Below are 56320 nucleotides of genomic sequence, written 5' to 3'. Positions count from 1 at the left end.
CCGCCGTACTCGGACACCGCGCAGTCAGTGGCGAGCTCCTCGAGCGAGTGCGCTTGCTCGGCGTGCGCGGGCGGGATGACGTAGCGCTCGGAGTACTTGGCGAGGGCGAGGAGGCGGAACATCTCGTACATCGCCTCGCCCTCCATCCCGACCGACGCCGGGATCTCGTCGCGGGGGTCGCGCCCGAGGTTGATGTCTCGCATGTACGAGCGCATCGCGGCGAGGGTCCTCAGCACCCGCTCCACGGGCGCGGTGTCCCCCGCCGTGAAGAGGTTGGCCAGGTACTCGACCGGGATGCGCAGGGTGTCGATCGCCCCGAAGAGGTTGTCGTGCGCCTCGGCGTCGTGGCCGGAGTCGCGGATGGCGTCGACGACCGGGGACAGCGGCGGGATGTACCAGACCATCGGCATGGTCCGGTACTCCGGGTGGAGTGGGAGGGCGACCTTGTAGTCCATGATGAGCCGCTTCACGGGGCTGCGTCGGGCGGCGTCGACCCAGTCGGCCGGGATGCCCGCGGCCTCGCCCGCACGACGCACCTCGGGGTCCTCGGGGTCGAGGAAGCAGCCGAGCTGCGCCTCGTAGAGGGCGTGCTCGTCCTCGACCGTCGCCGCCTCGAGCACCTTGTCCGCGTCGTAGAGCACGAGCCCGATGTAGCGCAGCCGGCCCACGCACGTCTCGGAGCACACCGTCGGGATGCCGACCTCGATGCGCGGGTAGCAGAAGGTGCACTTCTCGGCCTTGCCGGTCTTGTGGTTGAAGTAGACCTTCTTGTAGGGGCAGCCGGTGATGCACATGCGCCAGCCCCGGCAGCGGTCCTGGTCGACGAGGACGATGCCGTCCTCGCTGCGCTTGTAGATGGCCCCGCTCGGGCACGACGCCGCGCACGACGGGTTGAGGCAGTGCTCGCAGATGCGCGGCAGGTAGAACATGAAGGTCTTCTCGAACTCCATGCGGACCTTGTCCTCGATGCCCTTGAGCATTGGGTCCTTGACGGCGTGCTCGCGTGACCCGCCGAGGTCATCGTCCCAGTTGGCGCTCCAGCTGATGTTCACCGGCTTGCCGGACAGCAGCGAGTGCGGGCGGGCGACCGGGAAGTTCTTCTGGGCCGGCGCCTCGAGGAGGGTCTCGTAGTCGTAGGTCCAGGGCTCGTAGTAGTCCTGGATCGAGGGCATCTTCGGGTTGCTGAAGATCGTCAGGAGCTTCTTGAGCCGGCCACCGGCCCGCAGCGAGAGCCGACCGTTCTTCACCACCCAGCCGCCGAGCCACTCCTCCTGGTCCTCATAGCCGCGGGGGTAGCCGAGGCCCGGACGGGTCTCCACATTGTTGAACCAGACGTACTCGGTACCGGCGCGGTTGGTCCAGGCCTGCTTGCAGGTCACCGAACACGTGTGGCACCCGATGCACTTGTCGAGGTTCATCACCATCGCCATCTGGGCCATGACGCGCATCAGAGATCACTCCCATGTGAAGGGTCGGGGTCCCCGCGAAGTATCGGGGCCGGGTCCCACGCTTCGCGTGGGCGGAACGAGTGCGGGTCCCACGCTCTGCGTGGGCGAACCTCGTGGGGTGACATCAGTACTCCACGTTCTGGTTGGTCCGGCGGCGGATCATCGTGACCTCGTCCCGGTTGTTGCCGGTGGGCCCGATGTAGTTGAAGAAGTACGACAGCTGCGCGTAGCCGCCGATGATGTGGCTGGGCTTGATCATGATTCGCGTGAGGGAGTTGTGGATCCCGCCCCGCTTGCCGTCGCGCTCCGTCAGCGGCACGTCGATCAGCCGGTCCTGCGCATGGTGCATGTAGACGGTGCCCTCGGGCATCCGGTGCGAGACGATCGCCCGGGCCGCGACCACGCCGTTGCGGTTGACCGCCTCGATCCAGTCGTTGTCACGGACGCCGATCTTGTCCGCGTCGACGTCCGACAGCCAGATCGACTGCCCGCCTCGCGAGAGCGAGAGCATGAAGAGGTTGTCCTGGTACTCGCTGTGGATCGACCACTTGTTGTGCGGCGTGAGGTAGCGCACCGACACCCCGAGCGCGTTCTGCTCGCCGATCGCGGCCTCGCCGAACAGCTGGGTCATGTTGAGCGGTGGCCGGTACACCGGCAGCGCCTCACCCATTCCCAGGATCCAGTCGTGGTCGAGGTAGAACTGCTGCCGCCCCGTGAGGGTGTGGAACGGCTTGAGTCGCTCGATGTTGATGGTGAACGGCGAGTACCGCCGGCCACCGGACTCCGAACCGGACCACTCCGGTGAGGTGATGACCGGGACGGGAGCGACCTGGGTGTCGGCGAACGTGATCTGCTTGCCCTCGTGCTCGGCCGCGAGGTCGTGCAACGGTGTGCCGGTTCGCTTCTCGACGTTCGTGAACCCGTGGGTGGCCAGGTGCCCGTTCGTCGTCCCGGACAGGTGGAGGATGGCGTCGGCCACGTGGATGTCGGTCTCGAGCCGGGGCTGGCCGGCGCCGGCCCCCCGGGACGCCACCCCGTTGCGCGTCCGCAGCACCTCGATCTCGCGCTTCACGTCGTAGGGCACGCCCTTGGTGAGCATGCCGACCTTCTCCATGAGCGGGCCGATCGAGGTCATCTTGTCGTACACGGCGGGGTAGTCGCGCTCGGTGACGACGAGGACCGGCATGGTCTTCCCCGGCACCGGGTCGACCTCGCCGGTGCGCCAGTCGCGCACCACGCCGTGGACGCTGGCCATCGCCTCGGGGGTGTCGTGCCACAAGGGCTTCGCCACGACGTCACGACGGGTTCCGAGGTGGTCGACCGCAAGCTCGGAGAACCGCTTCGCGATCTCCTTCCACGCGTCCCAGTCCGTCTTCGCCTGCCACGGCGGGGCGATCGCCGGGTTGAACGAGTGCACGAAGGGGTGCATGTCGGTGGTGTTGATGTCGTGCTTCTCGTACCAGGTGGCCGCCGGGAGGACGACGTCGGAAAAGAGGGTCGAGCTCGTCATCCTGAAGTCGATCGTCATGAGCAGGTCGAGCTTGCCCTCGGGGACCTCCTCGGGCCAGGTGATGCCCTGCGGCCGCTTCTCGGCCGGCGCCTGGGCTGCGGTCACCGCGTTGTCGGTGCCGAGGAGGTGCTTCAGGAAGTACTCGTTGCCCTTGGCGCTGGACCCGAGGAGGTTGGCACGCCACAGGCTGAGGACGCGGGGATGGTTCTCCTCGGCCTCGGGGTCCTCGACGGCGAACTTCAGTGCGCCCGAGCGCAGCTGGTCGACGACGTAGTCGGCCGGCTCCATCCCCGCCGCATCGGCGTCGTCGGCGATCGCCAGGCTGCTGCGGTCGAAGGTCGGGTAGCTCGGCGTCCAGCCCAGACGGACCGACTGGGCGAGGAGGTCCATGACGCCCTTGCCGGCGAAGATGCCGGTCCCCGCGTCGACCTCGTCGGCGGTGAAGGTGTCGTAGCGGTACTGGCTGGTGTTGACGTACCAGTAGGCGGTCTGGTTCATGTGCCGCGGCGGCCGGTGCCAGTCGAGGGCGAAGGCCATGTGCTGGAAGCCCATGATGGGCCGGACCTTCTCCTGCCCGACGTAGTGGGCCCAGCCACCCCCGTTGCGCCCTTGGCAGCCGGTGATCGTCGTGAGGAGCAGCATCGCCCGGTAGATCTGGTCGGAGTGGAACCAGTGGTTGGTGCCGGCGCCCATGAGGATCATGCCGCGGCCCTCGGTGTCGATCGCGTTCTGCGCCCACTCGCGGGCGATCCGCGCGACCTGCTCCGACGGCACGGAGGTGATCTCCTCCTGCCAGGCGGGCGTGGCCGGCGTCGAGGGGTCGTCGTAGTCCCGGGGCCAGGTTCCGGGCAGTCCCTCCCTCCCGACGCCGTACTGGGCGAGGAGCAGGTCGAGCACCGTCGTGACGAGCCGGTCGCCGATGCGGCGGACCGGGACCCCGCGGGTCACGTGCGCGACGGAGCCGTCCGCGGTGTCGAAGCGGGGCAGGACGACCTCGACCGGCTCCGCGGCACCCGCGGTGCCGTGCAGCGTGAGGACGGGCTCGATGCCCTGGAGGTCGAGGTTCCACCGCCCCCAGCCCTCCTCGCCGTACCGGAACCCGATGGATCCCTGCGGCACGGCGACCTCACCGGTGCGGCTGTCGAGGAGCACCGGCTTCCACATCGCGTTCTCGCTGCTCGCCTCCGGGACGTCGAGGTCGCCGGCCACGACGTACTTGCCGGGCCGGTACCCGGTACCGGACCCGTCGGGCTCGAGGGTGACGAGGAAGGGCAGGTCGGTGTAGCGCTGGTTGTAGTCGACGAAGAACGGCACCTGCTGGTCGACGAAGAACTCCTTGAGGATGACGTGACCCATCGCCATCGCGAGGGCGCCGTCGGTCCCGGGGGCGGCGGGGACCCACTCGTCGGCGAACTTGACGTTCTCGGCGTAGTCGGGCGAGACGGCCACGACCTTCTGCCCGCGGTACCTGGCCTCGGCCATCCAGTGGGCGTCGGGGGTGCGGGTCATGGGCACGTTGGAGCCCCACATCATGAGGTAGCCGGCGTCCCACCAGTCCCCCGACTCAGGGACGTCGGTCTGGTCGCCGAACATCTGCGGCGAGGCGTTCGGCAGGTCGGCGTACCAGTCGTAGAACGAGAGCATCGGTGCGCCGATGAGCTCGAGGAAGCGCGCGCCGGACGCGTACGACACCGGAGACATCGCGGGAATGGGCGAGAACCCGGCGATGCGGTCGGGGCCCCAGCGCTTGACGGTGTAGACGTGGGCGGCCGCGATGATCTCGACGACCTCCTCCCACGTCGAGCGGACCAGCCCCCCCTTGCCGCGGGCCGACTTGTACCGGCGGGCCTTCTCGGGGTCCTGTACGACGGACGCCCACGCCACGACCGGGTCGCCGCCCACCGCCCGCTTGGCCTCGCGGTACATCTCGAGGAGGACGCCACGCACGTAGGGGTAGCGGACGCGGGTGGGTGAGTAGGTGTACCAGGAGAAGGCCGCACCTCGCGGGCAGCCCCGTGGCTCGTACTCGGGGCGGTCGGGGCCGGTGGAGGGGTAGTCGGTCTGCTGCGCCTCCCAGGTGATGATGCCGTCCTTGACGTACACCTTCCACGAGCAGGAGCCGGTGCAGTTGACTCCGTGCGTGGAGCGGACGACCTTGTCGTGGCTCCAGCGGTCGCGGTAGAACGCGTCGCCCGCCCGGCCGCCCTTGCGGTGCAGCGCCCGGTGGTCGGGCGAGACCTCCCCTCGGGTGAAGAACCGCCGGGTGCCGACCAGGGCGTCGGTCAGGGGTCCGTCGAGTCCGGCGGTGCTCATGCGGTCTCCTTCGTGGCAGGGGCGCGGAACGCGGTGGTGGTCGTGATGTGGGCGACGCAGGAGTCGGGACCGACGAACGGCTCGAGGGTGACGCGGGCGTTGGTCTCGCCCAGCCGTTCCAGTGACCCCGCGATGAGCCCCCGGTGGATACCGCAGACGACGGCCTCGTTCGCGCGAGCGAGCTCGTGGAACGGACAGTGTGACAACGTGATGTCGGCCGACCGACCACCGCGCGACGTGGCGAGCTCGGGGGTGTACCCCCACTCGTGGAGGACGTCGACGACCTGGGCGAGCTTGCCGAGCCACCGGCCCGGCGACTCGGCCGGACGGTCGTCGGCAGCCACCGGCACGTGCTCGAGGGCCCAGCGGCGACCGGCCTCGGCCGGGGTCAGCCGCTCGCCGTGGAGCGTGCCCGCGAGCGCCTCGACGAGCAGGCTGCTCAGCAGGCGCAGCGACTCGACCTCCGGGCGCCCGCTCGTGGCACCCGCGACGACGGTGTAGACCTTGCGCGGCCGACCCGCGCCGCGGTGCGAGCGGAACTCGCTGCTCACGGCGCCTGCCGCCACGAGTTGGTCGAGGTGGAAGCGCACGGTCGTGAGGTGCAGCCCGACGTGCGACGCGAGCTCGGCCGCGGTCCGGCCGGCCCCCTGTTCGGACCGTTCGGCCTCGGTCAGGGTGTCGATCAGTGCGCGCCGCACGGGCGACTCGAGCAAGGCGGCCACCGGATCCGACTGACCACCCATGAACGCCCTCCGCAGAGAAATGGAGGACACAGTTCCTCCGTCTTCGGTCTCACCGTAGCAATGAGGGAGAGCTTCGTCTCGCTGATCGTTTCGGGTTGACGCTGTCGCAAATTGACGCTACTACTATTTGTCGTAGTAGGCAACAGGACGCTTGCCGGTCGCTCGAGTGGAGCGAGCGGGCCACGTTTTGGAGGATGACCCTCATCCATTTCGGAGGAGCACAGTGAGCACCCAGATCCGAACACCGGCGGGCACCGTCGCCACCCGCGTCCCGGCCGGCGCCACCCGCGTCCTCGTCATGTCGACGACGGCCTTCACCTTGATGTTCGCGGTGTGGCTGATGTTCGGCATCCTCGGCGTCCCGATCCAGAAGGAGCTGGGCCTCACCGACCCCGAGCTCGCCTGGATCTCCGCCGTCGCCGTCCTCAACGGCTCGCTCTGGCGGCTGCCCGCCGGGATGCTCGCCGACCGGGTCGGAGGGCGTGTCGTCACCGTTGCGATGCTCCTCCTCACCGCCATCCCCTGCTTCCTCCTCACCCAGGCCTCGGGATACGGGACGCTCCTCCTCCTCGCGTTCCTCGTCGGGTTCGCCGGAAACCTGTTCAGCGTCGGGATCGCATGGAACGCAGCCTGGTTCCCGAAGGAGCGACAGGGTTTCGCGCTCGGGGTCTTCGGCGCCGGGAACGTCGGCGCCTCGGTGACCAAGCTGCTGCTCGTCCTCGTCCCCACCGTCCTCACCGCGACTGCCGGAGCGACCTACCTCGGGATCGTCCCCGGCGGCTGGCGCATCTTCCCCGCCATCTACTCGGTGGCTCTCGTCGCCGTCGCGATCCTCACCCTCGCCGTCGTACCCCGGCACGACCGGAGAGCCGGTGCGGGAAGACCGCTGCGCGACATGCTCGCACCCCTCCGGCACGTCCGCGTCTGGCGCTTCTCGCTCTACTACGCCGCGGTCTTCGGGGCGTACGTCGCACTGTCCGCCTGGCTTCCGAAGTACTACGTCGACAACTTCGGGGTCGAGCTGAGCACGGCCGCGCTCCTCACCGCGACCTTCATCTTCCCCGCCTCGCTCCTGCGCCCGGTGGGTGGCTGGTTCTCCGACCGGTTCGGCGCCCGGCGGGTCATGTACGGCACCTTCGGGGTCATGCTCGTCACGACCGGGCTGCTCATGATGCCGAACGGCCACCTCGTCATCTCCCACCCCGACGGGCGGGAGAGCGAGCACCTCGCCTACGCCATGAGGCTCGGGCCCTTCGCCACGACGGTCTTCCTCCTCGGGTGCGCCATGGGCGTCGGGAAGGCCGCCGTCTACAAGCACATCCCCGAGTACTTCCCCGACAACGTCGGCTCCGTCGGAGGGCTCGTCGGGATGTTCGGCGGTCTCGGCGGCTTCCTCCTGCCGCCGCTCTTCGCCTACACGAAGGAGTGGTCCGGCTTCCCCAGCTCGACGTTCTTCGTCCTCTTCCTCCTCACCGCGACGTGTGCGCTGTGGATGCACTGGACCGTCGTCCACATGCTCCACCGCGAGGCGCCGACCCTCGCCCGCCACCTCGAGCAGCCCGTCGCCGGCTGACCGACCCCCGACCGCCCACGCACCACCACGCCGACCGCCGGACACCGGCCGAGAGAGAGACCGACATGAGCAGCGCACCCGCGACGACCCGCAAGCGCGAATGGCTCGAGGCCTGGGACCCCGAGGACGAGGCGACCTGGGACAGGGGGCTCGCCTGGCGCACCCTCTGGATCACGACCTTCTGCCTCACCCTCGCCTTCGCCGCGTGGTTCCTCCCCAGCGCGATCATCCCCAAGCTCGGTGCGCTCGGCTACGACTTCAGCAAGGAGCAGCTGTACTGGATGGCCGCGATGCCGGGCCTGGCCGCCGGTCTGTTCCGCCTCGTGTGGATGGTCCTGCCGCCCATCATGGGCACGCGCAAGCTCGTGTCACTGACGACGCTGCTGCTGGTGGCCTCCACCCTGGGCTGGGGCGTGCGCGTCCAGTCGCCGACGGCCCCCTACTGGGAGCTCATGGTGCTGGCCTTCCTCGCCGGCATCGGCGGTGGTGCGTTCTCGGGGTTCATGCCGAGCACGTCGTACTTCTTCCCGCGACGGATGCAGGGGACGGCCCTGGGCCTGCAGGCCGGGCTCGGCAACTTCGGCGTCTCGCTCGTCCAGCTGCTGACCCCCTACCTCATCGCCCTGTCAGCCCTAGCGGTGTTCGGGGGCAGCCAGCAGATGGCCGCACCGGGCAAGCCGCCGACGACGGTCTGGTTCCAGAACGCGGCGCTCGTGTGGATCCCGCTCATGGTCGTCGGTGCGGTCCTCGCCTGGACGATGCTCCGGTCGGTCCCCGTCACGGCGAACATCCGGCAGCAGTTCGACATCTTCAAGACCCAGGACACCTGGTGGATGACCCTGCTCTACATCATGACCTTCGGGACCTTCTCGGGCCTGGCCGCGCAGTTCGGCCTCCTCATGACCAACCTGTACGGCGCGGGCAACGAGGAGATCGTCAAGGGGGCGGGCGCCTCGGCCCAGCTGCTCATCGACGGCTACGCCGTGCCGGACGCGGTCAAGTACGTCTTCCTGGGGCCGCTCGTCGGTGCCGGAGCACGGGTGCTCTTCGCGCCCCTGACCGACCGGATGGGCGGGGCCGTCTGGACGCTCGTCTCGGGTGTCGGGCTCATCGGTGCCATCGCGTTCACGATCCCGGCCCTGACGCCGGACACCTCCTCCGCCGCAGCCCTCGACGCCGGCTTCGGGCAGTTCCTCTGGGGGATGCTCGCGATCTTCCTGTTCAGCGGCATCGGCAACGCCTCGACCTTCAAGCAGATGCCGATGATCTTCGAGCGTCGCCAGGCCGGCGGGGTCATCGGGTGGACCGCCGCCATCGCCGCCTTCGGCCCCTTTTTCTTCGGGGTGGGCGTGACGACGCTCGGTCCGGTGGTGTTCTACGCGATCGGTATCGCGTGGGCCGCCATGTGCGTCGGCATCACGTGGTGGCGCTACGCCCGCCCGGGGGCCCCCAAGAGGAGCTGAGCGCGGCGAGGTCGGCGGGGGTGTCCACGTCGGACGCCCCCGTGCCACCCACCCGCAGCCCGGTGTGCGGCACCGTGAGGAGCGTCTTCGCCGGACGGTCGTGCGCCGGGTCCGGAAGGACGGCCCGGACCATCCTTGCGCGGTAGGCGGCGAGCAGCGGGTTCGCGTGGTCCTCGTCGTCGACCGCCACGACGGCGCCGACCTCCGGGGGCGCGTGGCGCAGCGCCTCCACGAGGCGCGCGGTGACCGGTCCGCCGTCGGGCATGTCGCCCGCAAGGACGACGACGAGGTGGGTCGCCACGAGGTCGATCCCGGCCGCCACTCCCGCGAGCGGACCTCCGCCGGGTGGGTCCTCGCGGGTCCACGTCACCGGGCGTCGCGTCGTCCGCTCAGCACCGACGACGACGACGGGCCAGTGGTGCGGGAGCCCGTCCAGCGCCTCGTCGAGCACGGTCGAGCCGCGCAGCGCGGCACCCAGCTTGTCGGACCCGAACCGGCGCGACGACCCGCCGGCGAGGACGACGGCCGTGACGTCCGCGGACGAGTCGAGGTCCGATGGCTCGTGCAGGTCGCTCACACGCCCAGTCTGGCGGGCAGCGCCAGGACGCACGCCCCTGGACGGTCGAACGGACGCAGTCGCAGGCCCTCGGGGTCGGCCCCGAGCTCCTCGAGGGCGCCGGTGGCCAACCCGAGGTGGACCTGGCACACGACCTCCGGGTGGCGGCGCGCAGTGTCCAGGAGGGGGCACGTGCGCAGGAGGAGCGCGGGACCGGTGGACTCACCCCCGGTGTCCTCGCGCTCCGGCGAGAAGCCGAGCCGGTCGAGCAGGCCGGTGAGGCGGGCGACGGCTCCCACGGCATCAGATGTCGACCCGCCCTCGTCGCCAGCGGCCTGCCCACCCGGGTGACGAGCAGCGAGACCCGCTCCCCAGGCGCGGCCGATGGCACGGGCGTCCTCGCCGGGGTCGCCGCCCCGCTGTGCGAGGCGCTCGGCGAAGGCGGCCGCGAGCGCCACGTACTCCTCCGCGGCCGCGTCCGGACGGGCAGTCGTGTCGCGGCCACGCTCGGTGAGGACCCACCCCGTGGACGGCCTCCCGCGGCCCCCCGCGGGCGGGAGCGGGACCGGCTCCACCAGCCCCGCGGAGGTGAGGGTGCGGAGGTGGTGTCGGGTCGTGTTCTGGTGCCCGCCGACCGCTTCGACGAGGGCACCGACCGTCACCGGTTCGCCGGCGCGCGCGGCGAGGCGCTCGAGGAGACGGCTGCGTGCCGGCTCCTCGGCCTCGCCGTGAGCCGGCGGGGAGGTCCGAGTTGGAGCCGGACCCATCGACGGAGTATTTTTCACTATGTCATCGTAATAAATATCGAACCGGAGACCAAGCCCCATGAACACACGCGCGAGCATCCCCCTCACCGAGACCCACGGCCACGGCACCTGCGGCTGCGGTGAGACCTCCACGGAGTCCCCCGAGCTCGACGTCCGCGCCATCCCGCACGCCATCCGCCACGCCACGGTTTTCGGCGCCTGGTCGGCCATCCCCGCCGGTGGGTCCCTCGTCATCGTGGCGCCCCACGACCCCAAGCCGCTGCTGGCCCAGCTGGCCGACCGCGACGGACCCCTGCAGGTCACCTACCTCGTCGAGGGCCCGGACGCCTGGCGGCTCCGGCTGACGCGCGGCTGAGCCGGCGAGCGTCATGTGCTCCCACTGCGGCTGTGAGGCCATCGATGTCGTCGGCCGGTTCATGGCCGAGCACGTCGAGGTCGTCAACGCCTGCGGTGACCTGCGCCGGGCGGTCGCGACGCGCGAGCCCCGGCGGGTGGCCACCACGGCCGACGCCCTTCGCCGGCTCCTGTACCCGCACACGGTCGCCGAGGAGACCGGGCTGTTCGCCGTGCTCGCCGAGGATCCGGAGTTCGCGGACCCCGTGGCGCGGCTCTGTGGGGAGCACGAGGACCTCGACCGGCTCCTCGACCAGGTGGCCGCCGGCGGCTACGAGACGTTTCCCGCCTTCGAGCGTGCCCTGCGCGCGCACATCGACCGCGAGGAGAACGGGCTGTTCCCGGCGGCCGCCGTGCGGTTCGCCGGGCCGGAGTGGGAGCGCGTGGACGCCCTCACCTCGGCCCGCTCGCCGGCGCACGACCACGGCCACGAGCACGACGGCGACCACTACCACGGTCACGACCACGCGCATCCCCACGCGCATGCCCACCCGCACTGAGGCCCCGCGAGGACACCGACGATGAGGACGCCCGGCCGGACCGTGCTGCTCGCCCCCGCGGGGATCGCCCTCCTCGCCGGGATCGACGCCGGGTTGCTGCGCCTGGGCATCGCCGCCCCCGTGTCGGCCCAGCACCTCCCCGAGGTCCACGGGCCCCTCATGGTCCTGGGCGTCCTCGGCACGCTCATCGCCCTCGAGCGCGCCGTCGCACTCCGGTCACCCCTCGGGTACGCCGCGCCGGCGCTGCTCGGGGCCGGCGCACTCGTCCTCGCCGCCGGCCTCCCCCTGACGGTCGGGCAGGTCCTCCTCCTCGACGGCACCGTCGCCCTCGTCCTCGTGCTGACGGCTCTGTGGCGCAGGCGTCGTGACGACGAGGTCCTCGTCCAGGTGCTCGGGGCCCTGCTCGCGGCGATCGCGGCCCTGCTCTGGGTCCGCCTGGAGGCGTCGGTCGTCGTGCCGCTGCTCGTCGGCTTCGTCGTCCTGACGATCCTCGCCGAGCGCGTCGAGCTGGCCCGCCTGCACCTGAGCGCGTCCGCGGGGCGGGTCCTCGTCACCCTCGCCATCCTGCTCGCCGGCTCCACGGTCGGCACGCTGCTCGCCCCCGCGGCGGGCACGGTTGCCGTGGGCGCCTCCCTCCTGGCTCTCGTCGGATGGCTGGCGCCCCGCGACGTCGCCCGGCGGACGATCCACGGCACCGGCCTGCCGCGGTTCGCCGCGGCCGCCATGCTCGCGGGCTACGCCTGGCTCGGGGCCGCCGGTCTCGCCTGGGTCGCAGCCGGCGTCCTCCCCGCATCCGGGCACGGGCTGCACGACGTGGTCGTCCACGCGGTGTTCCTCGGCTTCACGATGAGCATGGTCCTCGCCCACGCCCCGGTGATCCTGCCTGCGGTCATCCGCCTCCCGATGCCCTACCGGCCGGCGCTCTGGGTGCCGCTCGCGGCCCTCCACGGCGGCCTCGCCGTCCGCGTGGCCGGCGACCTCGCGGGCTCCACGACCGTGACCGCGGTGGGTGGCTACGCGACGGCCGCCGCTCTCGTCCTCCTCCCCCTCACCGTCCTGCTGACCGTGCGCGCCGGTCGGGTGCCGTCCGCCGCCCCCGCTCCTGCGCCCACCCGCCCGCGACACCTCGTGCGGTCCCGACCCATGGAGCCCTGATGAGCACCGCCTCCCCCACCCCGTCGCGCCTCTCGTGGCCTCTCCGCGACCGGCCCGGGCTGGTCTGGATGACCCTGGCGGTGGTCGTCGCGCTCGTCCACCCGTTCGTCCCCGGTTCGCGGTGGCTCATGGTGCACCTCGTCCTCCTCGGTGCGCTCACCCACTCCGCGATGGTGTGGAGCACCCACTTCACCCAGGCACTGCTCAAGACCCCGCCGACGATCGACGACCGCGCGTGGCAGAACCGCCGCATCGCCCTCCTCCTCGTGGGCGCGACCCTCGTCCTCGTCGGCGTCCCGACCGGCTTCTGGCCACTCACCGTCCTCGGCGCCGTCGGCGTCTCGCTCGCCGTCGTCTGGCACGGCGCCCAGCTGTGGCGCCGGCTGCGGCGAGCCCTTCCGGGCCGCTTCCGCATCACCGTCCGCTACTACCTCGCCGCCGCCGCCTGCGTGCCCGTCGGTGCCGGGTTCGGGGCCTGGCTCGCCCGTGGCCTCGACGACGATCTGCACGGGCGCGTCCTCGTGGCCCACTCGATGACGATGGTGCTCGGCTGGATCGGCCTCACCGTCACCGGGACACTCGTGACGCTGTGGCCCACGATGCTCCGCACGAGGATGGACGACCGTGCGGAACGGCTTGCGCGACAGGCGCTTCCGGTCCTTCTCGTGGGCGTGACGGTGCTGGTGGTGGGCGCCGTCTCGGGAATGCGGTGGGTGGCCCTGACCGGCCTCGCAGGCTACGCGGCCGGACTCGGGTGGTGGGGCCGCGCCCTCCTCGCTCCGGTCCGACAGGCAGCGCCGCGCTCGTTCGCGACGCGGTCTGTGGTCGCGTCACTCGCCTGGGGAGTCGTCGCCGTCGGCGCCGTCGCCTGGCGGCTGGCCTCCAGCAGCTCGTGGCAGGCGGTCGCCGACTCCTACGGGCTCGTCGCCACCGTCGTCGCCGTGGGGTTGGCGGGGCAGCTCCTCCCCGGCGCCCTGGCGCACCTCATCCCGACCGTGCTCGGCGGTGGCCCCTCGGTCGGGCGTGCCGCGGCGGCCTGGTTCGAGAAGGGCGGGGTGTGGCGCCTCGTGGTCGTCAACGCCGGTCTGGTGCTGTGCCTCCTCCCGGTCCCCAGTGCCGTCCGCGTCGGGGTGTCGGTCCTCGTGCTCGCCGCCCTCGCCGCGTTCGTGCCGCTCCTCCTCCGTGCCGTGCGCGCCGCCGTCGCGGCACGCCGCCAGCTCGTCGCCGACGTCGCACGGGCGAAGGCCGAGGGGACCCGACCTACTCCACCCACGGCCTTGGCGGACGACCGCCGGTGGCGATCGGGACCACAGCTCGTGGCCGCCGCGGCCAGCCTCGCGGTGGCCGTGTCCCTCGGCGTCGCCGCCGACCCGGACGCTGCAGGCCTCCTCGCCGCCGGCTCGGGCGGCTCCGGGCTCCGCGGCGCCGTCTCGGTCGCGGCCACGGGGCACACGACCCGGGTGCGCGTCGAGGCCCACGACATGCGCTTCGAGCCGGCGACGCTGTCGGTGCCCTACGGCGACCGCCTCGTCATCGACCTCGTCAACGTCGACGGCGGCTCGCCCCATGACCTCAGCTTCGGCGACGGCGTCGACAGCGGCCGGGTGATGCCGGGCCGGTCGGCGACCGTCGACGCCGGAGTCGTGGGGGCGTCGGCCCGTGGGTGGTGCACCGTCGTGGGGCACCGCCAGATGGGCATGGTGCTCGACGTCGTCGTCACCGGCGCCCCCCAGAGCGGCGGCCAAGCGCACGGCGGCGAGGTCGCGTCGGAGCAGTCCCGACAAGCCGGCCCGGTCGACCTCGGCGGGACGTTCGACCCCTCGTTCTCCGCGGCACCCGCCGCTCTGCCTCCGCTCACCGCTGAGCGGGTGCACCGGGCCACCCTCACCGTCGAGGAGGTCGAGCTCGAGGTGGCCCCGGGCGTGCGCCAACGACGGTGGACCTTCGGTGGGTCGGTGCCCGGCCCGACGCTCCACGGCAGGGTCGGCGACCGCTTCGTCGTGACCCTCGTCAACCGGGCGTCGATGGGTCACTCGGTCGACTTCCACGCGGGCGAGCGCGACCCAGGAGCCGTGATGCGGACAGTCCCGCCGGGCGGCTCCCTCGTCTACGAGTTCACGGCACGGCGAGCAGGCGTGTGGATGTACCACTGCTCGACGATGCCGATGTCGGCGCACATCGCCGCCGGGATGGCCGGGGCGGTCGTCATCGAGCCCGACGGCCTGCCCGAGGTGGACCGGAGCTATCTCCTCGTCCAGTCCGAGGTCCACCTCGATGGCGACGGCCAGTCGCCGGCCCGCGAGGTCGACGCCTCCTCGGCCGCGGCCGACACCCCTGACGCGGTCGTGTTCAACGGTGTCGCCAACCAGTACGCGGCCCGACCTCTGGAGGCACTGGCTGGTGAGCGGGTCCGGCTCTGGGTGCTGGCCGCAGGGCCCAACCGCGGCAGTGCGTTCCACGTCGTCGGTGGGCAGTTCGACACCGTGTGGAAGGAGGGGGCCTATCTGCTCGACCACGGGCGGTCTGCTGGTGGTAGCGACAAGGGCGGCAGTCAGGTCCTCGACCTTGCTGCCGCCCAAGGAGGCTTCGTCGAGCTGACGTTCCCAGAGGCGGGCGACTACCCGTTCGTCACCCACGTCATGGCCGACGCGGAACGAGGCGCCCGAGGCGTCCTGCACGTGAACCGCTGAGCACCGAGCGGTCCTCCAGCGGAGGCCGCTGCGGTTCTGCACGAGCGGTGGAGCTGGAGGGGACTCGAGCCCCCAACCCCCTGTCTACAAGGCGCCCGAGACAGCGACCAGGTCGTTGACCTGCATGAACGTCCCCGAACGTGCGACGTGCGGATTGGCGTGCGACAGGAACGTCATGCCACTCTCTCTGCTGCGGCGAGTCGGCGAACGCTACATCCGCATCGGGTTCGGCCTGTTGGATCCGGACACTCGCGAGCACGACCGGCGGCGCGAGGCGCACCAGATCCTTGTCGACGACTTCCGCAAGGCAGACCCGGACCTGGCGGCTGCCGCCCTCGACGAGCACCTCGCCCACAACAATGAACTACCGCACGCAGCCCGCGCCCACTGGAAGGAGCGTCCGTAGCACCGGGGCGGGTAGAACGCCCACTCCCGCATCTGAGCCGGTGAACGCGACGCTGATTGATCAACCGGTGAACGCTTCATTCCCACCGAGATTCGCCTCGATCTCCACCCACGTGGGCATCGAGGCCGCCGCGCCGGGTCGGGCCACCGACAGGGAGGCCGCCACGGTGGCCGCACCGATCGCGGCTTTGAAGGAATCGCCGGAGGCGAGGCGCGCCACGAGGGTGCCGGCGAAGCAGTCGCCCGCGCCGGTGGTGTCGACGGCCGCGGCTGGGCGGGCCGGTTCGTCGTGCACGAGGGCACCCTCGTGGGCGACGAGGGTGGAGGCGCTCCCTCTCGTGAGGATGACGATGCGCCCCGGGCTGAGGGAGCGAGCTGCAGCGAGTGGGTCCTCCTGCGCCGCAAGGGCTCTGGCCTCGTGCTCGTTGAGGAGCAGGAGGTCGACGAGCGGCAGCAGCGCGAGGGCGTCGGCGCTGACCGGGGCCGGGGTCAGCACCGTGAATACCCCGAGGGCCCGGGCTGCCTCGAACGCCCGCCGCACGAGGGGTACCGGTCGCTCGAGCTGGGCGACGACGGCGGCGGCCGTCGTGAGGAGTGCCTCGTCGTCCGGGGACCAGTCGGAGGATGCGTTGGCCCCGGCGGCGACGACGATCGCGTTCTCGCCGCCGTCGAGCACCGACACCTGGGCGATGCCGGTACCGCGCGTGGGGTCGGTGATGAGCCGGTGGGTGTCCACGCTCTCGGGGCGAAGGGTCTGCGCCAGCTGCCGTCCCTCGGCGTCGTCGCCGACGCGCCCGAGGAAGGCGACCCGCCCTCCGGCCCGGGCCGCGGCCACCGCCTGGTTGAGGCCCTTTCCACCCGGCACCCGGTCGAAGGTCCGGCCGAGTACGGTCTCCCCCGGGCGAGGCAGGCGTTCCTGGCGTATGACCAGGTCGAGCTTCGCGCTCCCGACGACGGCGATGGTGCCGCCGGGACGCCCGACCCCGGAACCCGAGAGGGCGGCCAGCCCGGACGACTCGGCTGGAACGATCGGCCCCGTCATCGGCTGGCGTACGGCAGGCCCGAGGCCGCCGGCCCGCGGACCCGGCCGACGAGGCCGGCCACGGCCACGATGGTGACGACGTAGGGGAGCATGAGCATGAGCTCGCTGGGCACCGGCGAGCCGATGACGCTGAGCACGTACTGGAGGTTCGTCGCGAACCCGAAGAGCAGGGCGGCGAGCGTGGCCCGAACGGGGTCCCAGCGGCCGAAGATCACGGCGGCGAGGGCGATGTAGCCCATGCCTGCCGTCATCTCCTGCTGGAAGGACCCGACGGCACCCAGGGTGAAGTAGGCACCTCCGAACCCGGCGACGGCTCCCGCCACGGCCACCGCGCGGAACCTCGTGCGGCCCACCCGGATCCCCACGGTGTCGGCCGCCTGAGGGTGCTCGCCGACCGCCCGCAGGCGCAGGCCCCACCGGGTGTGGAAGAGCCCGAGGTAGACGGCGGCGACCGCGACGTAGGCCGCGTACACGATCACCGTCTGCCGGAAGAACGTCGGACCGATGAGAGGGATCTGCGACAGCCCCGGGATCTCGACGGCCCGGAACCTCGGCGGCGCGTTGAGGGTCGCGGCGTCCTCGGTGAGGACCGTCGAGTAGAGGAACGACGTCAGGCCGACGACGAGGACGTTGAGCACCACCCCGACGATCACCTGGTCGACCCAGTAGGTGATCGCGAAGACGGCGAGGAGCAGCGAGACGAGGACCCCCGCCGCGACCGCCCCGAGCACCCCGGCGACGGGAGACCCGGTCACCGACGCGACGACCGCCGACACCAGGGCGCCGCCGAGGAGCTGGCCCTCGATCGCGACGTTGATGACGCCGACGCGTTCGGAGATCACGCCGCCGAGCGCGCCGAAGACGAGAGGCGTCGAGATGCCGACGGTGCCGATGAGCAGCCCCAGAACCGGCAGCGTGTGCCCCGCGGCGGCCCAGGTGAGGAACGCCGCGAGGAACACGGCGCTGAAGCCGGCACCGGCCCAAAGGCTCACGCGACGCCCGGAGGCGGTGCGCCACACCGCGAACACCGCCAGGGCGACGAGCGCCGCCGTGAGCAGTGCGGTCGTGGTCCGGGCCGGCACGACGAGCGGAGGGAGCTGCACGAGATCCGTGGGTGCCGACAGTCGGAACGTCGTGTCACCCGTACGACCGAACACGACGAACAGCAGGATGGCGGCCGCCGCCGCGACCGCGAAGGCGATCGGGGCCCGCCGGCTGCCGACGCGCACGGTGGTGGTCTCGGCGACGGACGTGGTCGGGATGGAGGTCGTCGTCGCGGTCATCGCGCGCTCACCGCCTCGGGGGTCGTGGGGACGGCGGCCGTCACGCGTCGGGCCGCGGGATCGGGAAGGCGGAAGATGGCACGCACCAGCGGCGGCGCCGCGATGAACAGCACGATGAGGGACTGCACGACGAGGACGATGTCGACGGGGACACCCTCGGCGGCCTGCATGAGGAAGCCGCCGGCCTTGAACGCCCCGAAGAGGATGCCCGCGGCGAACACGCCCCACGGGCGCGAGCGGCCCAGCAGCGCGACGGTGATCGCGTCGAAGCCGATCCCCGCGTCGATGCCCGAGGTGAAGCCCGCCTGAGCGGGGCCGAGGACCTGGGTGACCCCGGCCAGCCCGACGAGCCCACCGGCGAGCAGCAGGGCCGTGACGTGCACGCCCTTGACGTCGATGCCCGCGACCCGGGCCGCCTCGGGGTTGATGCCGACCGCCTTGAAACGGAAGCCGAGGGCGGACCGGTCCAGCAGCCACCACGCGAACACGGTTGCGACGATGACGAGGACGAAACCGAGCGTGAGGTTGAAGCGCTCGCCGAGCAGGAGCGGCAGGACCGCGGACTCCGCGATCGGGGGCGTCTTGGGGTTGCTCGAGCCCGGCGCCTGGAGGACCGGGGTCCGCAGCAGGTACGACACGAGGTAGAACGCGACGTAGTTGAGCATGATCGTGACGATCACCTCGTGGGCACCGGTCCGGGCTTTGAGCACCCCCGCCACCCCGCCCCAGAGCGCACCGCCGACGACCCCGGCAGCCACCGCGGCGACGAGGTGCACGCCGACGGGCAGGTCGAGCGAGAACCCCACCCAGCCCGCGCACGCCGCGGCGACGAGCATCTGGCCGCGCCCCCCGATGTTGAACAGGCCGACACGGAAAGCGAGCGCCACACCGAGCCCCGCGGCGATGAGCGGCGTGGCGAAGGTCAGCGTCTCGGTCAGCGGCTTGACCTGCTGGAGCAGGCCGTCGCGACGGGGGTTGAAGACCGCCCCCTGGAACAGCGAGGTGTAGGCCCCGGCAACGGCGTCCCACGCAGCCCCGAACACGGGCCCGGGCGCGGTGAACACCTGCGGCAGTGCGGCTTTCACCTCGACGTCGGTCAGGGCGATGAGGACACCACCGGCGGCCATGGCGAGGACCACGGCCAGGACGGAGATCATCGCGGAGCCACTGACGATTTCGGTGAGGATCCTGCGGGCGCGGTCACCGGTGTCAGTGCGCGGTGTCGTGTCGCTCATGCGATCGCCCCTTCGGCGTCGGACGGCACGGTGGCCACGGCGAGGTGGGTCTCCGGCGGCTCGCCGGCCATCATGAGTCCGAGGACGTCGCAGGGGGTGTCGGCGGGGACGATCCCGACGATGCGTCCGCGGTACATCACGGCGATGCGGTCGGCGAGGGCGACGACCTCGTCGAGCTCGGTGGACACGACGACCACGGGCACGCCGGCGTCGCGGGTCTCGACGATGCGCTGGTGGATGAACTCGATGGAGCCCACGTCGATCCCGCGCGTGGGCTGTGCGGCGACGAAGAGCCGCAGCTCGCGGCTCAGCTCGCGCGCGAGCACGACCTTCTGCTGGTTCCCGCCGGAGAGCCGGGCAACGGGGGTGTCGATCCCCTGGGAGCGGACGTCGAACTCGCGGGACTTCTCCGCTGCGAACTCCCGCAGGGCAGAACGCTGGACGCTGCCGCGGCGCACGAACGGGGCGCCGAACGAACGGTCGAGCATGAGGTTCTCGGCGATCGAGAACTCCCCGACCAGCCCGTCCTCCTTGCGGTCCTCGGGGACGAAGCCCACCCCGGCGTCGAGGATGCGGCGCACGCCCAGGCCGCGCAGCGACCTCCCGTCGAGGAGCACCGTCCCGGCCGCCGGCGGGAGGAGGCCGAGGAGGGCCTCCACCAGCTCGGTCTGACCGTTGCCCTGGACCCCCGCGATGGCGAGGACCTCGCCGCCGCGAACTCGGAACGAGACGTCGCGAACCACGAGGTGGCCGCGCGCGTCGACGACCGTGAGACCCTCGACCTCCAGGCTGTCGTCGGTCAGCCGCGGCGTTCCCTTGCGGACGGTGAGCTCGACGGCCCGGCCGACCATGAGGGCGGCGAGCTCGGCGTTCGACGCGGTGGGCTCGGCCTCCCCCACGACCTTCCCAAGGCGGACGACGGTGATCCGGTCGGCGACTTCGCGGACCTCGCGCAGCTTGTGCGTGATGAACACGATGGCGGTGCCGTTCGCCCTCAGCTCGCGCATGATGCCCATGAGCTCGTCGGTCTCCTGGGGCGTGAGCACGGCCGTCGGCTCGTCGAAGACGAGGACGCGGGCGTCGTGGGAGAGCGCCTTGACGATCTCCACCCGCTGCTGCACGCCGACCGGGAGGTCCTCGACGCGCGCGTCGGGGTCGAGGTCGAACCCGAACCGGTCGCTCAGCTCACGGACCCGCCGACGTGCGTCGGACAGGTCCAGGCGCCCGCCGAGACCGGTGACCTCGTGGCCGAGGACGACGTTCTCGGCCACGGTGAAGACGGGGATGAGCATGAAGTGCTGGTGCACCATCCCGATGCCGGCGGCCATGGCGTCGCCGGGGCCGTCGAAGTGCTGGGCGACGTCGTCGAGGAGGACCTCACCCTCGTCGGCGGCATGGAGGCCGTAGAGGACGTTCATCAGGGTCGACTTGCCGGCGCCGTTCTCCCCGAGGAGGCAGTGGATCTCGCCGGGCTGGACGGTCAGGTCGATGTGGTCGTTGGCGACGAGGGCACCGAATCGCTTGGTGATGCCCCGCAGTTCGAGCTTCATGGCACGACACCTCGTGGTGTGCGGAGGGGTGATGAAGGTGGGTGCCGGCCGGGCAAGCCCGGCCGGCACCCGGAGGTCACTTGGGCGTCGACTGCGAGGTGACCGTGAGGTCGCCGGCGACGATCTTGGCGACGATGTCGTCGAGCTGCTGATGCAGGTCGGCGGGGACCTTCGAGGCGAAGTCGTGGAACGGCGCGATGCCCACGCCCTTGTTCTCGAGCGTCCCGACGTAGGGAGCGTTGGTGAACTTCCCTGCGGCGGTGTCGGTGACGACGTCCTCGACCGCGGCGTCGACGCCCTTGACGACTGAGGTGAGGAGCAGGTCCTTGACCGAGGCGTCGGTCTCGTAGACGTCGGCGTCGACCCCGATGAGGGCGGTGTCGCCACCCTTGTCGCGGATCGCCTCGGCGGCGGACTGGTAGATGGGCCCACCGACCGGAAGGAGGACGTCGGCGTCCTGGTCGAGGAGCGACTGGGCCGCGGTCTTGGCCTCGACGCCGGCCTCGAAGCCTCCGGTAAAGACCCCGGTCTGCGACGCCTTGTTCCAGCCGACGGCCTTGACGGACTTCCCGGTCGCCTGGTTGAAGTAGTCGACGCCGTCGACGAAGCCGTCCATGAACAGGGTGACCGGCGGGATCTGGGCGCCGCCGAAGGTCCCGACGACTCCCGACTTCGAGTACGCAGCGGCCGCGTAGCCCGCGAGGAAGGTGCACTCCTTTGCGTAAAGTGTGCGTAATGGTTTACGCATGTTTTGCGCACCATACACCCGCAGGGGCTCGACGCAATAGGGTTGGCCCGTCGACCGAACGGAGCCGCCATCACCTCGCCAGTCACCCTGACCGACGTCGCCGCGCGGGCCGGGGTCTCGATCGCGACCGCTTCACGAGCCCTCGCCGGCAAGCCGCGGGTCTCACAGGAGATGATCGTGCGCGTCCGCGAGATCGCCGAGGAGATGGGCTACCGGGTCAACCCCATGGCCCGCGCGCTCCGCGACGGGTCGAGCCGGCTCGTGGGCATGGTCGTCCCCGTCATCGGGATCCCCTTCTACGCCAGGCTCGTCGACGCCGTCGAGGAGGAGCTGAACCGCGCCGGCTACGAGCTGCTGCTCGCCGACTCGCACGGCTTCGTCGAGGAGGAGACGCGGCGCCTGCAGGTGCTGCGCGACCGCCGGGTCGACGGCGTCATCCTCATCCCCTCCGACCGTCGCAAGACCGCCACCTCGATGCGCTCCCTCGGCGGCGACATCGCCGTCGTCCAGGTGGACCGGGCCACCGACAAGCCACTCGCCGACTTCGTGGGCGTCGACAACCTCGTCGGCCTCGGGCTCGTCGTCGAGCACCTCGCCGAGCGGGGCGTCTCGACGATCGCGTACGCCGGCACCGACGACGCGAGCTCCAACGGCGTCGAGCGGTGGGCTGCAGTCCAGCAGCTCGCGGCCGACCACGAGATGACGATCACCTCCTCGTTCCGCAGCGAGTTCAGCATCGCGGCGGGTGCCGCGGCCGCCGACGCGATCCTCGCCGCCGGACCGCTCGCCGACGCGGTCGTCGCGAGCTCCGACCAGATCGCGGTGGGCCTGATCTCACGACTGCGCGAGAAGGGGTTCGACGTCCCGCGCGACACCTTGGTCACCGGCTTCGACGGCGGCGAGCTCGCCGACGTCTACTGGCCCACGCTCACCACAGTCGTCCAACCTGTCGCCGCCATCGCGGCCGACGCCGTGACCTTCCTCTTGGCTCGGATGGCGAAGCACGACGGCGCTGTGCGCCGCAACACCCTCGCGCCGCTGTTGCAAGTGGGCGCCTCCACGGGGGGATGAGCTTTCAACGCGGCGCTAGCTGCTGTCGCGATTCACACCTGATAGCACGAGGGCCAATCATCCGGTCCATCGCGACTACGTCCGACGAGCAGCCTGACACTGCGCCGCGACACCGCTCTGCCCACCCGGCGCGCTTCATGGCTGCCTAGGCGCCCGATGATTGACGCATCACCAGACCAGCACACACCTCATGCATCTCGGGTTGGATGTTTCGTTGTGACGCATCTGTTCTGCGGGCTCTGACCTGACCCTGAACGACTCCGGCTGCGCCTTGGGAGAGGAGAAACGTTAGGGAGGCGCCAGCGATGACCGGGCACTGGATCCAGCCGAGAATGCAACTGAAGGACCTCGAACGCCGACATGCGAAGGCCGGCCAAGCCCGCCTCATCAAGCTGCGCGACGAACGCCGGGAAGCCGCCCGACTGGAGCGCATCGCGAACCGGGTCCCCAAGGACCGCGGCACCGTCACCTGCGGCTGGTGCGGCACCAGCATCAAGGTCGCTCGAGTCGGGCGGATGCCAAGGTGGTGCTCCCCCGCGTGCCGGCACCGCGCCTGGGAACAACGCCGCGCCGCCGAGTCCGGCCTGGTCGCCATCGAGGTCGTCGACCGACCCGTCGAAGTCATCCGTGAAATCACCAAGACCGAGACCGTCCCCGTCGTCGTGTCCCCCACCTCCGCCAAACACTGGTCCGAGTTACTCACCACCCTGGCCGACCGTCTGGACCAAGGCCGCATCTACGACCGCGACGTCTCCGAGCTGCTCCCGGCCATGTCCGCTCTGATCCTCGCCTTCAACCGACGCGTTCGATGACCCAACCCCCGAGTCGTCACAACGACTCTCCGTCTGGCCCCGTCCCTCCCACCTGACCTGCGCCGTTGCTGGGGTCGAGAGACTTCGCCCCTCGCCGTAACCGCAGTGGTAGAACGAAGCAGAGCCGACCTGCCTCGCCTCGGCAGAGACCCTCCTGCTGAGGGCAGACGCCCCGTGGGATCCTCAGCACGTGACTTCCCGCTCCCACCGCTCCGCTTCGACTCCCGTGGTGTCCCGCCGACCCGACCCGCTGGTGTGGGCTGAGGCTCTCAAGCAAGCCGGTGGCGAGGCCCGCCGGCTCAAGCTCCTCGACGACGGCACCGTCCTGGTTCTCCGCACTACCGAGCGCTGACTTCCCCTCTGCCCAATCGTCACAACGACTCAGCCCGACCGGGATGCAGTGGGTGTGTCACTCCTTCCGGAACGCATCCGACGCCCGTTATGCGGAGTGCGGCATGTCAGTGAAAGGTCGCGCGTCGCGCGCGTAACGTCCTGCTCGTGATCTATCGCGACGGCGAGCACCCATGCCCCGTATTGGTGCCGACTGCGAGGTGCCACACGTCTGGCCGCGAAGGCTCGGACGGCCGTTTCCGCGTCGTGATCGAAGCCGATGGTTCGTCCCCGAGAACTCTGGATGGTGCTCAGACCCCGAGTGCCGAATCTCGGATGAGCAGCGAGACGAGTACAGGACCTTCAGGCGCGTGATGGGTCGGGATCCCACGGAAGAGCAGGTGACCCGGCCCGCCGAATAGCGGAGCTCGGCAGGTCCGCAAGGCCAGGGGCTGCCCTACTTACATGCTCATCATGTTCGGGGGGTCCGCATCGGCGCGCACGAGATAGCCGCAGCGGACACACTCGCGCATGTCCTCACTCTCGCGACGAAACCGACGCCAACGATGTCCGCGGAAAGAGCGGAAGATGCGCTTCAACCTCACGCCATCAGTGTCGAGGAGTGGCTACCACACCGTCCAGTCCTGCATGACCGTCGACAGCGGGAGTTCCGGAAGTTCGGGGCCGTCACCGTGACGGCGCAAAAGTTCGCCGGCGACGCAGATATATCCGGGTCATCGCGGAAGTTCTGCGCCGCCACAGGGATGGCGCAAAAGCTCGGATCAGTCCCGTCGAACATCCGGACGTCGACGTGTGAGGGCAACAACGTCCTCCACGCTTGTCCCCGAACGGTCGCGCGTTGGCTTTGGGTGTCAGAGGAGGCCACCATGACCCAGACAAGCCGCCGCCACTACGAATCCCTTGCCGAGGCGGCAGAGCGCACCGGTGTCAGTACTCGGACGCCCCGCCGCCGCATCTCGTGCGGGGAGCTCACGGCGTATCGCGCCGGGCCGCGGATCATCCGGCTCGACCCGGACGACGTGGACCGGTTGCTCGTGCGCGTCCCCAACTTTCGATGAGTCCTGCTCACGCGGTGGACGACTCAGCAGCTCGCGCCAACGCCGAGAGAGCGTCTGCGATCTGTCGATCACGTCCGGCGGCTGCGTGCTGGTAGCGAAGGGCCGCGTTGACGCTGCTGTGGCCAAGCCGCTGCTGGAGCTCGGCCAGAGTGGCGCCGGCCATGGCAGCCATGGTGGCTCCCGTGTGCCGAAGGTCGTGGAGTCGGAGATCCGGTCGCCCAGCGGCCTCCCGCGCCGCTCGCCAGGACTTGTAGAGGGTCGACGGCTGGAGGTGCGCTTCACTATCCGCGCTCGGGAAGAGCAGCGCCTTTGGGCTCGAGGCCGTGAACTCCCACAAGTGATGCTTGATCGCTGGCTCGATGTGCGGCGGCACCGCAACGGTGCGCGTGCCTGCGGCCGATTTCGGTGTCCCCACAATGGCTTTGCCGTGCACCCACGTCAGGGCGCGCTCGACGCGGATGGTGCCTCGAACGAGGTCGACGTCAGACCGTCGCAGCTCGAGCACCTCGCCCTGACGAAGGGCACACCAGGCGCAGATGAGAACGAGAGCCCGGTACCGCTCGGGAAGGTGCTCGACGATGACCTGCAGCTCGTCGATCGACGCCGGCCGGATCTCGCGTTCCCGCGGAGTGCTCGAACCGCCGCGGATGCGGCACGGGTTCGCAGCGATGAGGTCGTCGCTCACTGCGGTGTTCATGATCGCCTTGAGGAGCGAGTACGCCCTAGCGCGCGACGTCGGCCGCTCGACCGGCATCGATATCCACCACGTCCTGACCATGGCAGGCGTGATGTCGGCGACGGGCTCTCGCCCCAGCCTGGGGAGCAGGTAGGTCTCGAGGAGATGGAGGTACCCCTCACGGGTGCGGGGCTTGAGGTCGCGCGTCGCGACCCAGGACTTCGCGAACTCGGCGAAGGCCTCGGTTCTCCTGGGCGGGGGCTCCGGTCGTTCCCAGTCACCCAGCATGATCTTGTAGCGCTCCGTGCCCAGCCAACCCTCTGCATCGGCCTTGGAGGCGAAGGTGTCGGGTGCCTTGAGACGCCGGAAGTCCGGCGCCATGTAGCTGGCCTGGTACCGGCCGGAGGGCAACTTGCGGATGTACCCGAAACCGCGCCGGGCTCGCCTCTGGCCGCTCATGACGACCTGTTTCCGAACAGTCGGCGTGCTATATACGTGCGATATCTCTGGCCAGTTGCGACCATCCCTGTCCCCCGATGTCCGCGACGACGAGGCGTCGATACGCGACATTTTCGCAGGTCAGAGGCATGAAAGCAATGGTTGAGCGATGGAGCTGGCGGGGGGACTCGAACCCCCAACCCCCTGTTTACAAGACAGGTGCGCTACCGGTTGCGCCACGCCAGCGTGCCCGCACCACTGGCGGCGCGGACCGCCCGGAGTCTACGCGGGCGTCCTCAGGGTGATGACGCGTTCTCCGTCTGGGCCGGGCCACGGGTGCGGTCCCACGGCGCGGCGAGCAGCTCCCCGAGCGCGGTGCCGGACGCGATCGCCAGCAACGTCGCACCGGCACCGAGCAGTGTGGTGATGCCGGACTGGATCGACAGCGACCCCGCCGCGCCACCGCTCTGCGCGACGAGCTCATAGAGGCCCCGGAAGATCGTGAGGCCGGGGAGCAGGCCGAAGGACGCCGGGATGACGAGGACCATCGAGGGCGCGCCGAGCCGGTTCGCGACGACCCGGCCCACGACGCCGAGGGCGACCGCGGCGATCCCCGTCGCGGTGATGACGCCGATGCCGAGGCCGCGGTTCAGCAGGGCCGCGGAACCGGCCGCGGCCACCGCCAGCACCCCCGACGCGAGGACGAGCCGGCGCCGGCTCTGCACGGTGACGGCCCCCGCGAGGCCGACGACGAACGCGCCGCCGAGCGCCGCGAGGACGGCCGACTGGTCGGACCGCAGGTCGAGGACCGACGGCGACACGAAGTCGGAGCCCACGGCCTCGGTGACCGAGATGAGCGTGCCCAGCCCCGTCGCGACGCCGATGACGATGCCGAGGAGGGCGAGGAAGACGGCGAGGAGGCGACCGGCGCCGGTGAGCGGGAAGCCGAAGAGCACGTCCTCGATCGCCGAGGCCATCGTCCGCCCGGGCAGCATCGCGACGATGCCACCCGCGACGATGAAGGCGAAGTCCTGGTCCCGCAGACCGAGGTCCGCGGCGGTGGACACGGCATAGGCGCTGCCGGCGAGCAGCGTGGCGACGAGGGCGTTGATCGCGTTCCCGTAGAACTCCGGGAGGTCGATGCGACCGTGGAGCCGGCTGACGCCCGTGACGACGAGGACGACCGCGATCGTCACGAGGGCGGCGAACGGGCTCGCGCCGATCATCACCGCGACGGCCGACGCGAGGACGGCGTTGGCGGCGGACACGGCCCACGCCGGGAAGTTGCGGGGGTGCCGCTTGATGGCGCGCAGCCGCTCCGCCGCGGCGGCCGGCTCGATCGCCCCCGCCGTCAGCTCCTCCACCAGCCGGTGCACGGCCACGAGCCGGGCGTAGTCGTGCTTGTTGCTCCGGACGACCCGCAGCAGGGTGTGCGGCCGCCCGTCCGAGCTCGTCGCCTGCACGAGCAGCGACTGGAGGGTGATGTCGACCTCGACGACGTCGACACCCGAGGCCGCCGCCACCGCCGCGACGCTCCCCTGCACCTGCGGCGCACCCGCCCCGCAGCGCAGCATGAGCTCGCCCACGCGGACGGCGAGGTCCAGCGCCGCGCGGACCTTGGCGTCCTCCGCCGCCTGGTGCGGGATCCGGGTGTAGCGGTAGGGAGTCCGGCGCAGGAGGTCGGCCATCGGCATGGGCTCGGTCGGCGCCTCGCCGAGGATGAGGCGCGCCCTCCGGTCGGGCTTCGGCGCCCGCGGCGCCCGCGGTTCCCGCGGCGCCCTCGGGGCCTTGGACCCCTTCGACCCCTTTGGCCCCTTTGGCGCCCTCGGCTCCGTGGGCTCGTGGGTGCGCTCGGGGCTCTCGTCGGTGGCGCTCACGGGATGCGGGCCACCTCGTCGATCCAGGTCGGAGCGGTTGTCCGCGGCCACCAGTCCGGTTCTCCCGCAACGGAAGCCGAGACCAGGAAAAGCGCCGCTCCGACGAGCAGGGCTCCGGCGGCGACCTGGGCGGCGGTCGCGCTCGGTGTGAAGCCGCGCACGAGGCTCCGGCTCCCCCGGCGCAGGCTCGCGCCGCCCGGGCCCCACCACGCGGTGAGGGCCGCGAAGACCCCGGCACCCGCGAGCGGCAGGACACCGTCGGGTCGGACGTCGCCACCGGTCAGCGCGGCGACGGCGACCGCCCCGGCGAACATCGCGCACACGCCGACGACCAGCGGGAGCGCGAGCGAGACTGCGGCGCCGACGGTCCCCACGACGAGGTGCCATGGACTGCTCGCGACGGCGACCGCGACATCACTGCCGCGGGCCCCGCCCCGGCTGTGCCTCCGCAGCACGAGCGAGGTCACCGACCGGTCGGCGGTCCGGGCGACGACGACCCCGGCGAAGAGGGCCAGGACCGCGGCGGCGGGCAGCCGCGCGGTGAGGCCGGCGAAGAGCGCGAGGAGGGCGAGCAGCGTGCCCGACCGCGAGGCGCGCCCGATGCGCGGGTCACCCCAGCCGCCGTGGACGACGTCCTCGGCGTCGCCCTGCTGCGATCCCGGTGTCGGTGGTACCGGCGGTCCCGGCTGGGCGTACGGCGACGGGGCCACCCGGGGGGCCACCGGCCCGATCGCCGTCGCCGTCGCCGGCGGTGGCCCGGCGGCGGGCTGCGGGGTCAGCCCACGAGCCTGTGCGGCCGGAACCGCGCGCTCCCACCCGGGCGGCCCGGCGGCCCGTCCCGTGGACACCATCGGTGGCGGCAGCTCCACGGAGAGCGGCGGCGCCTGCTGGGGCGCGCCCGGAGCGACAGGCACCGGTGGTGCGGAGGACGGCGGCGCTGCCGACGCCGCCGCACCGGCCGGCCCGGCACCGGCACCGGCGGCGGCTACGGGGAGGGCACTCGTCGGGGCGGTCCGCAACGGTGCGGTGGCCGGCCGGACCCGCCGCACCTCGATCGCCTCGGTCACCGGTGCCCCGTGCGCGTACTGCTCGAGCGCCGCGACGACCTCCCCGTGGTGGGGACGGTCACCGGGGTGCGGCGAGAGGGCCGCGTAGAGGAGCGGCTCGATGCGGGGGTCGACGGCCTCGAGGTCGGGCTCACCCGCGGCGACCCGCGCGAGCACGGCGTTCATCGCCCCGCGCCCGAAGGGTGGAGCCCCGGTCGCGGCGAACGCGGTGGTCGCGGCCCAGCCCCACCAGTCGGTGGCGGGCGTGACGTCCTCGCCGCCGACGACCTCCGGCGCGAGGTACCCGGGGGTCCCCATGACCAGCCCCGTCATCGTCAGGCGGATGTCGTCCGCGACGTGCGCGATGCCGAAGTCGATGAGCACGGGCTCGCCGTCGACGAGGAGGACGTTGCCCGGCTTGACGTCGCGGTGCACGACGCCGGCCGAGTGGATGACGTCGAGCGCCTCGGCGATGCCCGACGCGACCCGGTGCAGCTCGCCGGGCGGCAGCGGACCCCTCGACCCGACGTGCTCGTCGAGCGAGGGCCCCGGGACGTACCGGGTGACGATGTAGGGGGTGGCGCCGTCGACGTCGGCGTCGATGACCGGGGCGACCCGCGAGCTGCGGATCCGTCCCAGGGTCGTCACCTCGCGCGACAGGCGGGCCCGCGCGTCGGGGTCGTCGGCGACGTGCGACCGCAGCACCTTGATGGCGACCGCGCGGCCGTGGGGGTCGAGGCCGAGGTGGACCACGCCCATCCCACCCTCGCCGAGCCGCTCGAGCAGCCGGTACGGCCCGAGGCGCACGGGCTCGGGCTGCCCGGGGGCCTCCGGCTCGTGGGCGGCAGTCATGGGCACCACGGTAGGACGTCAGTCTGGGTGTGTGCTGGAGCCCGGCCGGACGCCCTGGCGCCCGCCGTCCTCAGGACTGGATGTAGTCGCGCAGCTGGTCGCGCTCGGCCTGCAGGTCGGTGATCCGGTTCTTCACGACGTCGCCGATGCTGACGATGGCGTGCAGCCGCCCGTCGACGACGACCGGTACGTGGCGGATGCGGCGCTCGGTCATCGCCGACTCGAGGTCGTCGAGGACGTCGTCGGGGGTGCAGGTGTGGACCTCCGCGGTCATGATCTGCGACACCGGGGCGTGGAGCAGCGCCGCGCCGTCGGTGTGGAGGTGTCTGACGATGTCGCGCTCGCTGACGATGCCGTGCACCGAGCCGCCGTCGTCACTGACGACGACCGCACCGATGCGGTGCTCCGAGAGGAGGGCGAGCAGCTCGGTGACGGTCGCGTCGGACCGCACCGTGACGACCTCCGCGCTCCCCTTGCGCCTGACCACGTCCGAGATCCTCATGCACCGACGATAGGGGCCGTGCCGACGACGCGCCAGACGTGCCCGAGCGCGACCCTGCCGTCACCCCACCTCGCGACCTACCGCCTGGTACGTGCTGTGATCACGACACCGACCAGGCGGTAGGACGCGCGTCAGCCGCGGTGGGGTGCGGCGCCGGTCGAGCCGCGGACGACGAGCTCGGGGCGGAAGACGTACTCCGCCCGTGGCGGACCCTCGCCGCCGATCTCGTCGAGGAGGGCGCGCACGGCGGCGTCCCCCATCGCCTCGACCGCCTGCCGGATCGTCGTCAGCGGGGGGTCGGTGAAGGCCATGATCGTGGAGTCGTCGTAGCCGACGACGGACAGGTCGCCGGGCACGCTGAGCCCGCTCGACCGCGCCTGGCGGATCGCCCCGAGCGCCATGAGGTCGGACCCGCAGATGATGGCCGTGGCACCACGCGCGATGAGCCGCCCGGCGGCGGCCGCCCCGCCCTCGAGGCTGAAGACCGTGTGCGTGACCAGCCGGTCCAGGTGCTCGGGGTCGACCCCGAGGTGCTCGTGCATCGCCGCCCGGAACCCCCGGACCTTGCGCACGACCGGCGTGTACCGCTCCGGGCCCAGGGCCAGCCCGATGTGGGTGTGCCCGAGCTGGACCAGGTGGCTGACCGCCAGCCCCATCGAGGCGACGTCGTCGTTGGAGACGAAGGGGGCGTCGACCTCCGGCAGTGGCCCGTTGACGAGGACGATCGGCAGGCCACGCTCGCGCAGCACCCGGTAGCGGGCCGGGTCCGACGTGGCGTCGGCGTGCAGGCCGGAGAGGAAGATGATGCCGCTGACCCCGCGGTCGAGGAGCATCTGCACGTACTCGTCCTCGTGGACCCCGCCGGGCGTCTGGGTGCACAGCACCGGCGTGAACCCCTCCGCGGCCAGCGCGGTCTCGATGACCTGCGCGAACGCCGGGAAGATCGGGTTCACGAGCTCGGGCATGACGAGGCCGACGAGGTTCGCGGACTTGGGCCTCAGCCGCGCGGGACGGTCGTAGCCGAGGACGTCGACGGCCGTGAGGACGGCCTGCCTCGTCGCCTCGGACACCCCCGGCCGGTCGTTGAGGACGCGGCTCACCGTGGCCTCGCTGACGTCGGCCTGGGCGGCGATGTCGGCGAGGCGCGCGGACCGCGACTCGTTCACGCGCCGCACCCTACCGAGCGCCCCCCTCCCGCAGTCGTGTGCTCAGGTGGTCGCCCGGGCGGCCACCCGGGCACACGGGGGCGCAGATCGGAGCGCCGTGGACACGAGGTACCGCTGCTTGGACGGGCACGGCATACTGACGAGCACCGCCGACACCGACGTGGGCGGGAGCTCCACCACCTTTACAACGGATCGTCCGGCACGTTCCTGCCGGTGAAGGAAGGCAATGACGCCATGGCAACCGTGAAGTTCGACCAGGCCACGCGCCTCTACCCGGGCAACGACAAGCCCTCGGTCGACAGGCTCGACATCGACATCGCCGACGGGGAGTTCCTCGTCCTCGTCGGCCCCTCCGGGTGTGGCAAGTCCACCTCCCTGCGCATGCTCGCGGGCCTCGAAGAGGTCAACGACGGCAAGATCTGGATCGGTGACCGTGACGTCACCGACCTCTCGCCCAAGGACCGCGACGTCGCGATGGTGTTCCAGAACTACGCGCTCTACCCGCACATGTCCGTCGCCGACAACATGGGCTTCGCGCTCAAGATCGCCGGTGTCGACAAGGGCGAGATCCGCAAGCGCGTCGAGGAGGCCGCGAACATCCTCGACCTCACCCAGTACCTCGAGCGCAAGCCGAAGGCCCTCTCCGGTGGCCAGCGCCAGCGCGTCGCGATGGGCCGGGCGATCGTCCGCAGCCCGCAGGTGTTCCTCATGGACGAGCCGCTGTCGAACCTCGACGCCAAGCTCCGCGTGCAGACGCGCACCCAGATCGCCTCGCTCCAGCGCCGGCTCGGCGTCACCACCGTCTACGTCACCCACGACCAGGTCGAGGCCATGACGATGGGCGACCGGATCGCCCTGCTCAAGGACGGCATCCTCCAGCAGTGCGCCACCCCGCGCGAGATGTACGACAAGCCCGCCAACCTCTTCGTCGCCGGCTTCATCGGCTCCCCCGCGATGAACCTCGTCTCGGTGCCGGTCACCGAGGACGGCGTGAAGTTCGGCAGCCACCGTGTCCCCGTGGCGCGCGAGCACCTCAGCGAGGGCGGCTCGCACGTCGTCGTCGGGGTCCGCCCCGAGGACGTCGAGGTCACGACCAACGACGACGGCATGGCCCTCACGGTCGACGTCATCGAGGAGCTCGGGGCCGACGCCTACGTCTACGCGACCCCGGCCGACCCGAACATCCAGCTCGAGGGCGCGGGCGACGACAACCTCGCCAAGCCGTTCATCGCGCGCGTCGACGGCCGCAAGGTCCCGGAGAAGGGCTCGACGATCTACGTCTACCCCAACCCCGACCACATGCACGTCTTCGACAAGTCGTCCGGGAAGCGCCTCTGAGGCTCCACCCGTCGACCTGACGAACGGCCGACGCCCCGGACGAGCACCGTCCGGGGCGTCGCCGGTTCGGAGCCGGCTGCGGACGCGGTTCCGTCAACCCTGCGACTGCGAGAGGGTGGACCCATGGCGCTCGAGATCACCGCCGCCCGGCCCGACCCGGCGCTCCTCGACCTCCCCTGGCGCGTCCCGCTGGAGGAGTGGCCGGAGGAGCTGCTCGCCGCCCTCCCCCGCGGCATCTCGCGCCACGTCGTGCGCTTCGTGCGCCTGTCAGGGCGGGTGCTGGCGTTCAAGGAGATCAAGGCCGACATCGCCCGGCGCGAGTACGAGATGCTCCGCAACCTGAACAGGCTCGGGATGCCGTGCGTCGAGCCGTTCGGTGTCGTCAGCGGTCGGGTCGACACCGACGGCGAGCCGCTCGACGCCGTCCTCATCACCCGTCACCTGCAGTTCTCCCTGCCGTACCGCGCGCTGTACAGCCAGGCGCTGCGCAAGGGCACTGCCACCCGGCTCATCGACGCGCTCGCGGTGCTGCTGGTCCGCCTGCACCTCGCCGGCTTCTGGTGGGGTGACGTGTCGCTGTCGAACACGTTGTTCCGCAGGGACGCCGGGGCCTTCGCCGCCTACCTCGTCGATGCCGAGACCGGTGAGCTGCGCGAGCGGCTCAGCAACGGGCAGCGCGAGCACGACCTCGAGATCGCCCGGGTCAACATCGCCGGCGAGCTCATGGACCTCGAGGCCGGCGAGCTGCTCCAGGAGGACCGCGACCCCATCGAGATCAGCGAGCGGATCGTCACCCGCTACCGCGAGCTGTGGGACGAGCTCACCGGGTCCGAGCTCATCGACGACAGCGAGCGGTGGCGGGTCGAGGACCGCATCCGGCGGCTGAACGCCCTCGGCTTCGACGTCGACGAGCTCGAGATCACCACCGACATCGACGGGGCGACGCTGCGCATCCAGCCCAAGGTCGTCGACTCCGGCCACCACTCCCGCCGGCTGCTGCGGCTGACCGGGCTCGACGTCCGCGAGAACCAGGCGCGCCGCCTCCTCAACGACCTCGACGCGTACACGGCCGGCACCGGGCGGCAGGGCGAGGACGAGGAGATGGTCGCCCACGACTGGCTCGTGCGGATCTACGAGCCGGTGACCCGCCGCGTCCCCCGCGAGCTCACCGGCAAGCTCGAGCCCGCGGAGGTCTTCCACGAGGTCCTCGAGCACCGGTGGTACATGGCCGAGCGGGCGCAGCACGACATCCCCATCGAGGACGCGATCACCGACTACATCGCGTCGGTGCTGCCCGGAAAGCCCTACGAGGAGGCGGTCGTCGGGGTCGACACCCGCGAGATGCCGGTCCTCGCCGACCGCAGGGACCGCCCCTAGGATCGCGGGCGGACACCGTTCGCAGACCGACTCCCCGGGGGACACCGATGACCGACCAGCCGCAGGACCCGCAGCCGCCGCAGCCCCTGCCGCCGCAGCCCCTGCCGCCGCAGGGCCAGCAGCCGTCGCAGCCCGCGTCCGGCCAGCAGCCATACGGCGCACCCCAGCAGCAGCCCAACCCGTACGGCGGGTACGCCGCGGCGCCGGCCTACGCGGCGCAGGGCCCGGCCGCCCCGGGGTCGCTGCGCTACGTCGAGCAGCACTTTGGCCCGGTCGCGACCTTCGGGCCCCGCGCCGGCGCGCTCGTCATCGACGCGCTCATCAGCATCGTTGCGTTCCTCCCGATGCTCGTCGCGATCCCCGTGCTCGTCGCCGCCGCGCCGCGCCGGTCCGGCTACGACGAGTACGGCTCTCCCGTCACGGGCGAGGCCGACTCCGGCCTGCTCGCGGTGGGCTTCGCGCTCCTCGGGCTCGGCCTGCTCGTCGGCATCGCCGTCAACGTCTGGAACCGGGTGTTCCGGATGGGCCGCACCGGCCAGAGCCTGGGCAAGTCCGCGGTCGGGCTGCGGCTCATCCACGCCCAGACGGGTCAGCCGATCGGCGCGGGGATGTGCTTCGTGCGCGAGCTCGTCGGCGGCCTGATCAACCAGGTCGTCTACCTGTCCTACCTGTGGATGCTCTGGGACGACAACCGGCAGACCCTCGCCGACAAGGTCGTGACGTCGACGGTCATCCGGGTCACCAAGCCCTGAGGACGCCGCGGCCCAGCGCCCGCTCAGGCGGGCGAGATCCAGGTCCAGCCGGGGATGTTGCGCGCGACCGTGAGGGCGACGAAGGCGACGAGGAGCACCCACGGCATCCACACCGGGGGGTCCCAGCGCAGCGGGCGGCCCCGCCAGCGGGCCCGCACCCAGAACGCAAAGAGGACGGCGACGCCGAGGTAGAGGAACGGCGTCAGCGGGTTGCGGGCCATCGCGCCCGCGAGGTCGAGGTGCGCGAGGTCGTGCGTCGCGCGGAGCATCCCGCACCCCGGGCAGTAGATGCCGGCGAGGGCGTAGGTCGGGCACACCGGGTAGTGGCCCGGCTCGTTGGGGTCGACCGTGGCGACGTAGGCCGTGCCGACGGCGACGGCGCCCAGGACGAGGCCCGGACGCACGAGGCGGCGCCACCGCGACCCGTGGGTCGCGGCCGGCGCCGCCTCGGGGTGGTGCAGCAGCGTCACGTCACATGCTCGAGCCGGAACCGCCCGACACGGCGGCGAGGCCACCGAGGAAGACGAGCCAGATGACCGTGAGCACGAGCAGCACGATCGCGATGATGCCGAGGATGCGGCCGATCTGGACGATCTGGCGGTTGCTGTAGCGACCCGGCTGCGCGTCGATCTCCTTGAGGGCGTTGTTGCCCATGACGAAGGCGACGATGCCGAGCGGCGAGCAGCAGACGAGTCCGAGGATGCCGAGGATGAGCACCGTCATCCCCTTCGGGTGCTCGATCTGGCCGCCACCGGCCGGCGTCGAGGCGGCGTAGCCGCCACCGTCCCCCGGAGGCGGCGGGGGCGGGGGCGGGGTCGATCCGTAGTCAGACATGTGTTCCCTCTCTCGACGTTCATCGGGGACGTCGGTCCCCCAGGGCCGGACGCGTCCGGCGCGCCGAATCCTTCCACAGCGGAGCGGGCTGGGCGAGCACTGGGACCCGGTTCCGGCCAGCGCGTCGCCGTGACCTCCCGCAGCGCCGGGAACCGCAGGTCAGCGCCGACGGCGGCGGGCGACCTCGTACAGCGTGACCCCGGTGGCGATCCCGGCGTTGAGCGACTCGACCGTCGAGCTCATCGGCACCGACACGATCTGGTCGCACGTCTCGCGCACGAGCCGGGACAGGCCCTTGCCCTCGGAGCCCACGACGACGACGAGCGGCTCGGACGCCAGCTCGAGGTCGGGCAGCTCGACGTCGCCGTCCATGTCGAGGCCGATGACGAAGAAGCCCGCCTTGCGGTAGTCCTCGAGGGCGCGGGTGAGGTTGGTGGCCTGCGCGACGGGGATGCGCGCGGCCGCGCCGGCGGAGGTCTTCCAGGCCGAGGCCGTCATCCCGACCGAGCGGCGGGCGGGGACGACGACGCCGTGGCCGCCGAACGCCGCCACGGACCGCACGATGGCGCCGAGGTTGCGCGGGTCGGTGATGCCGTCGAGCGCGACGACGAGCGGGATGCCGGGCGCCTCGGGGTCGATGAAGTCGTTGGGGTGCGCGTACTCGTAGGGGGGCACCTGCACGGCAAGGCCCTGGTGGACCGCCCCGTCGGTGAGGCGGTCGAGCTCTCCGCGCGGGGTCTCGAGGACGGGGATGGCACGTTCGGTGGCGGTCTTGAGCGCCTCGCGCACGCGGTCGTCGCTGTCGATGCGCCCGGCGACGTACAGGGTCGTGACGGGCACCTCGGCGCGCAGGGCCTCGACGACGGCGTTGCGGCCGGCGACGATCTCGCTGCTCGCCTTGTTCCTGCGGGTGCTCGTGCGCCCGGAGTGTCCGCGGGCCCCGCCGGTGGCGCGCTCGGCGGCCTTGGCGATCTTGTGCGCCTTGTGGTTCGGGCGGTCGGCGGCCTTGGGCGTCGGGCCCTTGCCCTCGAGGCCGCGGCGGCGCTGGCCGCCGGACCCGACGGTGGGGCCCTTCTTGTTGCCCTTGCGGACGGCGCCGCGGCGCTGGCTGTTCCCGGCCATCAGTCCTGCTCTCCCTTGCCTCGGACGAGGCTCCATCGGGCACCGGCTGCGGTGTCCTCCAAGGCGATTCCCGCCGCTGTCAGCTCGTCGCGGATGGCGTCGGCCGAGTCGTAGTCGCGGGAGGCACGCGCGTGGGCGCGCGCCCTCAGCCGCTCCTGGACGAGGGCGTCGAGGGCGGTGAGCGCGTCGGCGGCGCTCGAGTCGCCGGCCGACCACGCCGGGTCGAGCGGGTTGACGCCGAGGACGTCGGTCATCGCGATGACGCTGCGGGCGATGTCGGCGGCGTCGTCGCGGTCGCCGTCCTGCAGGGCGGTGTTCCCGGCGCGGACGGCCTCGTGGACGACGGCGAGCGCCCCGCTGACGCCGAGGTCGTCATCCATCGACTCGACGAACTCCGGGGGGAGCTCCTCGTCGCCGGTGGGGACGGCCGTGGTGACGTCGGGGAGCGCGCGGCGCAGGAAGCCCTCGATCCGCTCGACGGCGGTGTCGGACTCCTCGATCGAGCCCTCGTGGAACTCGATCGTCGACCGGTAGTGCGCCGCCGTGAGGTAGTAGCGCACGGCGAGCGGCCGGTGCGCCTTGACGACCTCGCTGACCCGCAGCGAGTTGCCGAGCGACTTGCTCATCTTCTCCCCGCCCATCGTCACCCAGGCGTTGTGGAGCCAGTAGTTGGCGAAGCCGAGGCCGGCGGCCCGCGACTGCGCCTGCTCGTTCTCGTGGTGCGGGAAGCGCAGGTCGACCCCGCCGCCGTGGATGTCGAAGGTGTCACCGAGGTACTTGCGCGCCATCGCGGAGCACTCGAGGTGCCAGCCCGGGCGGCCCGTGCCGAACGGGGTCGGCCAGCTCGCGGTCGCGGGCTCCTCGGGCTTGTGCCCCTTCCAGAGGGCGAAGTCGCGCGGGTCGCGCTTGCCGCGCGGGTCGGCGTCCTCGGCGTCGACCATGTCCTCGACCTTCTGCCGGGTCAGCTCGCCGTAGGCGGGCCAACTGCGGACGTCGAAGTACACGTCGCCGCTGCCGTCGTCCGCGGCGTACGCGTGACCGGCGTCGACGAGCGCCTCCATGAGGGTGACCATCTCGGGGACGTGGCCCGTGGCCCGCGGCTCGTACGTGGGCGGGAGGACGCCGAGCGCCGTCAGCGCGGCCGAGGTCTCGAGCTCGTTGCGGTAGGACAGGGCGAACCACTCCTCGCCGGAGGCCGCCGACCTCGCGAGGATCTTGTCGTCGATGTCGGTGACGTTGCGCACGAGGGTGACCTCGAGGCCGTGACCGCGCGTCATCCAGCGTCGCAGGACGTCGAACGCCACGGCGAAGCGGACGTGACCGATGTGCGGCGGCGCCTGCGTCGTGAGCCCACAGATGTAGATCCCCGCCTTGCCGGGCACGACGGGGACGAAGTCACGCAGCTCGCGCGTGAGGGAGTCGAACAGCCTGAGGGTCACCCGCGCAAGGCTACCGGCCGGTCGCCATCCCCCTCGCATCCGCGGTTCCAGCGCGAACGTGGGCGGCGACGTATGCTCGCGCCATGCCCCACCCCGTGTTCGACGAGGTGATCCACGAGCCGCACCGGCTGCGCATCTGCGCCCTGCTCGTGCCCAGCGCCGGCACCGAGTTCGGCGCGGTCCGCGACGAGATGGGCCTGTCCGACTCGGCCCTGTCCAAGCACCTCAAGGCGCTCTCGGCGCGGGGCTACACCCGGCTCGACCGCACGAACCGCGACGGGCGCCAGGTGACGACGGTCGTCCTCACGGCCGCCGGCCGCGAGGCCCTGTGCGGCCACGTCGCCGAGCTCCAGCGGATGGCCCGGATCGTCTCGGCCGACCGCCGCGCGAGCGCCGTCCGCACCCGCTGACCGGGGCCGCCGCTCCTCCCCGAGCCCGTCGCCCCCCCGCCCGTCGCCAGTCGAGTGGTCGCGACACGCTGATGCCCGGGCCGTTTCGTCAGCGTGTCGTGGCCACTCGAGGGATCACGAGGGCTGTGGCCACCGCTGCCACGCCCTCGCCGCGGCCGGTGAGGCCGAGCCCGTCGGTGGTCGTCCCGCTGACCGACACCGGGGCACCGGCCGCCTCGGACAGCGCGGCCTCGGCCTCGGCGCGGCGGCTGCCGACCCTGGGCCCGTTGCCGACGACCTGCACCGCGACGTTGCCGATGTCGAAGCCGGCCTCGCGCACGAGGCGCGCCGCCTCCGCGAGGAGGGTGACCCCCGACGCCCCGGCGAGCTCGGGCCGGTCGGTGCCGAAGTGGGCGCCGAGGTCGCCGATGCCGGCCGCGGAGAACAGGGCGTCGCAGGCGGCGTGGGCGGCGACGTCGGCGTCGGAGTGGCCGTCGAGGCCGCGCTCGCCCGGCCAGTACAGCCCGGCGACCCACAGCTCGCGGTCGGATCCCTCGGGCGCGAGGGCGTGGACGTCGATGCCGATGCCGGTGCGGGGCAGCGCTGTCACGGGCTCTCCTCGGGTGGCGGCGGGATGACGAGGGCGCCGACCAGGAGCCGCTCGGCGTGGGCGAGGTCGTCGGGCGTGGTGACCTTGTGGGCCAGGGGGTCGCCGGCGACGACGAGCACCTCGTGGCCGAGGGCCTCGACGAGCCCGGCGTCGTCGGTGGCGTCGCCCCCGCCGGCGTGGGCGGCCTCGAGCACCACGCGCCGGAACCCCTGCGGCGTCTGCACGGCCCGCAGCGAGCCGCGGTCGGGAGTGGCGACGACGACACCGCGCTCGTCGACGACCTTGACCGTGTCGACGACCGGGACACCCGGGACGACTCCCGCGGCTCCACCGCGCACGGCCGCGACCACCCGCTCGAAGACGGCGACGGGTGCGAGGCACCGGGCGGCATCGTGGACGAGGACGACGTCGCACGAGTCGTCGAGCGCCGCCAGCCCCGCGGCCACCGAGTGGGTGCGCTCGGCGCCACCGGCGACGACGACGGCCGAGGGGGGCAGCCGGACCCCGGCCCACGCCGGACCCGACGCGTCGGCCAGCTCGGGCGGCACGACGACGGCCACCGACGTGACCCCCGGGACCCGCGCCACGACATCGAGCGCGTGGGCGACGAGCGGGCGGCCACCGAGGTGGACGAAGGCCTTCGGGGTCCCGGCGCCGAGCCGCGACCCGGACCCGGCGGCCACGACGACGACGCCCACGCCGCGGGCAGCGGCGTGGGCGTCGGTCACGTCAGTGGTTCGGGTGCGGACCCGGGGATCAGGACGCGAGGACCTCGTCGAGGATGGTCTCGGCCTTCTCCTCGTCGGTCTTCTCGGCGAGCGCGAGCTCGGAGACGAGGATCTGGCGGGCCTTGGCGAGCATGCGCTTCTCGCCGGCGGACAGGCCACGGTCCTTGTCGCGGCGCCACAGGTCGCGGACGACCTCGGCGACCTTGATGACGTCGCCGGAGGCGAGCTTCTCCAGGTTGGCCTTGAAGCGGCGCGACCAGTTGGTGGGCTCCTCGGCGTACGGGGTGCGGAGCACCTCGAACACCTTGTCGAGACCCTCCTTGGAGACGACGTCACGGACGCCGACCAGGTCACAGTTCTCTGCGGGTACCTCGATGACGAGGTCGCCTTGCGCGACCTTGAGCTTGAGGTAGAGCTTCTCCTCTCCGCGGATCGTGCGGGTGTTGATCTCCTCGATGCGTGCCGCCCCGTGGTGCGGGTACACGACCGTCTCGCCGACCTTGAAAACCATGTGGTGTTGTCCCCTTTCGAGGTCCCAAGGATATCACGCACCGGCGTGTCGCCGAAATGGAGCGGATCGGCGTTTCCGCAGGTCAGGGGCCCGTGGGGCGCCTTCACAGCATCGTTTCGGGTCTTGACAGAACCCCGGTCGTCGTGCTTTCGCGCGCGCGCCACGGGCGGGCGGGCGCGCGGTGGACAACCGTCCCGCCCGGTCCCCGCGACCCCGCCCGGCGCCACCCTCGCCGACCCTCGGGGACCTCATGGCTAGTCTTGGGCCCGTGACGACCCGAGCCGCCGCCCTCCTGCGCGCCACCGCCCTCGCGGGCGCCCTCCTCCTCGCGTCCGGATGTGCGGTGTTCTCACCCGTCCAGACCGACTACGCCTACCAGGCCGCCGACGGGCCCTCCCTCGACACCGGCGACCTGCGCTTCGGCAACCTCGTCGTCGTCGCGGCCGAGGAGGGCGGCGACGGCGTCCTCGTCGGGCAGGCCGTCAACGAGTCCGCGGAGGCGGCCGAGGTCACCTTCGCGCTCGGCGAGGGCGCCCCCACGCGGCGCACCATCCCCGCGTCCTCGGGTGGGTCCCTCTCGGAGGGCGGCTCACCGGTGGTCCTCTCGGGCGTGCCGGCCCGTCCCGGCCAGCTCGTCCAGCTCACCGTCACGACGCCGCAGTCGGGGCCCAACGTCATCCAGGTGCCGGTCCTCGCCCCCACGGGCTACTACGAGCAGTACACCGTCCCCGCCGCGGGCTGACCCTCAGCCTGGTCCTCAGGCCTCGAACTTGTAGCCCAGCCCGCGAACGGTGAGGATGTGCGCCGGCGCGCCCGGGTCGCCCTCGACCTTGGCCCGCAGGCGCTTGATGTGGACGTCGAGGGTCTTGGTGTCGCCCACGTAGTCACTCCCCCACACCCGGTCGATGAGCTGCATCCGGGTGAGGACGCGGCCGGTGTTGCGCAGCAGCATCTCGAGGAGCTCGAACTCCTTCAGCGGCAGCGAGACCTGCGCCCCGCGGACCGTGACGACGTGCCGCTCGACGTCCATCCGGACCGGGCCGGCCTCGAGGGTCGTCGGCAGCAGCTCCTCGGGCTCGGAGTTGCGGCGCAGCACGGCCTTGATGCGGGCCAGCAGCTCGCGCGAGGAGTACGGCTTGGTGACGTAGTCGTCGGCGCCGAGCTCGAGCCCGACCACCTTGTCGATCTCGGAGTCCTTCGCGGTGAGCATGATGACGGGGACGTTGGAGCGCTGCCGGAGGGCGCGGCACACGTCGACGCCCGAGAGCCCGGGCAGCATGAGGTCGAGGAGGACGAGGTCGGCGCCGGCGGCGTCGAACTCGGTGAGGGCGTCGTTCCCGTTCTCGGCGACCGACACCTCGTACCCCTCCTTGCTGAGCAGGTACGAGAGGGGGTCGGAGAACGAGACCTCGTCCTCGACGATCAGGATGCGGGTCATGCGGAGCTCTTCTCCTCGCTGGGAACCGGCCACGTGCGGCCGGTGTCGTCGTCCGCGGCCGGCCGGTCGGCCGCCGCGGGAAGCGTCATCGTGAACGTCGAGCCACGCCCCTCCTGGCTCCAGACGTTCACCTCACCCCCGTGGTTGTTGCTGATGTGCTTGACGATCGCCAGGCCCAGGCCGGTACCCCCGGTGGCCCGCGAGCGCGCCTCGTCGACCCGGTAGAAGCGCTCGAAGATCCGCTCCTGCTCGGCGGCGGGGATGCCGACGCCCTGGTCGGTGACGGTGACCTCGACGGTGTCGCCGGAGCGGCGCGCACCCACACCGACCCGGGTCGCAGAGCCGCTGTAGTTGACGGCGTTCGTCACGAGGTTGGCGACGGCGGTCGTGAGGAGCTCGGCGTCGCCGAAGACCCGCAGGCCGTCCTCGACGAGGACCGCGAGGTCGATGTGCCGCGACTCGGCCGCGACGCGCACCCGGTCGACGGCCTCGGCGACGACCACCCCGACGTCGACGAGCTCGGGCTCGTGGAGGGTGTCGGCCACCTGGAGGCGGGACAGGTCGACGATCTCCTGGACGAGGCGCGTGAGGCGGGAGGACTCGACGAGGATCCGCTGGGCGAACCGCTCGACGGCCTCGGGGTCCTCCTTGGCGTCGAGGACCGCCTCGGCGAGGAGGGAGATGCCCCCGACCGGCGTCTTCAGCTCGTGGGAGACGTTGGCGACGAAGTCGCGGCGGACCTCCTCGACCCGCCGGGCCTGGGTGTGGTCCTCGGCGAGGACGAGGACGTGCGAGACGGCGAGCGGCGCGACCCGCACGCGCATGACGGCGCTCGCGTCGGTGTTGGGACCGCGGGAGAGGTCGAGCTCGGCCTCGCGGATCATCCCGTCACGTCGCACCTGCCGGGCGAGGTGGCGCAGCTCGGAGTGGACGAGCTCGCCGTGGCGGACCAGCCCGTAGCTGACCGCCGAGGCCGAGGTGTTGACGACGGCGTCGCTGGCGTCGAGGACGACCGCGATCGAGCGCAGGACGGACAGGACCTCACCGACGCCGCGCGGCAGGGGTGGCTCCTCGGCCTCCGCGCCGGACGTCGCGCGCTCGGACCAGCGCGTGGCGACGACGGCGACGGCCCCGATGACGAGGCCGACCGCCCCGCCGAGGGTCGCCGCGAGCACCGGGTCCACGACGTCAGGGTACGACCCGGTGCGGGGCCCCCCGGCACACCACCAGGCCCGCGCGGCGCGGGCAGCCAGATGTTCACCTCGGGTGCGCCTTCGGTTCACCCCGGGGTGTCATCGTTCCCGAGGCGTCGGACCCGCGCGCCGCCGACCAGCACCGGAGGACACTTCACCCATGCGCAAGGCCTTCCACGAGGAGCTCGACCGCGTCGCCGAGACACTCGTCGAGATGACCCACCTCGCCGCGTCGGCGATGAACCGCGCGACGACCGCCCTCCTCGACGCCGACATCCACCTCGCCGACTCCGTCATCGCCGCCGACGCCGAGATCGACGCGCGCCGGGCCGAGCTCGACCTCATGTCCTTCGACCTGCTCGCCCGCCAGCAGCCCGTCGCCACCGACCTGCGCGTCATCGTCACGAGCATGCGGATGAGCAGCGACATCGAGCGGATGGGCGACCTCGCCCGCCACGTGGCCAAGGTCGCCCGGCTGCGCTACCCCGAGTCGGCCGTCCCCGCCGAGCTGCGGGCGACGATCCTGCAGATGGGGCAGGTCGCCGAGCGGATCGTCGAGAAGGCCGGCTCGGTCATCGCCGCCCGCGACGTCGTCGCCGCCCAGGAGATCGAGCGCGACGACGACGCGATGGACGACCTGCACCGCGAGCTGTTCTCGCACGTCACCGACGGGACGTGGACCCACGGCACCGAGGCCGCGGTCGACATCACCCTCCTCGGCCGCTACTACGAGCGGTTCGCCGACCACGCCGTGAGCGTCGCCCACCGGGTCATCTGGCTCGTCACCGGTGAGTTCGACCCGCGCAGCGAGGACAGCCACGAGGACGCCGAGGACGCCACGCACGTCGTCCACCCCCGCTGACGTCCGCACCCCGGTCGCCCTCCCCTCCCCTTTCACGCTCTCCCCACGCGACCGTGGCGGTGTGACACTGGTGGGGTGACCTTCGTGGATGAGGACGTCCGCGAGTTCGTCGCCGCCCGCTGGCCCGACCTCGAGGCGGTCGCCCACGTCGTCGTCCTCGACGCGCCCCTCGCCCGGCGCGTCACCACCGACACCCTCGTCGACGTCGTGCGGCACTGGCACGAGGCACTCGAGGACGGCCGCCCCGGCGAGCGGGCCCGGCGCGAGGTGCTCCGCGCCGCCCTGGCCGCGGCACCCCACGCGACGCCCCGGCGACAACCCGGCCCCGGGGGGCCCGCCGTCCCGTCGGCGCTGCCGTGGGACGAGGCCGGTCGCGCGGACGACACCGTCGTCGCGGCCCTGGGCGCCGCCCTCGCCGACGCCGACCCCCTCGAGCGCGCGGTCGTCGCCGCCGACGACGTGTGGGACGCCGGACCGGGGGAGGTGGCGCGCCTCCTCGAGCGGCCGGAGGGCCCGGTCCGCGACGCCGCCGCCGCGGTGCGCCGCCGGCTCGGCGCGGCCCACGATACCGCGCGGGTCGCGGCGGGGCTCGAACCCGGCCGGTGGGCGCTCGACCACGACGTCCGGGAGGCCGTCGCGCTCCTCCTGCGCGACCTGGACGAGCCGCCCGACCCCGCCAGGCTCGTGGCCGGTGTCGCTGCCCGCCTGCGACGGCGGACCCTCGTCGCGGGCGGGGCCGCCGCAGCCGGGCTGGCCGCCGGGGCGTTGGTGCTCGGGTCCACCCTGCGACCCGAGCCCCCCGCGGACCCGGCCGACCTCCCGGTCCCGCCGACCGGGGACCCGAGCTGGGGGTCGACCCGCACCTGGGTGGCCCGCGGTGGCCTGCGCAGCGACCGCGCGGTCGCCGCCATGGTCGCGGCGCGCGACCCGGGGGCGCGGCTGCTGTGGGCGTCCGACGTCGCCGACCGGCGCGTCGTCATCGCCCGACGCGACCTGTCGCGGCAGGGGTCGACGACGGTGCGGGTCTGGGCCGGCCCCCGCGGGGCCCCGGTCCAGGCCCTGCGCGAGGTGCCGCTGACCGTCGACGAGATCGAGGACGCCGACGACGCGGTGGCCCTGGCCCTGCCCGTCGGCGGCGACCACGGCCTCCTCGTCCTCCTCTCGCGCCCCCAGGTCCTGCGGTCCGCCTACTCGGCGATCGTCAGCTACACGCGAGCCGGTGGGGTGCGGCGGGCCTGGAGCGAGGTCGGGCTCGACGACGGGCTCGCCACGGTCGTGCTGCCGAACCCTCCCGGCCCCGCGTTGCGGGTGCGGCTGGGCCCCTACGACGGGCCTCCGGCCGGGCCGCAGCGCATCGCCATCGGAACCGCGAGACAGGCCGGCGACGACATCGGCGACTCGGTGCTCGCCAAGGTCGGCTCGTTCGTCGCCGCGGCCTCGGGCCAGCCGGAGTCGTCGATGACGAGTGAGGTCGTGCTCGACACGGAGGTGCCGGGCGACGTGCTGGCGCCGTGGGTCAGCGTGGCCCGGCCGGGTCCGGGCCGCCTCGTCGTCGTCCACACGCGCACCGCCGACGGGTCGCTCCTGCGCTCGGTCCGGGTCCGGGACGACGGGCGGGCCAAGGTCGGCTCGGCCGACCTCGAGACCGCGCGACCCGTCGCGGTCGAGGACGCCCGGCGCCCCTTCGCCACGCGGCTGCCGCCGCTGCGCGCCGAGGTGGGGCGCTTCCTCGTCGTCGCCCCCGGCGCCGCGAGGGCCCAGCTCCTCGCCGTGACCGCGACGTCGTACCCGGTGTCGAAGGTCGGGGAGGTCCCGGGCGGTGTCGGCATCCTCGAGGTCGTCAACGCGCGGCAGGCCGCGGTGTACCGGCTCGTCCTCTGGGACGCCGACGGGAGGCGGATGGGGTCGTGGCGCCAGCTGCTCGGGCGGCGGGACCCCAACGACCTGTGGCCCAGGTTCGGCTGACGGCCGGGTGCAGACTGGGCGCGTGACCCAGGTCGTCAGCGAGGACTTCCGGGCCTTCGTCGACGCGCGCTGGCCCGAGCTGGAGTCCGTCGCGCGGGTCGTCGTCCTCGACCCCACGCTCGCGCGGCAGGTGACGTCCGACGCCCTCGGGGGGCTCTCGTCCCGCTGGCACGAGGCCGTCGAGGGCGGGCGCCCCGGGGAGGACGCCCGCCGAGCCCTGCTCGGCGCAGCGCTGGCAGCGGTGCGGCCGGCCGCCGCCCGGCGCCTCCCGCGCCCCGGGGGCCGGGTCGGGCCGGCCCGACCGTCGCCGGTGCTCGTGCCCGTGGCGGCGTCCTGGGCGGAGGACGAGGCGCTGGACCCCGTCGTCGCCGCGGTCCAGCGCTCGCTCCTGGCGGCCGACCCGCTCGACCGGGCCCTCGTCGGGGCCCGGCTGCTCTGGGAGGCCCGCTCGCACGAGGTGGCCCACCTCCTCGACCGCCCGCACGGCGAGCTCGGTGCGCGTGAGCACGCCCTCGACGTCAGGCTCGCCGCTGCTCGCGCGCAGGCCCAGCGGGAGGCCGGCCTACCCGAAGAGGGCGGCTGGGCGGCCCGTGAGCGTGACGTCGCGGACGCCGTCGCCTCTCTCCTCCACGGCCAGGGCGACCCGCCGGACCCGACCGCCCTGGTGGTGCAGCGCACGGGGGCCGTCCGGCGCCGCCACGTGCTGCTCGGCGGGGCCGCCGCCGCACTGGCCGCCGCGGGCGGTGCCGCGGCCGTCGTCCTGCGCGACGACGCCCCGCCTCCTCCTGCCGGGACCCGGCAGGCCCTACCGGCGCCGAGCGACCCCGCCTGGTCGAGCACCCAGTCGTGGCCGGCGAGGGGACCCCTCGCGGACGACCCGGGGGTCCGGGCGCTGGTGCGGCTGCCCGGGCAGCCGCCCGCCCGCGTCCTCTGGGCGGGGGACGTGGCCGACCGGCGGGTCGTCGTCGCCGCGAAGCAGGGCAACGTCGCGCTCGACGGCACCGAGGTGCTGCTGTGGACCGGTCGCCGCGGAGCCCCCACGTCAACCCTCGGCGTCACCGGCCTCGCGATGCCGGGCACCTACGGCGTGGCCGACCTCGTCACGCTCGCCATCGGCGACGACCCGGAGCCGGGTGCGGTGCCCACGACCCTGCTCGTCGTCCTCGGCCGGCCCGACCTGGCCGCGGTGGGGGTGTCGCGCAGGGTCCGCCCCGACCCCGACGGGGAGGTGGTCCGCGTCTTCGACGACCTCGGGCTGCGCGAGGGCATCGGGACGACCGTCCTCACCGGCGCGGTCCCGGGCGCCCTGCGCATCCGCCACCGCTACGAGGAGCTCCAGCCCGCCTCCACCCACTCCGTCCGCACCGAGGTCGACGACGCCGGCACCCCGGACACCGCGTGGTTCGCCGCCGGCGCGCGCCGGGTCGTCACCGAGCTCACCGGCGCCGGGTCCGCCTCGGTGACCAGCGACGTGGTCGTCGACGAGGTGCTCCCCGCACCGCCGTTCGCCGACTCCGGCCCCGGCTCCCGGGTCGTCGTCGTGCACACCCGCACCGACTCCGGGGCCCTCCTCGTCTCGGCGGCGGTCCTGCCGGCGGCGGGCGGCGAGGCGTCCTTCCGGCCGATGCTCGTGCGTTCTGCGTCGGTGATCCCGGCGGACGAACCGACCGCCCCACTCCTCACCCGCGTCGAGGACCTGCGTCCCGGCGTCGGCCGCTACCTCGTCGTCGCGCCCGGCGCGGCCCGGGTCCAGCTCATCGCCGCCTCCCCCTCCGGCTACCCCGTCTCCAAGGTGGTCCGCACCGGGGGACGCTCGGCGTCGGTCGTCGAGCTCGTCAACGCCGACGACGCCTCCGCCCTGCGGCTCATCGCCCGCGACGCCGGGGGGCGCGTCCTCTTCGACGAGGTCCCGGAGGACCCCCCGTGGCTGCTCGGCCTGTGACCTCGCCCCCTCGGAGAGCCCCGGCACCGGTGTGACACTGGACCGGTGACCACCCTCGAGGACGACCGGCGCGACTTCACCGTCGCCCGCTGGCCGGACCTCGAGGCCGTCGCGCTCCTCGTCGTGCCGGACCCGGAGGTCGCGCGCCGCGTCACCACGGACGCCCTCGCCGGGGTCGTGGGCCGGTGGCGGGACGCCGTCGACGCCGGTCGCCCGGCCGGCGACGCGCGCCGCGCCCTCCTGCGCGGGGCGGTGGCCGCCGGGGGCGACGAGCCACCCGGCTCAGCCGTCGCCGGAGCCGACGGCGACGAGGACGACCCGGACGAGGACGACGCGGGCGAGGCCGTCGTCGCGGCGCTGCTGCGCACCCTGCGGGACGAGGACCCGGTGGACCGCGCGCTCGTCGCGGCCCGGCTCGCCTGGGACGCCGGGCCCGAGGAGGTCGCCGCCCTCCTCGACCTCCCCACGGCAGGAATGGTCGCCCGCGACGCCGCCGTGCGGAGCCGCCTCACGGCCGCGCAGGACGCGGCCCGTGAGGCCGTCGGGCTCGGACCCGCCCCGTGGCTGCTCGAGGACGACCTGCGCGGCGTCCTCGCCCTCGTCCTGCGCTCACAACCCGACCCACCCGACCCGGCGACCCTCGTCGCCCACCGCGCCGGAGGGCTGCGGCGCCGCCGGCTGCTCGTCGGCGGTGCGGCGACGCTCGCGGTCGCCGGGGCCGGGTGGTGGGTCGTCGGCGCGACGCGCGCGGCGCCCTCGCCGACCCCGACCGCCCTGCGCCCCGACGACCCCGCCTGGGACACGACGCGGCGGTGGCCGGCCCGGGGGCGGTACGCCGGCTCCTCCGACGCGCAGGCGCTCGTCATCAGGGACGCGCCGCAGGGGTCGCGGCTGCTCTACGCCGATGTCGTGGGCGACCGCACCGTCGTCGTCGCCTCCCCGGCCGACATCTCCGGGCGCGACGGGGTCCGGCTCGTCGTGTGGACCGGCCCGCGGGGCGCTCCGCTCGACACGCTGCGGCAGGTCTCCCTCGCGCGCGACGGGCTGTCGGGCGTCCGGGACGTCGTGGCGCTCGTCGTGGCGCAGGACGTCGGCGACGCGCTGCTCGTCGTCGCGCCGCCCCGGCTCGAGGAGGCCGCCTACGCGGCGGTGGCGACGCCCACCCCGGCCGGCGGCTGGGTCCGCACGTTCGCGACCCTCGAGCTCGCCGAGGGGGTCGGTGTCGAGCTCGTCGGGCGAGGGCTCGGACCCGCCACGTGGGTGAGCGCCGGCGGGTACCAGGGCACCCCGGCGGGGACACCCTCGGTGCGCCCCGAGCTGCTGCCCAACCCCTCCCCCGACGACTACGCCCGCGACCGCCGGCTCGCCGTCGCCGAGCTGACCGGCATCCCGGACGGCCTGCTCAGCACCCGGGTCGTCGCGGACACCGCGGTCGACGCCGTCGCCCTCGACCCCGGCGCGATCGGGACCACCGGCAGGGTCGTCGTCGTCCAGACCCGCACGCCCGACGACGCCGTCGTGCGGTCGGTTCGCCTGACCACCCGGTCGCCCGGGGGGACGACGTCGACCGACCTCGAGGACATGGCGGTCGTCGCCGCGGCCGACTCCGGTGGCCCGACCGTCCTCCGGCTGCCGGCCCGGGGACGCCCGGAGCGCTTCCTCGTCGTCGCGCCCGGGGCGGCCCGGGTGCGCCTGCTGAGCAGCGCGCCCGGGGAGCGCCCGGTGACCCGGTTCGTCCGCTGCACCGGCTCGTCGGCGGTGCTCAGCGTGCCGGACTCGCGGCAGGAGGCCGCGTACCGCCTCCTCGCCGTCGACGCCGGCGGTCGCGAGACCTACCGCGGCGCGGCCACGACGGCCTCGGAGCTCGTCTAGCGGCCTTGGTTGGCGACGGCGGCGGCGGCCTCGGCGGCAGCCTCGGGGTCGAGGTACTCGCCGGGCGCCGTCGGCATGAAGTCGGCCCCGAGGCGGTAGACGAGCGGCATGCCGGTGGGGATGTTGAGGCCGGCGATGTCGTCGTCGCTGATGCCGTCGAGGTGCTTGACGAGGGCGCGCAGGGAGTTGCCGTGCGCCGTCACGAGCACGGTGTGACCCGCGGTGAGGTCGGCCTGGATCTCGTTCTCCCAGTAGGGCATCATCCGCGGGATGACGTCCTTGAGGCACTCGGTGAGCGGCACCTCGACGCCGTCGTAGCGCGGGTCGCCCGTCTGGTCGAACTCGCTGCCGGCCTCGATCGGCGGCGGGGGCGTGTCGAAGCTGCGGCGCCACAGCATGAACTGCTCGTCGCCGTACTTCTCGCGGGTGGCGGCCTTGTCCAGGCCCTGGAGCGCGCCGTAGTGCCGCTCGTTGAGCCGCCAGCTGCGGCGCACGGGGATCCAGTGCCGGTCGGCCGCGTCGAGCGCGAGGTTGGCGGTGTTGATGGCGCGGCGCAGCACCGAGGTGTGCACGACGTCCGGCAGGAGGCCGGCCTCCTTCATCAGCACGCCGCCGCGGACGGCCTCGGCGCGACCCTTGTCGGTGAGGTCGACGTCGACCCAGCCGGTGAAGAGGTTCTTCTGGTTCCAGTCGGACTCGCCGTGGCGCAGCAGGACGAGGGTGTGATCCGTCATGCGCGCCAGCCTAGCCACCGGCGCGTCCCCGCTGCGGGGTGCGTCAGTCCGCGGGCGGAGGGTCGCCGGGCCGCTCGAGGAGGTGCCGGAACGCCTCGAGGTTGCGCAGGCTCTCCCCGCGCGAGACCCGCCACTCCCACTCCTTGCGCATCGAGGTTAGGAAGCCCATGACGAGGAGCTCGTTGAACGGCTCGTCGGCCGCGGTGAGGACGACCCCGAGCAGCTGGTCGACGGCGTCGGCGGTGACCGCGGCGGCCGGCAGCCGGCCCGCGACGTAGACGTCCCCCGACCGGTCGACGGCGTAGGCGAGGCCCGGCAGGCGCAGGTTCCTCCGCAGGAGGAAGCGGTACACCTCGTCGTGGTTCTCGTCGGGGTTGCGCACGACGAAGGCCGTCGCCGTCAGGCCGGTGTCGGTGACCACCAACGAGACGACGGTCTTGAGCTTCTTCTCGCCGGGCAGGGAGACGACGTACTCGTCGGCCCGTGCGCCGCCCTCCCACTCGAGCCCGGACGCCCGGAGGAACTCCTCGACGACCGCGGCGACGTCGGTGCGGACGTCGGTCACGGGATCACCGCCGTCGGGATGCCCGTGAGCAGCTCGGACTCGTTGATCGACGCCTCCCGCGGGTGTGCCATCGCGTCGGAGTAGACCGCGGCGAGCTTCTCCGCCGTGGCGGCCCAGCCGAACCCGGCCGCGTGCTCGACGGCGGCCCGGGACAGGCCCGCCCGCCGCTCCGGGTGGAGGGCGACCGAGCCGAGCGCAGTGGCCCACGAGGAGGTGTCGTGGCCGTCGACCAGGAGGCCGCCGGGACCGACCGCGGTGGGCAGGCCCCCCGTGTTCGTCGCGACGACGGGGGTACCGCACGCCTGGGCCTCGAGGGCGACGAGCCCGAAGGACTCGCTGTGCGACGGCACGGCGACGACGTCGGCCGCGCGGTACCACTGCGCGAGCGTGGGCCGGTCGACGGGCGGGACGAACCGGACCTGGTCGGTGATGCCGAGGCGCGCCGCGAGCTCGGCCAGCCCCATCGGCGAGCGGACGCCCGACCCGCTCGCCCCACCGAGGACGGCGACGACGAGCCGGTCGCGCAGGCGGGGGTCGCGGCGCACGAGCTCAGCGGCCGCGCGGAGGAGGACGTCCGGGGCCTTGAGCGGCTGGATCCGGCCGACGAAGGCGAGGACGACCGCGTCGTTCGCGAGGCCGAGGGCGGCACGGGCGGCGCTCACCGACCCGGGCGTGAACGTCGTGAGGTCGACCCCCGGCTCGGCGACCGCGACCCGGGCGGGGTCGGCGTCGTAGAGCCCGACGAGCTCGGCGGCCTCCTGCTCGGTGTTCGCGACGAGGCGGTCGGCGGCCTCGACGACCTGCGCCTCCCCGATCTCGCGCCCGACGGGCTCGGGCTCGTCGCCGTCGGCGAGGTGGAGGTTCTTCACCCGCGCCATCGTGTGCATCGTGTGGACGAGCGGGACGCCCCACCGGTCGGCCGCGAGCCAGCCGACCTGGCCCGAGAGCCAGTAGTGGGAGTGGACCAGGTCGTAGTAGCCGGGCGGGGCGTGGGCGGCGACCCGCATCATCCCGGCCGCGAAGGCGCACAGCTGACCGGGCAGGTCCTCCTTGGCGAGGCCCTCGTACGGCCCGGCGGCGACGTGCCGCACGACGACGCCCGGCTCGACCTCGACGACGGCCTGCTGGGTGGCGCTGGTCGTGCGGGTGAAGAGGTCGACGGCCGTCCCCCGGCGCGCGAGCTGCCGCGCCACCTCGAGGACGTAGACGTTCATCCCGCCGGCGTCGCCCTGTCCCGGCTGGGCGAGCGGGGAGGTGTGCACCGTGACCATCGCGACCCGTCGGGGGCTCGGCGCGGGTGCCTGCTCGGTCATGGCCCCTACTCTTCCACGGGGTCGCGCGGCGTGTCGGTGACGGTGACCACGCCCCGGGGACCCCACACGTGGGCGGCGATCCGCCCGTCCTGGCGGAGGTCGACCGCGCGCGGCACCTGCACCGGCCCGATGGAGACGTCGGTGCCGAGGACCCACGTGAACGCGGGCTGCTCGACGACGGTGGGGTCGACCCAGTACGCCTTCGCCTTGAGGTTGCGCTCGGGCAGCACCGGGGCGATGCCCGTCGTCGCGGGACGCCAGTCGAGGTGGATGGCGACCATGTCGGCGCCCGGGACCGCGGCCTCCATCCGGATGCGCCCGTCGGTCGGCTGGAACTCGATCCGCAGCGGGAGGCTGCGGTCGTCGTCGTGGACGACGCCGCTGTAGAGGACGGTGTCGCCGACGCGGCGGACGGCGTCGATCCGCACGAAGGGCAGCTCGGAGGTGACGACCTCACGCTGCTCGCCCCCGACCTCGGTGAGCCGCCCGGTGGCCGCGGTGACCGGAGCCCCGCGGGTGACGGTGTCGGCGAGGACGACGCTGTCGCGGGCGAGCCGGAACCCGGAGTCGTAGAGGGTGACCGACAGCCCCGCCCCGAGCGACTGGACCCCCCGCGCGCCCTGGGCGACCTCGAGCAGCCCGGGCTCGACGTCGGCGATCCCGACGTCCCGGTCGAGCGCGCGTGGGACCCACGTGGTGAGGCCGAGACCGAGGGCCGCGACACACGACACGACGAGCGCGACCATCGACAGGCTCACCTCGCTGTCGCGCGCCCGGGCGCGGATCCAGTCCACCACCCCCTCAGGGTAGGTCGGTGACCCGGGCGCCACGGCACCGCCGTCCGGCCCGCACCTACGCTGGGCCCGTGGCCCAGCAGCGACCCGTCGGGGTCATCACCCGGGGGACGACGAACCCCAACCGCCTGCGCCGCTGCGACCGTTGGCTGGCGGGCCCGCAGGCCTGGCGGCTGCGCCGGTTCCGCGGGGGCCCTCCGGTCGTCGTCGACCTCGGGTACGGCGCGTCCCCCGTGACCGCGGTGGAGCTGCACGACCGCCTGCGGCGGGTGCGCCCCGACGTCGAGGTCGTCGGGGTCGAGATCGACCCGGCGCGAGTGGCGGCGGCGCGCCCGCTCGAGCGGCCGGGGCTGTCCTTCCGGCTCGGGGGCTTCGAGGTCCCGCTGGAGGACGGTGCGCGGCCTGTCCTCGTGCGGGCGTTCAACGTGCTGCGCCAGTACGACGAGTCCGAGGTCGCGGCCGCGTGGGCGGCGGCGGCGGCACGGCTGGCGCCCGGGGGTCTCCTCGTGGACGGGACGTGCGACGAGCTGGGGCGGCTCTCGACGTGGGTCGCCGTGTCGGGGTCGGGGCCGGAGAGCCTCTCGCTCAGCTGGCGGCTGCGCGGGCTGGAGCGACCCGGGGTCGTCGCCGAGCGGTTGCCCAAGGCCCTCATCCACCGCAACGTGCCGGGCGAGCGGGTGCACGCCCTCCTCACCGAGCTCGACGCGGCGTGGGCGCGCTCGGCACCGCAGGCCTCCTACGGGGTGCGTCAGCGCTTCATCGCGACGGCGTCGGCCCTGAGGGGGTCCGGATGGCCGCTGCTCGACGGCCCCTCACGCTGGCGGCTCGGCGAGCTGACCGTGGCGTGGGAGGCCGTGGCGCCTCACCACGGGCCGTAGGGACCGTCGGCCCGGCCGCGGCCCATCACCTGGTCGAGGGCCGGCCGCACGTCGGCGAGGTACACACCGGCGGCGATGACGCCGATGATGCCGAGCAGGCCGGGGATCGCGCCGAGGGAGACGACGCCGAGGAGGGTCGCGACAGCGGTGACCGCGAGCCAGAACCCCTTGGTGCGCTTGCCGGCGGCGGAGAAGGCGTCACCGGGGCGGCGGAGGCAGTCGACGAGCGCCCAGGCCTCGACGCCGAGCGCCACGACGGACAGGGCCAGCACGATCCAGCTCTGGAGGTCGGCGAGGAGGTCCATGGGGAGAGCCTAAGTGCCGCGGCGCCGGCTCAGACGTCGAGGACGATGGTCACGGGCCCGTCGTTGACGAGCGCGACCTCCATGTGGGCCCCGAACCGCCCGGTCGCGACCTCGATCCCGCGGGCCCGCAGGGCCTCGACGACCTGCTCGACGACGGGCTCGGCGACCGGCCCCGGGGCCGCGGCGTTCCACGAGGGGCGGCGGCCCTTGCGGGTGTCCGCGTAGAGCGTGAACTGGCTGACGACGAGGACGGGGGCGCCGTCGTCGGAGACCGAGCGCTCGCCCTCGAGGATGCGCAGGTCGGCGATCTTGCGCGCCATGGTGGCCACCTGCTCGGGGCCGTCGTCGTGGGTGACGCCGACGAGGGCCACGAGGCCGGGTCGGTCGAGTCGCCCGACCACCTCACCGTCGACGGTGACGCTGGCGCTGCTCGCGCGCTGGAGCACCGCCCTCACGGCCGGCCGGCTCCGGCGGCGTCGAGACCGACTGCGTCGAGGCCGACCGCGACGACCGAGCCGACCGGGACGCCGTGTCCGAGCACCGGGGCGTCCTCGAGGCGGGCGTAGGCGTCGGACTCGACACCGAGGAGGCGCAGGACGGCGGCGAGGACCACGGGCCGGGCCCGCTGGGCACCGTCGGCGATCTTCAGGGCGATGCCACGGCCGTCGGCGAGGCCCACGGCGTACACGGCCTCGGCCCCGTCCTTGGCGACGGCGCCCTCGGTCCCGCGGATGAGGGCGGTGACGTCGCGGCGGGTGCCGCCGAGGTACTCGGGGAACGCGCGGATGGCGTCGGCGACCGTTCCCTCCGGGGTGTCGCTCGGCGCGGCGGCGATCCGGCCGAAGGCCCGGGCGAGCCCGCCGAGGGAGATCGCCATGACGGGGGCGCCGCAGCCGTCGACGGCGGTCGCTGCGACCGGTTCGCCGGCGAGGTCCTCGATCGCGCCGGCCATGGCTCGCTGGAGCGGGTGGTCGACGTCTCGGTACGTGGTGAGGTCCCAGCCGTTGAGGCGGCAGGTGGCGAGCATCGCGGCGTGCTTGCCCGAGCAGTTCTGGGCGAGGGGGCGGGCGACGTGTCCGGCGGCGACCCAGGTGTCACGCTCGTCCGGGTCGTAGGGGAGGTCGGGCGTGTTCTGGAGGTCGGCCTCGGTGAGGTCGGCGGCGGCCAGCATGTCGCGGACCGCGTCGAGGTGGAACGGCTCGGCGCTGTGGCTCGCGCACGCGAGCGCGAGGTGGTGCGGGGGCAGGGTGAGCCCGGCGCGCAGCATCGCGACGGCCTGGAGCGGCTTGTTCGAGCTGCGCGGGAAGACCGGGTCGGTCACCGGGCCCCACGCGTGCTGCACGGCGCCGTCGGGCGCGGTGACGGCCACGCTCGCCCGGTGGGCCGACTCGATGAACCCGCCGCGGACCACCTGGGCGAGGACGGGCGCCTCCGCGAGGGCGGGCGGGGTGGGACGGGTCGGCGACGGGGTCTGCACGGGCACGGCCCCGACGCTACCGCCGGGGGGCGCGGCGCCCTCATCGGGTCTCGCAGCGGCTGCGGACGTGCCGGGCCGCGACCGCGGACGACCGGGGCCGGGCAAGAGCGCGGCCCCGGTCGTCGGGGTGGTCACGGCGAGGGGACGTCCGTGGCCGGGACGGTCGGGTCGGGCCCGACCGAGGTGGTGAGGGTCAGTCGCCGACCTTGGCGGCGGCCTTCTCGGTGGCCTTCTCGGCGGCGGCCGCGGTCTTGCGGGCGCTCGTCGTCGCGGCCTTGGCGGAGCTGGTGGCCTTCTTGGTGGCCTTCTTCGCCGTCGTGGTCGTGCGCTTGGCCGCGGTGCGGGTGTTGCGCGCCGAGGTCTCGACCTCGGTGGCCACCGCCGCGGCCTCCTCCTTGACCGAGCCGGTGACGACGTCGGCGATGCGGACGGCCTCGTTGCGGCCGGTGGTGATGGTGGCCTTGGCGGAGCGCTCGATGTCGGCGGCGGCCTTGCGGGCGGTCGTGACCGCACCCTTGGCCTGGGCGACGGTGGTCTCGGCCTGGGCGACGAGGTCCTTGGTGGCCTGCTGGGTGCGCAGGCGGGTCACGAGGCCCTTGCCGCGGGTCGCGAGGCCCTCGTAGGACTCGACGACCTTGCCGCCGAGGACGAGGGTCTGG

52 protein-coding genes and 1 tRNA gene (2 of these 53 only partly in view) are annotated in these 56320 nt (G+C 72.9%); 20 read left to right on the top strand and 33 right to left on the bottom strand.

Translation table 11 applies throughout. The features are described from left to right. The 3 genes from narH to ACK8HX_RS08010 all read right to left on the bottom strand — a co-directional run. Positions 1-1448: the 5' portion of a nitrate reductase subunit beta gene (gene narH, locus ACK8HX_RS08020; RefSeq protein ID WP_411940154.1), read on the bottom strand. 244 nt of this gene lie to the left of the window's left edge; 1448 of the gene's 1692 nt are visible here — the first part of the coding sequence; its start codon is at positions 1446-1448; its stop codon lies off the left edge, out of view. 124 nt (positions 1449-1572) lie between these two features. Then, positions 1573-5271, bottom strand: a complete 3699-nt coding sequence (locus ACK8HX_RS08015; protein ID WP_411940153.1) for a nitrate reductase subunit alpha — start codon at positions 5269-5271, stop codon at positions 1573-1575. Then, the gene (locus ACK8HX_RS08010; RefSeq protein WP_411940152.1) at positions 5268-5969 is read right to left on the bottom strand and encodes a helix-turn-helix transcriptional regulator; all 702 of its coding nucleotides are present in this window, start codon (positions 5967-5969) and stop codon (positions 5268-5270) included. The genes ACK8HX_RS08015 and ACK8HX_RS08010 overlap by 4 nt, the downstream gene beginning before the upstream one ends. A gap of 268 nt (positions 5970-6237) precedes the next feature. Here ACK8HX_RS08010 and ACK8HX_RS08005 point away from each other — a divergent pair, with 268 nt between their 5' ends. Further along, positions 6238-7587 carry an MFS transporter gene (locus tag ACK8HX_RS08005; RefSeq protein ID WP_411940151.1) on the top strand — a complete coding sequence of 450 codons (1350 nt, stop codon included), beginning with the start codon at positions 6238-6240 and terminating at the stop codon, positions 7585-7587. Positions 7588-7652: 65 nt separating this feature from the next. Beyond that, positions 7653-9050: an MFS transporter gene (locus ACK8HX_RS08000; protein ID WP_411940150.1), complete on the top strand. Its 1398-nt coding sequence runs from the start codon at positions 7653-7655 to the stop codon at positions 9048-9050. Here the strand turns inward: ACK8HX_RS08000 and mobA are convergent. Together mobA and ACK8HX_RS07990 are read right to left on the bottom strand one after the other, a co-directional pair. Further along, positions 9004-9627, bottom strand: a complete 624-nt coding sequence (gene mobA / locus ACK8HX_RS07995; RefSeq protein WP_411940149.1) for a molybdenum cofactor guanylyltransferase — start codon at positions 9625-9627, stop codon at positions 9004-9006. The genes ACK8HX_RS08000 and mobA overlap by 47 nt on opposite strands. After that, entirely contained in the window at positions 9624-10391 is a 768-nt protein-coding gene (locus tag ACK8HX_RS07990; RefSeq protein WP_411940148.1) for a helix-turn-helix transcriptional regulator, read from the bottom strand. Before ACK8HX_RS07990 ends, mobA begins: the two co-directional genes overlap by 4 nt. Positions 10392-10431: 40 nt before the next feature. On the opposite strand from ACK8HX_RS07990, the gene ACK8HX_RS07985 reads away from it, so the two are divergent. The 5 genes from ACK8HX_RS07985 to ACK8HX_RS07965 all read left to right on the top strand — a co-directional run bounded on the left by ACK8HX_RS07985 (position 10432) and on the right by ACK8HX_RS07965 (position 15517). Next, positions 10432-10728, top strand: coding sequence for a DUF2249 domain-containing protein (locus ACK8HX_RS07985; protein ID WP_411940147.1), 297 nt, complete (start codon positions 10432-10434; stop codon positions 10726-10728). A gap of 61 nt (positions 10729-10789) precedes the next feature. Continuing rightward, positions 10790-11266: a hemerythrin domain-containing protein gene (locus ACK8HX_RS07980; RefSeq protein ID WP_411940146.1), complete on the top strand. Its 477-nt coding sequence runs from the start codon at positions 10790-10792 to the stop codon at positions 11264-11266. Positions 11267-11287: 21 nt separating this feature from the next. Beyond that, on the top strand, positions 11288-12421 hold the full coding sequence (locus ACK8HX_RS07975) for a hypothetical protein (RefSeq protein WP_411940145.1): 1134 nt from the start codon (positions 11288-11290) through the stop codon (positions 12419-12421). Next, a complete protein-coding gene (locus ACK8HX_RS07970; protein WP_411940144.1) occupies positions 12421-15111 on the top strand; it encodes a multicopper oxidase domain-containing protein in 2691 nt (896 codons plus the stop codon). Before ACK8HX_RS07975 ends, ACK8HX_RS07970 begins: the two co-directional genes overlap by 1 nt. A 175-nt stretch (positions 15112-15286) precedes the next feature. Next, positions 15287-15517 carry a hypothetical protein gene (locus ACK8HX_RS07965; RefSeq protein WP_411940143.1) on the top strand — a complete coding sequence of 77 codons (231 nt, stop codon included), beginning with the start codon at positions 15287-15289 and terminating at the stop codon, positions 15515-15517. 60 nt (positions 15518-15577) lie between these two features. Here the strand turns inward: ACK8HX_RS07965 and ACK8HX_RS07960 are convergent, their stop codons facing one another. From ACK8HX_RS07960 to ACK8HX_RS07940, 5 genes are all read right to left on the bottom strand, one after another. Next, entirely contained in the window at positions 15578-16558 is a 981-nt protein-coding gene (locus ACK8HX_RS07960) for a ribokinase (protein ID WP_411940142.1), read from the bottom strand. Further along, entirely contained in the window at positions 16555-17841 is a 1287-nt protein-coding gene (locus ACK8HX_RS07955) for an ABC transporter permease (RefSeq protein ID WP_411940141.1), read from the bottom strand. Before ACK8HX_RS07955 ends, ACK8HX_RS07960 begins: the two co-directional genes overlap by 4 nt. Next, a complete protein-coding gene (locus ACK8HX_RS07950; protein ID WP_411940140.1) occupies positions 17838-19076 on the bottom strand; it encodes an ABC transporter permease in 1239 nt (412 codons plus the stop codon). Before ACK8HX_RS07950 ends, ACK8HX_RS07955 begins: the two co-directional genes overlap by 4 nt. Beyond that, positions 19073-20626 carry an ABC transporter ATP-binding protein gene (locus ACK8HX_RS07945; RefSeq protein ID WP_411940139.1) on the bottom strand — a complete coding sequence of 518 codons (1554 nt, stop codon included), beginning with the start codon at positions 20624-20626 and terminating at the stop codon, positions 19073-19075. The genes ACK8HX_RS07950 and ACK8HX_RS07945 overlap by 4 nt, the downstream gene beginning before the upstream one ends. 76 nt (positions 20627-20702) lie before the next feature. Then, a complete protein-coding gene (locus ACK8HX_RS07940) occupies positions 20703-21374 on the bottom strand; it encodes a BMP family lipoprotein (RefSeq protein ID WP_411940138.1) in 672 nt (223 codons plus the stop codon). A 3-nt stretch (positions 21375-21377) separates the two neighbouring features. Between ACK8HX_RS07940 and ACK8HX_RS07935 the strand changes: the two genes are divergently transcribed. The 3 genes from ACK8HX_RS07935 (at position 21378) to ACK8HX_RS07925 (ending at position 24666) form a co-directional block, all read left to right on the top strand. After that, positions 21378-22445, top strand: a complete 1068-nt coding sequence (locus tag ACK8HX_RS07935) for a LacI family DNA-binding transcriptional regulator (protein WP_411940137.1) — start codon at positions 21378-21380, stop codon at positions 22443-22445. Positions 22446-22750: 305 nt separating this feature from the next. Beyond that, positions 22751-23257, top strand: a complete 507-nt coding sequence (locus ACK8HX_RS07930) for a hypothetical protein (protein ID WP_411940136.1) — start codon at positions 22751-22753, stop codon at positions 23255-23257. Between the two features lie 1217 nt (positions 23258-24474). Next, the gene (locus tag ACK8HX_RS07925; protein ID WP_411940135.1) at positions 24475-24666 is read left to right on the top strand and encodes an excisionase family DNA-binding protein; all 192 of its coding nucleotides are present in this window, start codon (positions 24475-24477) and stop codon (positions 24664-24666) included. A 7-nt stretch (positions 24667-24673) separates the two neighbouring features. On the opposite strand, the gene ACK8HX_RS07920 is transcribed toward ACK8HX_RS07925, so the two are convergent. The 6 genes from ACK8HX_RS07920 to ACK8HX_RS07895 form a co-directional block, all read right to left on the bottom strand. After that, complete coding sequence (locus ACK8HX_RS07920) at positions 24674-25801, bottom strand: tyrosine-type recombinase/integrase (RefSeq protein WP_411940134.1); 1128 nt, start codon at positions 25799-25801, stop codon at positions 24674-24676. A gap of 149 nt (positions 25802-25950) precedes the next feature. Next, positions 25951-26026 (bottom strand) — tRNA-Thr (locus ACK8HX_RS07915). Between the two features lie 50 nt (positions 26027-26076). Continuing rightward, entirely contained in the window at positions 26077-27468 is a 1392-nt protein-coding gene (locus ACK8HX_RS07910; protein ID WP_411940133.1) for a threonine/serine exporter family protein, read from the bottom strand. Between the two features lie 185 nt (positions 27469-27653). Further along, on the bottom strand, positions 27654-29555 hold the full coding sequence (locus tag ACK8HX_RS07905; protein ID WP_411940132.1) for a serine/threonine-protein kinase: 1902 nt from the start codon (positions 29553-29555) through the stop codon (positions 27654-27656). A gap of 70 nt (positions 29556-29625) precedes the next feature. Then, on the bottom strand, positions 29626-30057 hold the full coding sequence (locus ACK8HX_RS07900; protein WP_411940131.1) for a CBS domain-containing protein: 432 nt from the start codon (positions 30055-30057) through the stop codon (positions 29626-29628). Between the two features lie 131 nt (positions 30058-30188). Next, the gene (locus ACK8HX_RS07895; RefSeq protein ID WP_411940130.1) at positions 30189-31223 is read right to left on the bottom strand and encodes a LacI family DNA-binding transcriptional regulator; all 1035 of its coding nucleotides are present in this window, start codon (positions 31221-31223) and stop codon (positions 30189-30191) included. Between the two features lie 234 nt (positions 31224-31457). On the opposite strand from ACK8HX_RS07895, the gene ACK8HX_RS07890 reads away from it, so the two are divergent. The 3 genes from ACK8HX_RS07890 to ACK8HX_RS07880 all read left to right on the top strand — a co-directional run bounded on the left by ACK8HX_RS07890 (position 31458) and on the right by ACK8HX_RS07880 (position 34690). Then, on the top strand, positions 31458-32561 hold the full coding sequence (locus ACK8HX_RS07890; protein WP_411940129.1) for an ABC transporter ATP-binding protein: 1104 nt from the start codon (positions 31458-31460) through the stop codon (positions 32559-32561). A 123-nt stretch (positions 32562-32684) separates the two neighbouring features. Then, positions 32685-33938 carry a DUF4032 domain-containing protein gene (locus tag ACK8HX_RS07885; protein ID WP_411940128.1) on the top strand — a complete coding sequence of 418 codons (1254 nt, stop codon included), beginning with the start codon at positions 32685-32687 and terminating at the stop codon, positions 33936-33938. Between the two features lie 47 nt (positions 33939-33985). After that, positions 33986-34690 carry an RDD family protein gene (locus ACK8HX_RS07880; RefSeq protein WP_411940127.1) on the top strand — a complete coding sequence of 235 codons (705 nt, stop codon included), beginning with the start codon at positions 33986-33988 and terminating at the stop codon, positions 34688-34690. A 23-nt stretch (positions 34691-34713) separates the two neighbouring features. On the opposite strand, the gene ACK8HX_RS07875 is transcribed toward ACK8HX_RS07880, so the two are convergent. The 4 genes from ACK8HX_RS07875 to cysS form a co-directional block, all read right to left on the bottom strand. Beyond that, the gene (locus tag ACK8HX_RS07875) at positions 34714-35160 is read right to left on the bottom strand and encodes a DUF2752 domain-containing protein (protein ID WP_411940126.1); all 447 of its coding nucleotides are present in this window, start codon (positions 35158-35160) and stop codon (positions 34714-34716) included. Position 35161: 1 nt separating this feature from the next. After that, positions 35162-35524 (bottom strand): CD225/dispanin family protein, encoded by a 363-nt coding sequence (locus ACK8HX_RS07870; protein WP_411940125.1) that lies wholly within the window; start codon positions 35522-35524, stop codon positions 35162-35164. Between the two features lie 159 nt (positions 35525-35683). Then, the gene (rlmB, locus tag ACK8HX_RS07865) at positions 35684-36646 is read right to left on the bottom strand and encodes a 23S rRNA (guanosine(2251)-2'-O)-methyltransferase RlmB (RefSeq protein WP_411940124.1); all 963 of its coding nucleotides are present in this window, start codon (positions 36644-36646) and stop codon (positions 35684-35686) included. Next, positions 36646-38085, bottom strand: a complete 1440-nt coding sequence (gene cysS, locus ACK8HX_RS07860) for a cysteine--tRNA ligase (protein WP_411940123.1) — start codon at positions 38083-38085, stop codon at positions 36646-36648. Before cysS ends, rlmB begins: the two co-directional genes overlap by 1 nt. 83 nt (positions 38086-38168) lie before the next feature. Between cysS and ACK8HX_RS07855 the strand changes: the two genes are divergently transcribed. Then, positions 38169-38495, top strand: a complete 327-nt coding sequence (locus ACK8HX_RS07855; protein ID WP_411940122.1) for a transcriptional regulator — start codon at positions 38169-38171, stop codon at positions 38493-38495. 88 nt (positions 38496-38583) lie between these two features. Here the strand turns inward: ACK8HX_RS07855 and ispF are convergent, their stop codons facing one another. The 3 genes from ispF to ACK8HX_RS07840 are packed head-to-tail and all read right to left on the bottom strand — an operon-like array spanning position 38584 to position 40323. Continuing rightward, the gene (gene ispF, locus ACK8HX_RS07850; protein WP_411940121.1) at positions 38584-39084 is read right to left on the bottom strand and encodes a 2-C-methyl-D-erythritol 2,4-cyclodiphosphate synthase; all 501 of its coding nucleotides are present in this window, start codon (positions 39082-39084) and stop codon (positions 38584-38586) included. After that, entirely contained in the window at positions 39081-39812 is a 732-nt protein-coding gene (gene ispD / locus ACK8HX_RS07845) for a 2-C-methyl-D-erythritol 4-phosphate cytidylyltransferase (RefSeq protein WP_411940120.1), read from the bottom strand. Before ispD ends, ispF begins: the two co-directional genes overlap by 4 nt. A 28-nt stretch (positions 39813-39840) precedes the next feature. Continuing rightward, on the bottom strand, positions 39841-40323 hold the full coding sequence (locus ACK8HX_RS07840; protein WP_411940119.1) for a CarD family transcriptional regulator: 483 nt from the start codon (positions 40321-40323) through the stop codon (positions 39841-39843). A gap of 268 nt (positions 40324-40591) precedes the next feature. Between ACK8HX_RS07840 and ACK8HX_RS07835 the strand changes: the two genes are divergently transcribed. After that, positions 40592-41065: a hypothetical protein gene (locus ACK8HX_RS07835; RefSeq protein ID WP_411940118.1), complete on the top strand. Its 474-nt coding sequence runs from the start codon at positions 40592-40594 to the stop codon at positions 41063-41065. 15 nt (positions 41066-41080) lie between these two features. Here ACK8HX_RS07835 and ACK8HX_RS07830 read toward each other — a convergent pair whose 3' ends face one another. Both ACK8HX_RS07830 and ACK8HX_RS07825 read right to left on the bottom strand, forming a co-directional pair. After that, on the bottom strand, positions 41081-41761 hold the full coding sequence (locus ACK8HX_RS07830) for a response regulator (RefSeq protein WP_411940117.1): 681 nt from the start codon (positions 41759-41761) through the stop codon (positions 41081-41083). Beyond that, entirely contained in the window at positions 41758-42945 is a 1188-nt protein-coding gene (locus tag ACK8HX_RS07825) for a sensor histidine kinase (RefSeq protein ID WP_411940116.1), read from the bottom strand. The genes ACK8HX_RS07830 and ACK8HX_RS07825 overlap by 4 nt, the downstream gene beginning before the upstream one ends. A 169-nt stretch (positions 42946-43114) precedes the next feature. Between ACK8HX_RS07825 and phoU the strand changes: the two genes are divergently transcribed. The 4 genes from phoU (at position 43115) to ACK8HX_RS07805 (ending at position 49595) form a co-directional block, all read left to right on the top strand. Further along, the gene (gene phoU / locus ACK8HX_RS07820) at positions 43115-43816 is read left to right on the top strand and encodes a phosphate signaling complex protein PhoU (protein WP_411940115.1); all 702 of its coding nucleotides are present in this window, start codon (positions 43115-43117) and stop codon (positions 43814-43816) included. Between the two features lie 75 nt (positions 43817-43891). Further along, on the top strand, positions 43892-45781 hold the full coding sequence (locus ACK8HX_RS07815; protein ID WP_411940114.1) for a hypothetical protein: 1890 nt from the start codon (positions 43892-43894) through the stop codon (positions 45779-45781). A gap of 22 nt (positions 45782-45803) precedes the next feature. Continuing rightward, the gene (locus tag ACK8HX_RS07810; RefSeq protein ID WP_411940113.1) at positions 45804-47723 is read left to right on the top strand and encodes a hypothetical protein; all 1920 of its coding nucleotides are present in this window, start codon (positions 45804-45806) and stop codon (positions 47721-47723) included. Positions 47724-47768: 45 nt separating this feature from the next. Beyond that, positions 47769-49595: a hypothetical protein gene (locus ACK8HX_RS07805; protein ID WP_411940112.1), complete on the top strand. Its 1827-nt coding sequence runs from the start codon at positions 47769-47771 to the stop codon at positions 49593-49595. On the opposite strand, the gene ACK8HX_RS07800 is transcribed toward ACK8HX_RS07805, so the two are convergent. The 4 genes from ACK8HX_RS07800 to ACK8HX_RS07785 are packed head-to-tail and all read right to left on the bottom strand — an operon-like array spanning position 49592 to position 53004. Next, on the bottom strand, positions 49592-50329 hold the full coding sequence (locus ACK8HX_RS07800; protein ID WP_411940111.1) for a phosphoglyceromutase: 738 nt from the start codon (positions 50327-50329) through the stop codon (positions 49592-49594). The two genes, ACK8HX_RS07805 and ACK8HX_RS07800, sit on opposite strands and share 4 nt — an antisense overlap. A 43-nt stretch (positions 50330-50372) precedes the next feature. Then, a complete protein-coding gene (locus ACK8HX_RS07795; protein ID WP_411940110.1) occupies positions 50373-50894 on the bottom strand; it encodes a YbjN domain-containing protein in 522 nt (173 codons plus the stop codon). Then, positions 50891-52207 carry a D-inositol-3-phosphate glycosyltransferase gene (mshA, locus tag ACK8HX_RS07790; protein WP_411940109.1) on the bottom strand — a complete coding sequence of 439 codons (1317 nt, stop codon included), beginning with the start codon at positions 52205-52207 and terminating at the stop codon, positions 50891-50893. The genes ACK8HX_RS07795 and mshA overlap by 4 nt, the downstream gene beginning before the upstream one ends. A gap of 5 nt (positions 52208-52212) precedes the next feature. Next, entirely contained in the window at positions 52213-53004 is a 792-nt protein-coding gene (locus ACK8HX_RS07785) for a hypothetical protein (RefSeq protein WP_411940108.1), read from the bottom strand. A 68-nt stretch (positions 53005-53072) separates the two neighbouring features. On the opposite strand from ACK8HX_RS07785, the gene ACK8HX_RS07780 reads away from it, so the two are divergent. Further along, positions 53073-53879, top strand: a complete 807-nt coding sequence (locus ACK8HX_RS07780) for a class I SAM-dependent methyltransferase (RefSeq protein ID WP_411940107.1) — start codon at positions 53073-53075, stop codon at positions 53877-53879. On the opposite strand, the gene ACK8HX_RS07775 is transcribed toward ACK8HX_RS07780, so the two are convergent. From ACK8HX_RS07775 to ACK8HX_RS07760, 4 genes are all read right to left on the bottom strand, one after another. After that, positions 53864-54184, bottom strand: coding sequence for a DUF2516 family protein (locus tag ACK8HX_RS07775; RefSeq protein ID WP_411940106.1), 321 nt, complete (start codon positions 54182-54184; stop codon positions 53864-53866). The two genes, ACK8HX_RS07780 and ACK8HX_RS07775, sit on opposite strands and share 16 nt — an antisense overlap. A gap of 29 nt (positions 54185-54213) precedes the next feature. After that, positions 54214-54639, bottom strand: a complete 426-nt coding sequence (gene dtd / locus ACK8HX_RS07770; protein ID WP_411940105.1) for a D-aminoacyl-tRNA deacylase — start codon at positions 54637-54639, stop codon at positions 54214-54216. After that, a complete protein-coding gene (locus ACK8HX_RS07765) occupies positions 54636-55661 on the bottom strand; it encodes an asparaginase (protein WP_411940337.1) in 1026 nt (341 codons plus the stop codon). Before ACK8HX_RS07765 ends, dtd begins: the two co-directional genes overlap by 4 nt. Before the next feature lie 193 nt (positions 55662-55854). Next, positions 55855-56320 carry the 3' portion of a hypothetical protein gene (locus tag ACK8HX_RS07760; protein WP_411940104.1) on the bottom strand. Its footprint extends 203 nt past the window's final position, so 466 of the gene's 669 nt are visible here — the last part of the coding sequence; the start codon falls outside the window, past its right edge — the gene reads right to left on this strand; it ends in the stop codon at positions 55855-55857.

Source organism: Oryzobacter faecalis (assembly GCF_046764005.1).
GTDB lineage: Bacteria > Actinomycetota > Actinomycetes > Actinomycetales > Dermatophilaceae > Oryzobacter > Oryzobacter faecalis.
Note: the sequence above shows the minus strand (reverse complement) of the source record. Positions and strands in the feature narration are given on the sequence as shown.

Excerpts from the sequence above, each read along its gene's own strand:
- ACK8HX_RS07950 (WP_411940140.1), bottom strand. The coding sequence starts at position 19,076 with ATGAGCGACACGACACCGCGCACTGACACCGGTGACCGCGCCCGCAGG.
- ACK8HX_RS07940 (WP_411940138.1), bottom strand. The coding sequence starts at position 21,374 with ATGCGTAAACCATTACGCACACTTTACGCAAAGGAGTGCACCTTCCTC.
- ACK8HX_RS07965 (WP_411940143.1), top strand. The coding sequence starts at position 15,287 with ATGCCACTCTCTCTGCTGCGGCGAGTCGGCGAACGCTACATCCGCATC.
- ACK8HX_RS07925 (WP_411940135.1), top strand. The coding sequence starts at position 24,475 with ATGACCCAGACAAGCCGCCGCCACTACGAATCCCTTGCCGAGGCGGCA.
- ACK8HX_RS08000 (WP_411940150.1), top strand. The coding sequence starts at position 7,653 with ATGAGCAGCGCACCCGCGACGACCCGCAAGCGCGAATGGCTCGAGGCC.
- ACK8HX_RS07960 (WP_411940142.1), bottom strand. The coding sequence starts at position 16,558 with ATGACGGGGCCGATCGTTCCAGCCGAGTCGTCCGGGCTGGCCGCCCTC.
- ACK8HX_RS07970 (WP_411940144.1), top strand. The coding sequence starts at position 12,421 with ATGAGCACCGCCTCCCCCACCCCGTCGCGCCTCTCGTGGCCTCTCCGC.
- ACK8HX_RS07830 (WP_411940117.1), bottom strand. The coding sequence starts at position 41,761 with ATGACCCGCATCCTGATCGTCGAGGACGAGGTCTCGTTCTCCGACCCC.
- ACK8HX_RS07885 (WP_411940128.1), top strand. The coding sequence starts at position 32,685 with ATGGCGCTCGAGATCACCGCCGCCCGGCCCGACCCGGCGCTCCTCGAC.
- ACK8HX_RS07890 (WP_411940129.1), top strand. The coding sequence starts at position 31,458 with ATGGCAACCGTGAAGTTCGACCAGGCCACGCGCCTCTACCCGGGCAAC.
- mshA (WP_411940109.1), bottom strand. The coding sequence starts at position 52,207 with ATGACCGAGCAGGCACCCGCGCCGAGCCCCCGACGGGTCGCGATGGTC.
- ACK8HX_RS07775 (WP_411940106.1), bottom strand. The coding sequence starts at position 54,184 with ATGGACCTCCTCGCCGACCTCCAGAGCTGGATCGTGCTGGCCCTGTCC.
- rlmB (WP_411940124.1), bottom strand. The coding sequence starts at position 36,646 with ATGGCCGGGAACAGCCAGCGCCGCGGCGCCGTCCGCAAGGGCAACAAG.
- ACK8HX_RS07975 (WP_411940145.1), top strand. The coding sequence starts at position 11,288 with ATGAGGACGCCCGGCCGGACCGTGCTGCTCGCCCCCGCGGGGATCGCC.
- ACK8HX_RS07900 (WP_411940131.1), bottom strand. The coding sequence starts at position 30,057 with ATGAGGATCTCGGACGTGGTCAGGCGCAAGGGGAGCGCGGAGGTCGTC.
- ACK8HX_RS07800 (WP_411940111.1), bottom strand. The coding sequence starts at position 50,329 with ATGACGGATCACACCCTCGTCCTGCTGCGCCACGGCGAGTCCGACTGG.
- ACK8HX_RS07930 (WP_411940136.1), top strand. The coding sequence starts at position 22,751 with ATGACCGGGCACTGGATCCAGCCGAGAATGCAACTGAAGGACCTCGAA.
- ACK8HX_RS07840 (WP_411940119.1), bottom strand. The coding sequence starts at position 40,323 with ATGGTTTTCAAGGTCGGCGAGACGGTCGTGTACCCGCACCACGGGGCG.
- ACK8HX_RS07880 (WP_411940127.1), top strand. The coding sequence starts at position 33,986 with ATGACCGACCAGCCGCAGGACCCGCAGCCGCCGCAGCCCCTGCCGCCG.
- ACK8HX_RS07870 (WP_411940125.1), bottom strand. The coding sequence starts at position 35,524 with ATGTCTGACTACGGATCGACCCCGCCCCCGCCCCCGCCGCCTCCGGGG.
- ACK8HX_RS07920 (WP_411940134.1), bottom strand. The coding sequence starts at position 25,801 with ATGAGCGGCCAGAGGCGAGCCCGGCGCGGTTTCGGGTACATCCGCAAG.
- ACK8HX_RS07905 (WP_411940132.1), bottom strand. The coding sequence starts at position 29,555 with ATGACTGCCGCCCACGAGCCGGAGGCCCCCGGGCAGCCCGAGCCCGTG.
- ACK8HX_RS07855 (WP_411940122.1), top strand. The coding sequence starts at position 38,169 with ATGCCCCACCCCGTGTTCGACGAGGTGATCCACGAGCCGCACCGGCTG.
- ACK8HX_RS07980 (WP_411940146.1), top strand. The coding sequence starts at position 10,790 with ATGGCCGAGCACGTCGAGGTCGTCAACGCCTGCGGTGACCTGCGCCGG.
- ACK8HX_RS07945 (WP_411940139.1), bottom strand. The coding sequence starts at position 20,626 with ATGAAGCTCGAACTGCGGGGCATCACCAAGCGATTCGGTGCCCTCGTC.
- ACK8HX_RS08015 (WP_411940153.1), bottom strand. The coding sequence starts at position 5,271 with ATGAGCACCGCCGGACTCGACGGACCCCTGACCGACGCCCTGGTCGGC.
- ACK8HX_RS07910 (WP_411940133.1), bottom strand. The coding sequence starts at position 27,468 with ATGGCCGACCTCCTGCGCCGGACTCCCTACCGCTACACCCGGATCCCG.
- ACK8HX_RS07955 (WP_411940141.1), bottom strand. The coding sequence starts at position 17,841 with ATGACCGCGACGACGACCTCCATCCCGACCACGTCCGTCGCCGAGACC.
- phoU (WP_411940115.1), top strand. The coding sequence starts at position 43,115 with ATGCGCAAGGCCTTCCACGAGGAGCTCGACCGCGTCGCCGAGACACTC.
- ACK8HX_RS07985 (WP_411940147.1), top strand. The coding sequence starts at position 10,432 with ATGAACACACGCGCGAGCATCCCCCTCACCGAGACCCACGGCCACGGC.